54 protein-coding genes and 1 pseudogene (1 of these 55 cut by a window edge) are annotated in these 55,927 nt (G+C 72.3%); 30 read left to right on the forward strand and 25 right to left on the reverse strand.

What is annotated here, in order from left to right; all coding sequences use genetic code 11:
• Positions 1–53 precede the first annotated feature (53 nt).
• Positions 54–1,370: a caspase family protein gene (locus tag ACFPGP_RS12485; protein WP_378590572.1), complete on the reverse strand. Its 1,317-nt coding sequence runs from the start codon at positions 1,368–1,370 to the stop codon at positions 54–56.
• Between the two features lie 246 nt (positions 1,371–1,616).
• Between ACFPGP_RS12485 and ACFPGP_RS12490 the strand changes: the two genes are divergently transcribed.
• The gene (locus ACFPGP_RS12490; RefSeq protein WP_378590574.1) at positions 1,617–1,976 is read left to right on the forward strand and encodes an effector-associated constant component EACC1; all 360 of its coding nucleotides are present in this window, start codon (positions 1,617–1,619) and stop codon (positions 1,974–1,976) included.
• Between the two features lie 263 nt (positions 1,977–2,239).
• Here the strand turns inward: ACFPGP_RS12490 and ACFPGP_RS12495 are convergent, their stop codons facing one another.
• The 3 genes from ACFPGP_RS12495 to ACFPGP_RS12505 form a co-directional block, all read right to left on the reverse strand.
• On the reverse strand, positions 2,240–3,037 hold the full coding sequence (locus ACFPGP_RS12495) for a hypothetical protein (RefSeq protein ID WP_378590575.1): 798 nt from the start codon (positions 3,035–3,037) through the stop codon (positions 2,240–2,242).
• 122 nt (positions 3,038–3,159) lie between these two features.
• On the reverse strand, positions 3,160–3,960 hold the full coding sequence (locus tag ACFPGP_RS12500) for an RES domain-containing protein (protein WP_378590577.1): 801 nt from the start codon (positions 3,958–3,960) through the stop codon (positions 3,160–3,162).
• 48 nt (positions 3,961–4,008) lie between these two features.
• The gene (locus ACFPGP_RS12505; RefSeq protein ID WP_378590579.1) at positions 4,009–4,389 is read right to left on the reverse strand and encodes a hypothetical protein; all 381 of its coding nucleotides are present in this window, start codon (positions 4,387–4,389) and stop codon (positions 4,009–4,011) included.
• A 1,179-nt stretch (positions 4,390–5,568) separates the two neighbouring features.
• Between ACFPGP_RS12505 and ACFPGP_RS12510 the strand changes: the two genes are divergently transcribed.
• Positions 5,569–6,345: a hypothetical protein gene (locus tag ACFPGP_RS12510; protein ID WP_378590580.1), complete on the forward strand. Its 777-nt coding sequence runs from the start codon at positions 5,569–5,571 to the stop codon at positions 6,343–6,345.
• A 549-nt stretch (positions 6,346–6,894) separates the two neighbouring features.
• Here ACFPGP_RS12510 and ACFPGP_RS12515 read toward each other — a convergent pair.
• The 3 genes from ACFPGP_RS12515 to ACFPGP_RS12525 all read right to left on the reverse strand — a co-directional run bounded on the left by ACFPGP_RS12515 (position 6,895) and on the right by ACFPGP_RS12525 (position 11,229).
• Complete coding sequence (locus ACFPGP_RS12515) at positions 6,895–7,857, reverse strand: endonuclease/exonuclease/phosphatase family protein (RefSeq protein ID WP_378590582.1); 963 nt, start codon at positions 7,855–7,857, stop codon at positions 6,895–6,897.
• 351 nt (positions 7,858–8,208) lie between these two features.
• Positions 8,209–9,747, reverse strand: a complete 1,539-nt coding sequence (locus ACFPGP_RS12520; protein ID WP_378590583.1) for a Calx-beta domain-containing protein — start codon at positions 9,745–9,747, stop codon at positions 8,209–8,211.
• A gap of 465 nt (positions 9,748–10,212) precedes the next feature.
• Positions 10,213–11,229, reverse strand: coding sequence for a hypothetical protein (locus ACFPGP_RS12525; protein ID WP_378590585.1), 1,017 nt, complete (start codon positions 11,227–11,229; stop codon positions 10,213–10,215).
• Positions 11,230–11,440: 211 nt separating this feature from the next.
• On the opposite strand from ACFPGP_RS12525, the gene ACFPGP_RS12530 reads away from it, so the two are divergent.
• A complete protein-coding gene (locus ACFPGP_RS12530) occupies positions 11,441–11,929 on the forward strand; it encodes a GNAT family N-acetyltransferase (protein ID WP_378590587.1) in 489 nt (162 codons plus the stop codon).
• 35 nt (positions 11,930–11,964) lie between these two features.
• Here ACFPGP_RS12530 and ACFPGP_RS12535 read toward each other — a convergent pair whose 3' ends face one another.
• Both ACFPGP_RS12535 and ACFPGP_RS12540 read right to left on the reverse strand, forming a co-directional pair.
• A complete protein-coding gene (locus ACFPGP_RS12535) occupies positions 11,965–12,849 on the reverse strand; it encodes a homocysteine S-methyltransferase family protein (protein ID WP_378590589.1) in 885 nt (294 codons plus the stop codon).
• The gene (locus ACFPGP_RS12540) at positions 12,846–13,139 is read right to left on the reverse strand and encodes a virulence factor (RefSeq protein WP_378590591.1); all 294 of its coding nucleotides are present in this window, start codon (positions 13,137–13,139) and stop codon (positions 12,846–12,848) included. The genes ACFPGP_RS12535 and ACFPGP_RS12540 overlap by 4 nt, the downstream gene beginning before the upstream one ends.
• 315 nt (positions 13,140–13,454) lie before the next feature.
• Between ACFPGP_RS12540 and ACFPGP_RS12545 the strand changes: the two genes are divergently transcribed.
• Positions 13,455–14,969, forward strand: coding sequence for a WS/DGAT domain-containing protein (locus tag ACFPGP_RS12545; RefSeq protein WP_378590593.1), 1,515 nt, complete (start codon positions 13,455–13,457; stop codon positions 14,967–14,969).
• 345 nt (positions 14,970–15,314) lie between these two features.
• Complete coding sequence (locus ACFPGP_RS12550; protein ID WP_378590595.1) at positions 15,315–17,177, forward strand: CehA/McbA family metallohydrolase domain-containing protein; 1,863 nt, start codon at positions 15,315–15,317, stop codon at positions 17,175–17,177.
• Between the two features lie 25 nt (positions 17,178–17,202).
• Here ACFPGP_RS12550 and ACFPGP_RS12555 read toward each other — a convergent pair whose 3' ends face one another.
• Positions 17,203–19,146, reverse strand: coding sequence for an endonuclease/exonuclease/phosphatase family protein (locus tag ACFPGP_RS12555; protein ID WP_378590597.1), 1,944 nt, complete (start codon positions 19,144–19,146; stop codon positions 17,203–17,205).
• Between the two features lie 190 nt (positions 19,147–19,336).
• Positions 19,337–20,113, reverse strand: coding sequence for a CPBP family intramembrane glutamic endopeptidase (locus tag ACFPGP_RS12560; RefSeq protein ID WP_378590599.1), 777 nt, complete (start codon positions 20,111–20,113; stop codon positions 19,337–19,339).
• 219 nt (positions 20,114–20,332) lie between these two features.
• Between ACFPGP_RS12560 and ACFPGP_RS12565 the strand changes: the two genes are divergently transcribed.
• The 5 genes from ACFPGP_RS12565 to ACFPGP_RS12585 all read left to right on the forward strand — a co-directional run bounded on the left by ACFPGP_RS12565 (position 20,333) and on the right by ACFPGP_RS12585 (position 24,763).
• Positions 20,333–20,929, forward strand: a complete 597-nt coding sequence (locus tag ACFPGP_RS12565) for a TetR/AcrR family transcriptional regulator (protein WP_378590600.1) — start codon at positions 20,333–20,335, stop codon at positions 20,927–20,929.
• Entirely contained in the window at positions 20,926–22,365 is a 1,440-nt protein-coding gene (locus ACFPGP_RS12570; RefSeq protein WP_378590602.1) for a DUF2252 domain-containing protein, read from the forward strand. Before ACFPGP_RS12565 ends, ACFPGP_RS12570 begins: the two co-directional genes overlap by 4 nt.
• 123 nt (positions 22,366–22,488) lie before the next feature.
• Positions 22,489–23,493: a beta-ketoacyl-ACP synthase III gene (locus ACFPGP_RS12575; protein WP_378590604.1), complete on the forward strand. Its 1,005-nt coding sequence runs from the start codon at positions 22,489–22,491 to the stop codon at positions 23,491–23,493.
• Positions 23,494–23,585: 92 nt separating this feature from the next.
• A complete protein-coding gene (locus tag ACFPGP_RS12580; RefSeq protein WP_378590605.1) occupies positions 23,586–24,326 on the forward strand; it encodes a CDP-alcohol phosphatidyltransferase family protein in 741 nt (246 codons plus the stop codon).
• A gap of 29 nt (positions 24,327–24,355) precedes the next feature.
• The gene (locus ACFPGP_RS12585; RefSeq protein WP_378590607.1) at positions 24,356–24,763 is read left to right on the forward strand and encodes a hypothetical protein; all 408 of its coding nucleotides are present in this window, start codon (positions 24,356–24,358) and stop codon (positions 24,761–24,763) included.
• Here ACFPGP_RS12585 and ACFPGP_RS12590 read toward each other — a convergent pair.
• Genes ACFPGP_RS12590 through ACFPGP_RS12600 form a run of 3 tightly spaced genes read right to left on the reverse strand, consistent with a single transcriptional unit; the run spans position 24,710 to position 27,647 of the window.
• Positions 24,710–25,411, reverse strand: coding sequence for an anti-sigma factor family protein (locus ACFPGP_RS12590; RefSeq protein ID WP_378590609.1), 702 nt, complete (start codon positions 25,409–25,411; stop codon positions 24,710–24,712). The genes ACFPGP_RS12585 and ACFPGP_RS12590 overlap by 54 nt on opposite strands.
• The gene (locus ACFPGP_RS12595; RefSeq protein ID WP_378590610.1) at positions 25,408–25,920 is read right to left on the reverse strand and encodes a sigma-70 family RNA polymerase sigma factor; all 513 of its coding nucleotides are present in this window, start codon (positions 25,918–25,920) and stop codon (positions 25,408–25,410) included. Before ACFPGP_RS12595 ends, ACFPGP_RS12590 begins: the two co-directional genes overlap by 4 nt.
• Before the next feature lie 44 nt (positions 25,921–25,964).
• Complete coding sequence (locus ACFPGP_RS12600) at positions 25,965–27,647, reverse strand: sulfatase-like hydrolase/transferase (RefSeq protein ID WP_378590612.1); 1,683 nt, start codon at positions 27,645–27,647, stop codon at positions 25,965–25,967.
• Positions 27,648–27,740: 93 nt separating this feature from the next.
• Between ACFPGP_RS12600 and ACFPGP_RS12605 the strand changes: the two genes are divergently transcribed.
• The 9 genes and pseudogenes from ACFPGP_RS12605 to ACFPGP_RS12645 all read left to right on the forward strand — a co-directional run bounded on the left by ACFPGP_RS12605 (position 27,741) and on the right by ACFPGP_RS12645 (position 34,239).
• Positions 27,741–28,736: a zinc-dependent alcohol dehydrogenase gene (locus ACFPGP_RS12605; protein ID WP_378590613.1), complete on the forward strand. Its 996-nt coding sequence runs from the start codon at positions 27,741–27,743 to the stop codon at positions 28,734–28,736.
• Complete coding sequence (locus ACFPGP_RS12610) at positions 28,733–29,125, forward strand: 6-pyruvoyl trahydropterin synthase family protein (RefSeq protein WP_378590615.1); 393 nt, start codon at positions 28,733–28,735, stop codon at positions 29,123–29,125. Before ACFPGP_RS12605 ends, ACFPGP_RS12610 begins: the two co-directional genes overlap by 4 nt.
• Positions 29,122–30,183 carry a glycosyltransferase family 4 protein gene (locus ACFPGP_RS12615; protein WP_378590616.1) on the forward strand — a complete coding sequence of 354 codons (1,062 nt, stop codon included), beginning with the start codon at positions 29,122–29,124 and terminating at the stop codon, positions 30,181–30,183. The genes ACFPGP_RS12610 and ACFPGP_RS12615 overlap by 4 nt, the downstream gene beginning before the upstream one ends.
• On the forward strand, positions 30,180–31,106 hold the full coding sequence (locus ACFPGP_RS12620; RefSeq protein ID WP_378590618.1) for a lysylphosphatidylglycerol synthase domain-containing protein: 927 nt from the start codon (positions 30,180–30,182) through the stop codon (positions 31,104–31,106). The genes ACFPGP_RS12615 and ACFPGP_RS12620 overlap by 4 nt, the downstream gene beginning before the upstream one ends.
• Complete coding sequence (locus ACFPGP_RS12625; protein WP_378590620.1) at positions 31,099–31,794, forward strand: RibD family protein; 696 nt, start codon at positions 31,099–31,101, stop codon at positions 31,792–31,794. Before ACFPGP_RS12620 ends, ACFPGP_RS12625 begins: the two co-directional genes overlap by 8 nt.
• Positions 31,795–31,804: 10 nt before the next feature.
• Entirely contained in the window at positions 31,805–32,452 is a 648-nt protein-coding gene (locus ACFPGP_RS12630; RefSeq protein ID WP_465263262.1) for a GTP cyclohydrolase II, read from the forward strand.
• Positions 32,453–32,565: 113 nt separating this feature from the next.
• Complete coding sequence (locus tag ACFPGP_RS12635) at positions 32,566–33,267, forward strand: DedA family protein (RefSeq protein WP_378590761.1); 702 nt, start codon at positions 32,566–32,568, stop codon at positions 33,265–33,267.
• Positions 33,228–33,809, forward strand: a pseudogene (locus tag ACFPGP_RS12640) (acetamidase/formamidase family protein); the annotation flags it as partial. The gene ACFPGP_RS12635 and the pseudogene ACFPGP_RS12640, both read left to right, overlap by 40 nt.
• Positions 33,810–33,870: 61 nt before the next feature.
• Entirely contained in the window at positions 33,871–34,239 is a 369-nt protein-coding gene (locus tag ACFPGP_RS12645) for a hypothetical protein (protein WP_378590764.1), read from the forward strand.
• A 6-nt stretch (positions 34,240–34,245) separates the two neighbouring features.
• Here ACFPGP_RS12645 and ACFPGP_RS12650 read toward each other — a convergent pair whose 3' ends face one another.
• Complete coding sequence (locus ACFPGP_RS12650; protein WP_378590622.1) at positions 34,246–34,836, reverse strand: YceI family protein; 591 nt, start codon at positions 34,834–34,836, stop codon at positions 34,246–34,248.
• Positions 34,837–34,928: 92 nt separating this feature from the next.
• Positions 34,929–35,369, reverse strand: coding sequence for a MarR family winged helix-turn-helix transcriptional regulator (locus ACFPGP_RS12655; RefSeq protein WP_378590625.1), 441 nt, complete (start codon positions 35,367–35,369; stop codon positions 34,929–34,931).
• A 102-nt stretch (positions 35,370–35,471) separates the two neighbouring features.
• Between ACFPGP_RS12655 and ACFPGP_RS12660 the strand changes: the two genes are divergently transcribed.
• The gene (locus tag ACFPGP_RS12660) at positions 35,472–36,071 is read left to right on the forward strand and encodes a cysteine hydrolase family protein (RefSeq protein ID WP_378590627.1); all 600 of its coding nucleotides are present in this window, start codon (positions 35,472–35,474) and stop codon (positions 36,069–36,071) included.
• Here ACFPGP_RS12660 and ACFPGP_RS12665 read toward each other — a convergent pair.
• From ACFPGP_RS12665 to ACFPGP_RS12675, 3 genes are all read right to left on the reverse strand, one after another.
• A complete protein-coding gene (locus tag ACFPGP_RS12665) occupies positions 36,040–39,327 on the reverse strand; it encodes a heavy metal translocating P-type ATPase (RefSeq protein WP_378590629.1) in 3,288 nt (1,095 codons plus the stop codon). The two genes, ACFPGP_RS12660 and ACFPGP_RS12665, sit on opposite strands and share 32 nt — an antisense overlap.
• 35 nt (positions 39,328–39,362) lie before the next feature.
• A complete protein-coding gene (locus tag ACFPGP_RS12670; protein ID WP_378590631.1) occupies positions 39,363–39,578 on the reverse strand; it encodes a heavy-metal-associated domain-containing protein in 216 nt (71 codons plus the stop codon).
• An 84-nt stretch (positions 39,579–39,662) separates the two neighbouring features.
• Positions 39,663–41,114 (reverse strand): MFS transporter, encoded by a 1,452-nt coding sequence (locus ACFPGP_RS12675; protein WP_378590633.1) that lies wholly within the window; start codon positions 41,112–41,114, stop codon positions 39,663–39,665.
• 216 nt (positions 41,115–41,330) lie between these two features.
• Here ACFPGP_RS12675 and ACFPGP_RS12680 point away from each other — a divergent pair, with 216 nt between their 5' ends.
• The gene (locus ACFPGP_RS12680; protein WP_378590635.1) at positions 41,331–42,446 is read left to right on the forward strand and encodes a flavin-containing monooxygenase; all 1,116 of its coding nucleotides are present in this window, start codon (positions 41,331–41,333) and stop codon (positions 42,444–42,446) included.
• Positions 42,443–42,586, forward strand: coding sequence for a hypothetical protein (locus ACFPGP_RS12685; RefSeq protein WP_378590637.1), 144 nt, complete (start codon positions 42,443–42,445; stop codon positions 42,584–42,586). Before ACFPGP_RS12680 ends, ACFPGP_RS12685 begins: the two co-directional genes overlap by 4 nt.
• A gap of 10 nt (positions 42,587–42,596) precedes the next feature.
• On the opposite strand, the gene ACFPGP_RS12690 is transcribed toward ACFPGP_RS12685, so the two are convergent.
• Together ACFPGP_RS12690 and ACFPGP_RS12695 are read right to left on the reverse strand one after the other, a co-directional pair.
• Positions 42,597–43,916: an HNH endonuclease signature motif containing protein gene (locus ACFPGP_RS12690; protein ID WP_378590639.1), complete on the reverse strand. Its 1,320-nt coding sequence runs from the start codon at positions 43,914–43,916 to the stop codon at positions 42,597–42,599.
• Positions 43,917–44,331: 415 nt separating this feature from the next.
• A complete protein-coding gene (locus tag ACFPGP_RS12695) occupies positions 44,332–44,922 on the reverse strand; it encodes a TMEM175 family protein (protein WP_378590641.1) in 591 nt (196 codons plus the stop codon).
• A gap of 88 nt (positions 44,923–45,010) precedes the next feature.
• Between ACFPGP_RS12695 and ACFPGP_RS12700 the strand changes: the two genes are divergently transcribed.
• A complete protein-coding gene (locus tag ACFPGP_RS12700) occupies positions 45,011–45,514 on the forward strand; it encodes a mycothiol transferase (protein WP_378590643.1) in 504 nt (167 codons plus the stop codon).
• 88 nt (positions 45,515–45,602) lie between these two features.
• On the forward strand, positions 45,603–46,802 hold the full coding sequence (locus tag ACFPGP_RS12705; RefSeq protein ID WP_378590645.1) for an NAD(P)/FAD-dependent oxidoreductase: 1,200 nt from the start codon (positions 45,603–45,605) through the stop codon (positions 46,800–46,802).
• A 57-nt stretch (positions 46,803–46,859) separates the two neighbouring features.
• On the opposite strand, the gene ACFPGP_RS12710 is transcribed toward ACFPGP_RS12705, so the two are convergent.
• From ACFPGP_RS12710 to ACFPGP_RS12720, 3 genes are read right to left on the reverse strand one after another with little or no spacing between them, the layout of a single operon-like run.
• Positions 46,860–47,282, reverse strand: coding sequence for a hypothetical protein (locus ACFPGP_RS12710; RefSeq protein ID WP_378590647.1), 423 nt, complete (start codon positions 47,280–47,282; stop codon positions 46,860–46,862).
• The gene (locus ACFPGP_RS12715; protein ID WP_378590649.1) at positions 47,279–48,580 is read right to left on the reverse strand and encodes a flavin monoamine oxidase family protein; all 1,302 of its coding nucleotides are present in this window, start codon (positions 48,578–48,580) and stop codon (positions 47,279–47,281) included. Before ACFPGP_RS12715 ends, ACFPGP_RS12710 begins: the two co-directional genes overlap by 4 nt.
• Positions 48,577–49,452 carry a DICT sensory domain-containing protein gene (locus tag ACFPGP_RS12720; RefSeq protein WP_378590651.1) on the reverse strand — a complete coding sequence of 292 codons (876 nt, stop codon included), beginning with the start codon at positions 49,450–49,452 and terminating at the stop codon, positions 48,577–48,579. The genes ACFPGP_RS12715 and ACFPGP_RS12720 overlap by 4 nt, the downstream gene beginning before the upstream one ends.
• Before the next feature lie 111 nt (positions 49,453–49,563).
• Here ACFPGP_RS12720 and ACFPGP_RS12725 point away from each other — a divergent pair, with 111 nt between their 5' ends.
• From ACFPGP_RS12725 to ACFPGP_RS12735, 3 genes are read left to right on the forward strand one after another with little or no spacing between them, the layout of a single operon-like run.
• Positions 49,564–50,664 carry a YihY/virulence factor BrkB family protein gene (locus ACFPGP_RS12725; RefSeq protein ID WP_378590653.1) on the forward strand — a complete coding sequence of 367 codons (1,101 nt, stop codon included), beginning with the start codon at positions 49,564–49,566 and terminating at the stop codon, positions 50,662–50,664.
• Positions 50,665–50,701: 37 nt separating this feature from the next.
• A complete protein-coding gene (locus ACFPGP_RS12730; RefSeq protein WP_378590655.1) occupies positions 50,702–51,151 on the forward strand; it encodes a PGPGW domain-containing protein in 450 nt (149 codons plus the stop codon).
• Between the two features lie 16 nt (positions 51,152–51,167).
• Positions 51,168–51,896 carry an ANTAR domain-containing protein gene (locus ACFPGP_RS12735; protein WP_378590658.1) on the forward strand — a complete coding sequence of 243 codons (729 nt, stop codon included), beginning with the start codon at positions 51,168–51,170 and terminating at the stop codon, positions 51,894–51,896.
• A gap of 42 nt (positions 51,897–51,938) precedes the next feature.
• On the opposite strand, the gene ACFPGP_RS12740 is transcribed toward ACFPGP_RS12735, so the two are convergent.
• Positions 51,939–53,177, reverse strand: coding sequence for a glucose-1-phosphate adenylyltransferase family protein (locus ACFPGP_RS12740; RefSeq protein ID WP_378590660.1), 1,239 nt, complete (start codon positions 53,175–53,177; stop codon positions 51,939–51,941).
• Between the two features lie 136 nt (positions 53,178–53,313).
• Here ACFPGP_RS12740 and ACFPGP_RS12745 point away from each other — a divergent pair, with 136 nt between their 5' ends.
• From ACFPGP_RS12745 to recC, 3 genes are all read left to right on the forward strand, one after another.
• The gene (locus ACFPGP_RS12745; RefSeq protein WP_378590662.1) at positions 53,314–53,487 is read left to right on the forward strand and encodes a CsbD family protein; all 174 of its coding nucleotides are present in this window, start codon (positions 53,314–53,316) and stop codon (positions 53,485–53,487) included.
• 53 nt (positions 53,488–53,540) lie between these two features.
• Positions 53,541–53,687, forward strand: a complete 147-nt coding sequence (locus ACFPGP_RS12750) for a GPGG-motif small membrane protein (RefSeq protein ID WP_378590664.1) — start codon at positions 53,541–53,543, stop codon at positions 53,685–53,687.
• Positions 53,688–53,901: 214 nt separating this feature from the next.
• Positions 53,902–55,927: the 5' portion of an exodeoxyribonuclease V subunit gamma gene (gene recC, locus ACFPGP_RS12755; RefSeq protein ID WP_378590666.1), read on the forward strand. Its footprint extends 1,304 nt past the window's final position; only the first 2,026 of its 3,330 coding nucleotides appear in the window; it begins with the start codon at positions 53,902–53,904; the stop codon falls past the right edge of the window.

Consider the following 55,927-nt stretch of genomic DNA (forward strand, 5'->3'; position numbering starts at 1 on the left):
TCAATCTCGGCGGCAACCGGCCGCTGCTGCCCGGCCGATGACCCACGGATCAGTCAGATGAGCCGGAAATCTTCACCTCGAGCGGCTCTCGTCTCCCTGGCGAGCGACTGAACGGTAGGCTCTCTGCTTAGGGTGTCGGGGCTAAGGTCATCCTCGGTGATCAGCGGCGCGATTCCGATTCTTAAGCACGTTCCTCCCAGCACTTGAGTCGCATCCTCGAGTCTTCTCAAGTTCTCCGCCAACACCGATTCCAGGCTAGCTAGGTTCTGCGCTCCGGGGGAGATGTGGAGCCGGATCGAACTTCGCGAGGGCCCCGGCCTGAACGAGGGGTCGGCGATCTGGTTGGGAAGTTGCTCGGCGGTGCTCAGGAGTCTGAAGGAATTGGAATCAACGGCGGCAATGATCACGTCTATCCCAGGAACCGTCTCCGTGCCCGCGAACTGCGTCTCCCGAAGCATCCGCGCGAATACATCAAGGCATCGGCGGTACTTCTCGCGGAAGGCTCTCCGATCGTCGCTCGTGAAGGCCGAGTGAAGCTCTATTGGGCCCGAATGATCAGGCAGCGACCGTGCGGCATCCTCTGCGGATTGTGAGGTCTGGACTGACGCGCCGTGTGCGCGATTCTTAAACAGCGGAAGCAGTCTTGCACGATCACGGTTCAGTATCTGCGGCCTAGGCATCCCCGCGCGCTGCAGGCTCGCCTGGGTTCTGTCGAAGAGCGCATCGAGGCTAAGCCAGCGGTTCTCGACCTCGGGAATTCCCGTCTGAATGTGGCGAAGCAATGCGCCGGTGAACTCCGTGTACGTCTCTCCTGGCGTGGCTCGGGCGGGCGAGTTATTGGGGGCCGACGAGATCGTGACCGCACCAGCGACGTCTACAGCAGCTGTAACCGCCGACTCGAAGCCGCTCATCGTCTGGTTCATTGCCCGCCCGGAGAAGCAGCAGTCGAGGATCAAGACCTTGGTGGATGCATAGCAGTGGTCCCGCATCAACTCGTGCACCTTGGACATCTCCACGGCAGTCCACCCCAAGAGCGCCGGGTCGTGGGAGGTGGCACCAACAGCCAAGTGAAGCTCACCGTCCAGTTGATCAACGAGGCCGTGGCCGGCGTAGTAGAACAACGCGACATCAGATGCGTCTCGTGCCAAGTCGGCCAAGGCGTGCAGAACCTCACGTGGCTCGGTCGGGTCGTGGAGAACCGAAACGTTCGCGGCTGGAAGTCCACCCAGATCTGGATCCGTCAGGGCAGCCCCAAGAGCGTGGGCGTTGTTGGCAGCGCCGTCTAGGTCCGACAAGCTGACATCATCGTAATGAGCAGCCCCAACCAAGAGCGCCTTCCAGCTCTCACGCGAGCCTGTGACATCGGTCAAGCCGGGCCTCCGTGAATTTGCCTACCACTCCCTGATGTCAGGATGCCAGACGTTCCGATGTGAGCTGCCAGCCGATGAATGTTGCGACGTCTATGGCCAGCGGCACCCGCGGCCGCCTTCGCCACCCCATGCGTCTATGCAGCCGCGGGTTTCGATCTTCGCCTGAAGGTGGAACGCTGGTGTTTGGCACCGGCGAGGAGGTCTTCGTGAGCCAAGACAGCATCGAACTGCGACTGACGCCGACGGATGGCGAGGTTGGCGGCATCAACGCGTGAAACTCGCCAACTGTTGGACTGGATGAGGCAGGAACGGATCGCCGGCACCCGTTTCGATGCGAAACCTCCAGAAGTCACAGACGGTGACATGGGCGCCGTGTCCGACGTGATCCAGATGTTCCTGCCAGGCGGGGTTATGGCGGGGACAGCAGGTGCGGTAGCCGGCGCGCTCTGGAACTTCATCCAGGCACGGCGAGCCAAGGTCCAGGTCACGATCAAGCAAGGCAACACCGAGACCGTCGTCAAGTCGACGATGTCGCAGGCGAAGGTCCAAGACCTTGTCGAGCAGATTCTCGCCAGAGAGGCCGGAAGCACCGAGCCGCCAGCCTGACCGTTCGACCCGCCTCAATCGGCCCCGCGCCCGAAGGTGGTGTGTTCAAGGTGGCAATCGCCCACCACCGCGCCAGCACGACGGCGGGGCCACATGGATCCGAGGATGTCTGCTGATCGACCTGCTTGCATCAGGCCTGCCGGACACTGTGCGGCACCGTAGGGCGAGCCTAGCCGCCCGCAAGCGGCGGTATGACGCTGGCCGAAGTCCGGCGGAAGACGCGGGCGGCATAGTTGGGAGCGCGGGCCGCCGCGCGGCTTGGTCTATCGAGTGTGTCCGTCCCCGTTGCGAGCGGCTTGTGCTTGTTTCGCTGAAATTCGTCGGTCGTCCAGGCCGCGAAGGATGCCGGCCGCGGCGGCCTGGTCGACGGGCTGACCATCGAGTCGAGCTAGCCAGGCGACCAATCGCCTGCCGGCGACGAACTCGACGCCGTCGATCATTGCTCCGTCGGGCACGGTGTGTTGGTCAGCGCCCCACACCACGACGACGGCGGTGACGCTGAGTGGATTCACCTTCGCACGTCGAGCTCCGCGGGTGTCGCCCTTGAGTAGGTCCCGTGTCAGGCCCTCGGCCCGCAACCGGGCCTTCTGGGCGGAGCGCGCCATTTCGGCCGTGTCGTTGATCTTGTTTCGCCACTTGGAGTCGATCGCCACCAGTCCACCAAGCCGCGTGACAACGAGATGGTCGATGTCGCCGTATAGCAGGTCGAGACTGTCGACCCATCCCCAGACGAGCCGCTTTCGCTTGGCCCGCTGCAGCTCGCTTCGAGTGTTGTCCTCGCCCCAGGCGCCCCGGACGTGTCGGATCGCGTCAGTGTCGTGCGCCAGGAAGCCGAGATGGAGCACGTGTGCATACGCTGCAACCATCCCCACTTGAAGCCCCCCAAGCAGCCACCACGTGAAGGGGGACGCGGGAGCGGTCGCCAACACCAGAGTGGTGATGATGGCAAGCAAGGCGACCAGCCCGATGCTGAGCAGCGCGATGAGATGGAGATTCGTGCGGAGCCAGCCACGCATCCGACGCCGAAACTCGCGGCGCGAGTAGGGGTGGTTCGTGGGCATGAGACCTCCAGACGCGTGGACGTCCCGATTCAAGCCCAAGAAGTGGTTGCCGTGGCCGTTCTTGCCGAGTTGGTGTCGGACGTTGAGCGGGGCCGTCTATGCCCCACTGGCCTGCAAGCGCATCAGTGGCAGGTCATCTTGAAATTCTGCGTGACTTGGCGAAGGGGACTGTTCCGCGCAGGGGGTCCAATTTCCTTGCCATCATCGGCCGAGGTTGGCTCCGTGGACACCTCCGCGCCGTCTGCCAATCGACGAAGGTAGATGGCAAAGCAGAAGTAGTTGGCGCCATGCTTCGAAGGGAACCTCACACCGTGAGGCCTCGAGCCGTCGTCTAGAGTCAGACGCCAGAACCACTCGGAAAACATCGTCGTTGAGTCCCGGTCATCGCCGAGCAAGTGCGCCTGGGTAAGTCGCGCTATCCCCTTGCCCTCCAAGACATCCCTGAACTGCGCATCGAGTTGCGCGATCGTGTCGGCGTGACAGACGTCGACGAACCAGCCCGATGCAGGCAGTCGTAGGGCGTAGATCAGGCGCTCGTTCCGCCACCCCGCGGGTACCCCATTGGGCGGCATGTGGTTCTTTGCGGCCCATTCCTGCGAGACGACGTCCGCGAGAGGCCGATCTGCTGCTGCACCCTCCAGGTCGTCGAACATGTCACCGAGCTTCGTGGTTGCGATGTCCTCGGCAACCCTGAAGTAGGCAAGCGCCTCCGCGTAGCAGGCGGCCATCGGGGTTGCGCCGTAGATGACGGGCCGCCCAGGGACGTCGAACCGTCCCCAAGCGGCCCGGTTGGTTCCTTCGACCCGCTCAGGCGGATTCATGGCACCGTACGACTCCTTCGCCAGGCGATGAATCACCTCTCCCCGCGACGGAACTAGTCGCAAACCCGTCGATGAACAGGTATGTGCCCGAGCGTCAGCCACAGTTCCTCCCCCCTTTTGCTGTGGGGCAGAAACTACTTCACTCGTCCGTCAATCGTCAGTACCTTCAACGAAGGCCTTGGCCGCTGCGAGCGCTGACCTCTCATCGCCTTCTCGCAGTGCCATGATTGGCGAGATCTCGCCTAGGCGCGGGTTGGCTCCGATGAACCAAGCGCGCGCTACGGTGTCGCTGTCAGCATTGCTGATGTCTGACCAAATCCGATGTGCAGCGAGCAGTCGCCGCATCGATTCCGGACGTGGCACATTTCCATCCGCTTTCGCCCACTTGTGTGGGAGTTTCGAATCTCGCACGTTCGCGAGGGTCGCGACCAGGGTTGGGCCCAGGTGGCTGTTCAGTTGACGGACGACCTCGTGGATGTCGAGCCGGATGGTCTCAGCGTGCGTGTCATTACGGATCCCCGTTGTGGCCATGATTGGACTCTCGCTCTTTGAAGGCTTTGGTGGGCGGGCAAAGGTGCCCGCTCGCTCGAACACAGAGGCTGGACCCCTACGTTGGAGATCGACAGCTCGGCTAGGGCTGGATCTTGGCGAACCTACGACAGTGCCGCACGTAGCGGCTTCAGACAGCGTCAGGATGCTCTGGTCGAAGGCGCTCACGGGTTCTGAGCGCGCCAGTAGCGCGGAGCGCGGCGTCGGTTGTCATAGGCAGACCATACCCAAAAGCGGTGTTCGTACCAACCCGTTTGCGGGTTATTTTCCACCTTTTTGCGAGTCCTTCGCCCACGAGGGTACAGCTCGGCTCGGCACGGCTCAACCCGACCGAGTCGGATTCGCGCCTGCGTCATGGGGCCCCGGGGGCCGCTGCAAGGCACTCGCCCAGGGGTCCATAGGCCGAAGGACGTCGCGGCCGCGCTCGGCCTCTAAGCGGAACCATCGTCGCTGCAAGCGACGTCATCGCGGCGTGGAGCAGGCCCAGGTCGACCGAGTGCCCCCACGATGAATGGTTCGCGGCCGTCATTGAAGGAAGCGGGCGAGAGGCACGAGGTCGCGACATCACAACGCACCTCTCGACACCCGGGGTGCGTCAAAGTGGGCGAAGTGGGGCGCACAAACTTTGCGTTACTACTACCAACACCGCTGGCGAGGCGGGCGCAGCCGAGGACCCCACGGTCGAGGTGAGCTTGCGGGTGCGACCATCGCCGTACTGCAACCGCTGCTGCAACGCGACCGCACTGGTCGGCACCCCCAAGATTGCCGAACAGTGACATCCGAGTCGTGATCGTCCGAGTCTGCACGGCGCTGCACGGGTGTGCTGGGACTACGGATCAGAAGGTTTGGGGTTCGAATCCCTACGGGCGCGCAGACCAGAACGGCCCTGACCTGCGGATACGCTGGCCAGGGCCCGTTTGCCCACCGGGCGCACGGCCCAGCCCCTGCTCTCAGTCTGGTGACGCCGGATGCGGCGTGAGCATGCTCAGGGTGCCCCGTCTCCGGTCACGGCAGCCCGAAAGGCATCCTTCGCGGGTGACCCGGGTGACCCATTCCGCCCAACCCTGGGGCTCGACGGGACACGTGCTTGACTCCACAACCCGGGCGAGCTCGCAGAGCCCGAGGGAGCCGCTCGTGGACCACCCCGCATACTGAACGGACATGACCGAGCACACCGGCCAGAAGCTCGGGATCGACTGGCTCAAGACGTTGGCGGGCGCCCTCGCGGCGGTTTCCGCTGCGCTGCTCCTCTCGACTCTCGGTGCGGCCGGCACGATCATCGGTGCAGCGGTAGGCAGTGTCGTCGCGACGGTCGGTGGTGCGCTCTACAGCCAAGGCCTCGCACTCACCCACAATCGTCTGTCCCTGGCTTCGCGCGCGGCGCGCCGCAAGGTCGGGGCCGCCCAGGCCGAAGTGCGGAGCGCCAACCGCCAGCCGGGGGCCGACCAGAGGGTCGACGCTGACCTCTCGCGGGTCGAGGAGCGCCTGGGCGAAGCGAAGGAGGAGCTCGACGCAGCAGAGCACGAGCCGGACGTGATCCGCTGGCGCGAGCGCCTCGAGACGCTGCCGTGGAAGCGCATCTTGCTGGCCGCCGCCGGACTGTTCGCGGCCACCCTTGTCGCCATCACCGTGTTCGAGCTCGTCGCGGGCCGGACCATCTCGTCGATCACCGGAGGGTCCGACGGAGGCGGGGGTACCTCGATCACCCGCATCGGTGGTGGCGGCGGGCCTTCAAGCCGGCCGTCACCGACCCAGCCCACGTCGCAGACGTCGCCGACCGGCGAGGGGACCGTCGGCCCTCTACAGCAGCCGTCCGGTTCGACCACGGCAGTCCCCTCGCCGACGACGCCCGCTCCGACCACGTCATCAACGTCACCGGCGACCACGGCGAGCTCGACCCCGCCCTCGCCGACAGCGACCGCGACGACGACCCCGTAGGCAGGACCAGCTCTCGAGGCTGCGTGGCGCCCGATCCCGGCTTCTGCCCAGCTCCGCCCTGGCTGGCTCTCCGACGGGCGTGACTGGGGTCGCCGTACCGCAACCTCTGCTGCAACCGGACCGCACGGGTCGGCACCTGAAGATTGCCGAACAGCGCCACGCGAGTCGTGATCGTCCGGGTCCGCACAGCCCTGCACGGGTGCGCTGGGACCACGGATCGGACGGTGTTGGTTCGAATCCCCACGGTCGCGCGCACCACAGAACCGCAGGCAGCCACCCGGCTGACCTGCGGTTCTGCTTTCCGGGGGTCGCCGAGCGACGTAGATGCCTGAGCCCAAGGCGCCGGCTGCAACCGGGGGCTGCAACCGGGTCACCCCGGGTCCTTCTCGGACAGGTCTCCCAGCGGTCGAGAGGAGCTCACGCTTCTCGTCCAGGGTGACGTGGCCGTAGACGTTCATCGTCATCTCGATCGTCGAATTCCCGACACACCCGTGGTCGGCCGACGTCGGCTCTGCCGGCGCCCTCGGCGGGTGCGCTGGTCGGGACTGACTAACCGGTGAGCTGGAACTCAGCCCAGAGGGGGTAGTGGTCGCTGATGCGCCATGAGACGGCGGCCTTGGAGAGGCCGGTGAAGGTGTGGGGCAGGAAGTCGATGTTGCCGGCCCTGCCGCTGTAGTCCAAGCCGTGCAGCAGGTTGTGGACGTGCCCCGTGTCGTCGACGTCGGAGAACCACGCGATCTGGTCGTAGTAGTGCCGGTGGGTGGGGCTGTCGAAGATCGTCCGTGGCAGTTGGCTGAGCTCCCCGGGAGGGAACAGTCCGGTGGAGACGAAGGCTTGGTACAGCGGGGTCCCAGGTCCTTCGAGGTTGAAGTCGCCGAGCGCGAACAGGTTGGTGTTCCAGTCGTTGCCGCGAACGGCCCACTCGTGCATCCAGGTGGCAAACGAAGTGATCTCCGGGATCCGGGTGGTGGGACTGTCCCAGACGACGTGGACAGTGGTGAGGACGAACTCGACGTGGTTGCGGGCGAAGCTGACCGCGTAAGGGGTGCGTGCGAACTGGGTGGCGGCCTGATCGGCACCCTGCGCGGCTGGGGGGAGGACGATCTCGCCGACCAGGCCGGAGGTTTCGACGCGCGTGGTGTTGTAGAGGAACGTGAGGCGCTCTCCGTTGCCGGCGTCTCCCTCGGTGACGTCGCTGCACACGAACCGCCAATCAGCGCCCAGCGCGTCGAGCAGTGCATGGAGGGCGGTGGTGTCTCGGCGGACCTCTTGGACCGCCACGACGTCGAAGGCCGAGATGACAGCGGCGATCAGAGCGATGGCACGCCAGTCGCGCTTGGGGGTGGCGTCCTCGGGTGGGTTCCAATCGGGGGTGAGGCCGGAGAATCCACGCAGATTCCAGGAAGCCACGAGCACGTTGGTGTCGGTCGGAGCAGGCACCACCTGATGGACCGCCGCCGTGAGCGACGCGACCTCGGTCTGGATCGCCGCAGGCATCGGTGTGCTGGGCATGACCCCAGCAGAGCAGTCCGCCGGGGGTAGGGCTAGAGGCGTCCGACCTGGGGCTGCGCGGTGTCTCGAGGCCCGCCCCGGGCCGAGTAGCCGGTGACCCGAGGCCGGCGGTCCTTTCGCACCGTGCGTCCGGCATGCGGCGGAAGGACGCGCCGATTGAGCAACAGGCCTGCCTAGCTGGTCGGTCGTGCGCGGCCCCGCTGAGGCTTCTGGCCGAGGCTTCTGAGTACGTCCGGGCCACTGTCGAGATCCGGCAACCCTGTGGTTCCCCGCTCATGCCTGAGCCCGCATCGGGCTGCCCGTGGGCAGTGGACGCGTTCGCGGGCGGGTCAGCCCGGTGCGACTCGCGACTCAGTCGTCGTTGATGATGCCTCCTGTGCCGCTCGGGTCGGCGAGGGTCGCGTTGGTGGGCCGAGTGAGGAGCAGGAAGAGGGTCTCGTTGGGCTCGCGTCGCCAGTCGCCGCGCACCGCGACGTACACGGTCTTGGTGATCTGGCCCGGCTGGAAGGTCAGCTTGACGGACTTGGCGTAGTAGTCGCTGGGCGCTTGGGCCGAGCCGTCGGCGGTCACCGCACGCACCGTCACGGTGCGTCCACTCGCGCCGCTGAGGTTCACCTTGAACCTCAGGTTCCGGGTCCCGCTGTCGGGCTCGACGACCGTGGCGTCGCTGACGGAGATCTGCACGGGTGGGTCGTCGTCGACGATCGTGCCGAGACCGCTCCCGTCGGCGATGGCGCCGCCAACCGGACGAGTCAGGTTGAGGGTGTAGGTCTCGAGGTTCTCGTCCACGGCGTCCTGGACGATCGCGACGTCGACCGTCCGGGAGGTCTCCCCGGGAGCGAAGTCGACGGTCGTGGTCGCGAAGCTGAAGTCGTCGGGCGTCGAGGCGGTACCCGCGACGGCTTCCACGTCGACGGACGCGGCCTCGGTCCCGCCCTCTCGGCTCACGGTGAAGGTTGCCGTGCCCGCCGACTCGTTGACCGAGACGTCGTTGATGGAGAACGGCCCGCTGGCGACCACCGTGCGGGTGGCGGCGCAGGTGCCCCCGTCATTGTCGGTGACGGTCAGCGACGCGGTGTAGGACCCAGCCGCGTAGTCGTGGCTCGTCGTTGCTCCGGTGGCGGTGGCGCCGTCGCCGAAGTCCCAGGCATACGACGCCACCGACCCGTCGTCGCGCGAGGCGGTCCCGTCGAAGTCGACGTGGAGCGGTGAGGCACCTGCGGTGGGCGTCGCGGTGAAGTCGGCGATCGGACGCCCGCCACCGGTAGTGACACGCAGCTGGGTGCCCAGGGTGGGCAGGGTGCCCACACCGTTGTAGTACGCCATCTGACCCGCGGTGCCGGTGTTGTTCTCGGCGCCGACGGTCAGGAAGCCGCCGTCGCCGTTGCCCTCGATCGTGCCGTAGGCATAGGTCACGTCCTCGCCGGGGTTCGCGTCCCCCTCGATGCCGATCCAGACCTCGAAACTGTTGAGCCTGGGCGCGGAGAACTCACGCACCGCCTCCCAGTCGACCACGATCCAGGTGTCGACCCCATCAGTCAGCGTGCCCACCCGCAGCGCTCCACCAATGCCGGGGTTGAGGTCGGTCCAGAAGGGCGCCAGCAGCCCGTCCAGGTCGTCGGGGGAGGGGAAGGCCGTGTTGATGAACGTGGTCGTCGTGCCACCCCCGACCTGGAGGTAGCCGTTCGAGGAGACGCCGAGCCGGGTGTAGCTGATGCCGTTGTAGGAGAAGGCGGGGACGTTGAAGTTGGTGATCGAGTCGTCACCCACCCCTGAGATGGGAGCGATCCCGAACAAGCTGAGGGGCAGGTAGCCGCCTCCCGGGCTGTCCCCCGGTGCGATCGAGACGTTGACGCACGACGCCGGCGAGGGCGCAGCGTCCTGGGCCACGGCGGCCAGACTCGCCCGGGGGGCACGCTCACCGGCACGGGTCTTGTTCGTGGCCACAGTGCCGAGGCGCTGCGGCTGGGACCCTGCTCCTGCACTGTGCAGCCCCGCTCGGCCCCCACCGGCGGGGTGACCGTCGCTGGCAGCGTTTGCAGGGCTCGTGGCCGCCGACGCGACGGCCAGGGCGAGCGCTGCCGCGGCAGCCAGGAGAGACCCCCATCCGGGCCTCGACGAGCCTCGGCGCTGATGACGTTGCGTCCCGGCCATGTTCTACCCCTCGGTGGACGGCCCCGAGACCCGATCTCGGCACGGTATACCCGGCCGCGCGGTCCGGACAGAGCCCCGGCTGCGCCGCTAGACCGGGACTAGGACAACCCGTCACGGCGCCCGACGCATCCTCAACCGACACGTTTCGAGCGCTCCAGGCGGCGGTATGGCGCGGGGTCGGCAAAGCCAGCTAGGTGGGGATCATGGCCCCGGGGTGGATTGCAGGCTGATCCAGGTGGCGTCGATGCTGACGTAGGGGTTGGGTCGGGTTCGTCCGGTGGGCCCCCAGTCGGCGAAGGTGCCGTCGCTGGCGACTACGTCGACTGTGCGGGCGGTGCGGATCTCGGCGGGATAGCCGCCGCCGGGGAGCTGCTTGCTTTCCAGCAGGGCCAGCGCGTCGGAGCAGCGGGGGTCTCTGATGCGCCCGGTCTCGGCCATCACGGTGAGGGCGGAGAGGACGTCGTAGAACCGGATCGGCCACTGGATGCGCAGCGGGTCGCGTCCCCAGGCGGGCCGGATGGGCGCGCCGTCGTGGCGCCGCCACAGAAGGCGGCGCTCGAGCAGGACCTCGGCGGCCCGGTCCACCGCGTGCTCCAGTTGCACTGAACCTCGAGCTGCTGCGGAGCGGTGGTGGCGGACCAGGCCGCGTAGCGGGAGCAGGGTCTCTTGGACCGAGGAGGTGCGGGCGGTTGGGTTCTTGTCGCAGTTCCAGCCGCCGTCGGGCCACTGCCAAGCGGCCAGCCGTGCGGCGAGGGTCTCGGTGCGCTGGTCGGCCAGTCCGAGCTCGTGCAGGTACCACAGCGCCAGGCCCTCCTGGGAGGCGCAGCGCCTTACCCGGCTGGCTTGGCCGGGCAGCACGGTGGTGGAAGGCGGGCGCAGGTGGCGGGGGGCGAGCAGCCACTCGAAGACCTGGTCGACCAGCGGGCTGAGCGTGGTGTCGCCGGGTGGGTAGCCGAGCTCGGCCAGCCCGGCCAGCGTCCAGTGCGGGCCTTGCCACTTGCGGTAGGCGCCGGTCTCGTTGCCCTGCCGGATGGTGCCGTCGCGGCGGCGGTGGGCCAGCATCCGCCTCACGTTGTCGCCCCCGGCCACCAGCCGGCGGCGCTGCAGCTGGGCGGGGTCGTCGTCGGGGAGCCCGGCCAGCAGCCGGTGCGCTCGCCACGCCACCGACGGGTCTCGGGAGAACAGCAGCGCCCGGGTCCACGGATCGATCCTGTCCACCACACACCACCACCATCACCGGCCTGTCCTGCTCCGCACCCAGCCTTCGACTACCCGACTCTCCAGAACAGGGGCGAACGGCCCGACACGTGCGGCGGCGTGGGTCATGCCTTCACCCCGACTTCTCAACCCTCGGGCGGGCGGCACTCCGCTGGGTGCGTGCTGCAGATCGGGCCAGCCGGGTCCCAAGACCGGGCGTAGCGTGTCTGGCGTGACGATCAGCCTTCAAGAGATCACCGAGGACAACATCGATTCGGTCCAATCGCTCCGCACGACGCCGGATCAGCAGCGATACGTCTCGACAGTGGTCGACTCGCTCGCCGAGGCCGCCGAGGTCCCCCAGGCGAACCCATGGTTTCGCGCCGTCTACGCCGATGAGCGGCCCGTCGGGTTCGTGATGCTGGCTTGGAACGTCGACCCCCAGCCTCCGGGAATCATCGGCCCGTGGTTCCTGTGGAAGCTGCTCATCGACCATCGTCACCAGCGCCTCGGCTACGGCCATGAAGTCGTGCGCCAGATCGTGGAGCTGATCCGAGGTCAAGGTGCCACAGAGCTGCTGACCAGCTATGCGCCTGGCGATGGCGGTCCAGAAGGCTTCTACGCAGTACTCGGCTTCGTCCCCACGGGAACCGTCGCCGACGACGGCGAGGTCCTCGCGAGCCTGTCCCTGGGCGGGCCATCGCCCGCGGAGGTCCCCTGAGAGCTCGCCCTCGGCCGTCTCGAGAGGCCGGCGGTTCAGGTCGGGTTGAGGATGGCGTCCATGGCAGCGATGTGTTCGGGGGTCGAGCCACAACAGCCGCCGATCAGGTCGATGCCGAGCTCCGCCAGCCGGCTGGCGTGAGCAGCCATCTCGTCGGCGGTGGCGTCGTACTCGAAGTGGTCTCCCACCACCTGGGGTAGCCCGGCGTTCGACTGGGCGATCAGGAGCAGGTCACCGGTGCGCACACGCGCCATCTCCGCTGCGATGAGCTCCATGTCCGCAGGTCCCCGGCCGCAGTTGGCGCCCACGGCGTCGGCGCCCGCCTCTGCCAGGTGCGCCACTGCGTCGGCCGGGCGGACGCCCATCATCGTGCGCCGGTTGGTGTCGAAGCTCATCGTCACTGCGACCGGAAGGCCGGGTGCGATCTTGTGTGCCGCCGCCAGGGCCGCCTCGGCCTCGCCGAGGTCGCTCAGCGTCTCGACCAGCACCAAGTCGATGCCGCCCTCGACCAGTCCGGTCAGCTGTTCGGCGAACAGCTCCTGCGCCTCCTCGCGCGTCATTGCCCCCAGGGGCGCCAGCAGCTCGCCAGTCGGGCCGAGGTCACCCGCGACGAGCAGACCGCGCTCGTCCGCCACTGACCGCGCGATCTGCGCCGCCGTCCGGTTCACCTCGCCGACGCGGTCGCCGAGCCCGTGCATCTCCAGCCGCGGTCGCGTCCCGCCGAACGTGTTGGTGGTGAGAAGCCGCGCCCCCGCCTCGGCGTACGCCGCGTGCGCTGTGCGGACCGCGTCGCGGTTCTCGAGGTTCCAGAGCTCGCCGGGCGCACCGTCCTCCAGACCCGCGTCTTGCAGCAACGTGCCCATGCCGCCGTCGAGCAAGACAGGCCGGTGCGCACCCAGCCGCGCCGCCAGCCGGTTCACCGGCCCAGCCTGCCGAGGTACTCCGCGATCCTGTCGGCCGGCCACTCCGCTTCGAGCTCGGAAGTGACTCGCTCAAGCACCTCGACCGGCGTACCGTCTGCCGTGGTCCAGGGCGTCCGCTCCCAGCCCGCGAGGTAGTCGTCGGCGCCGGTGTCACCGAGCCGCATCGCAGCCTCATCGATCGCCTCCTGCAACCGCGATGCGAGCTCAGACTTCACGAGCCCGTCCTCCGCCCTGGCCGCGACCATCGCCGGAAGCTCGCGCCACCGGGTCACCTGGTACTCCGTCATGCGTCAGAGCCTAGTTGCGAGGCCAGGTCTCAACGGATGGTCCGGCGAGTGAACGCCACCCGAACTCAGCGGTCGGGGAACGCGCCCGGGCGGCGGAATGTCGCGCCATGCGGTGAGCTGTACCCAGGAATGAGAGTCGATACTGGACCGCCTTGTGTCAGGCACGTCTCCGGGGCCATGGTTGCCGTCTGGCGGGTGATCCCGGGAACGGGCCCATGTCCGGGCCGGCTCCCAGCGCCAGCAACCCGTGACGTATGCCCCTGTCGAGGCAGCTCGCGGTGAACCACACTGGATGCGGGGAGTCAGGAGCACGTCATGACCCAAGGACAGCCGCTGGGCGTGCAGGACGCCCTGTGGCTGGAGATGGACAAGCCGGGCAACCTGATGGTGGTCGACAGCCTCTTCTGGACCGCCGAGCCGATCGATTGGGACAGGTACCGCGAGGCCACGAAGGAACGGCTGTGGGACCGCTTCCCCGTGTTCCGAAGCGTGGCGGTCCGCAGGGAGGACGGCGGTTGGTGGTGGGAGGAGCAACCCGACGCAGACTTCGAGGACCGCTATGAGCGGGTGGTCCTCGCGGCGCCCGGCGGTGACGCTGAGCTGCAGGAGCTGATCGCCTCGCAGCGCACCGTGCCGCTCGACCGGAGCGAGCCGCTGTGGCAGGCAGTCCTTGTCGACGGGTTCCACGGCGGTAGCGCCGTGCTGTTCCGGGCACACCATGCCATCGCCGACGGCATCCGCATGGTCCAGCTGACCCTGAGCGTCTTCGACACGAGTCCGGACGGGGCAGCCTCCCGTCGCCCTACGCCTCGCCGGCCCGAACGGGTCGTGCCCACGTCACCGGCCGGGTCTCCGCCAGCACGGAGCCGTGCCTCGCTGACCAGCCAGGCACTCTCGCAGGCCACGAACGTCGCGGGTGTCTCGCTGCAGCTCGCCCGCAGCACGGTGACCAACCCTGTGGGTGCTGCGCACAGCGCCCTGGCCATGTCGGAGTCGCTCGTGGGTTCGGTGGAGTCCAGAGCTCGGGCGGCGCTGGGCACACGCGGCCGGCCCGGGCTGCCGTCCTTCCTCGCGGGCGTGCCGGGAGACGTGGACACCGTCCGGAAGCTCGTGCTGGGAACGAGGAACGACAACACCCGCTGGACCGGCAAGGTCGGCGAGCACAAGGCCATCGCCTGGTCACCGTCGATCCCCCTCGACGAGGTGAAGGCCACCGCGCACGCCAACGACGCCACGGTGAACGACGTACTGGTCGCGTGCGTGGCCGAGTCGTTGCGGGCCTATCTGGAGGAACACCGGTCCGTCTGCCACAGCGTGACCTGGGACGTGCCGGTCAACCTGAAGCCGTTCGACCCCACCCTGCCCCTCGTGCTGGGCAACAGCTTCGCCCTGGTGCAGCTCGAGCTCCCGACGAACATCGACGACCCGGTGCGCACGCTCGAGGTCGTACGACGTCGCATGGACCGGATCAAGAGGGGTCACGAGGCCGTCGTCGACTTCGGGGTCCAGGCCGTCATCTCCAGGATGAGCAAGCGGCTGTACCGGGCCTCGATCGACCTGCTCGCCAACCGGGCCATCGGGGTCCTGACCAACGTTCCCGGCCCCCAGGTGCCGCTCTACGTCGCCGGGCAGAAGGTCGAGGGGATGATGGGCTGGGCGCCGCTCACTGCCGACCAGGTCATGAGCTTCACGATCTACAGCTATGACGGCAAGGTGTTCGTCGGCATCGCTGCCGACGCTGGACTCGTCCCCGACCACGAGCAGATCGTCGACGGCTTCGCCGACGCATTCCGCCGTCTCAAGCTCCTCACCGCCGCCCGCGCCGGCTGAATTCGTCGGGATCTCTCCGGTGAGGACAGCCCCTCGCTCCTCCGCAGCCTGAGCTGGCGACGGCGACAGGGAGATGTGACTGCTCGCCGCACTGCAACGCCGGCTGCAACACGTCCGCGCTCGGGGGGCACTCCACGGTCCCTCCCCCACCTGAGGCAAATCGTCGCCGGCCGTTGACCTGAGCACTGGCCAGGGGTTGTGTGGGGGGGAAGGCCAACCTTTGACCTGGCGCACCACCAGCCAGCGACGCTGAGGCACGTGGCGCGCCCGGACGGCTCGGGGCGACGCTTGCGAGCGGAGCGGGCACGTGCGACTGCCTGGCTCGCTCACCAACGGGGAGAGCTCATGTGCGGTGACTCGGACGACGTCGATTCGGTCGAGGACGACCCGCACGGCGAGGACGTCCTGACCCCTGCTGACCACCCGTTGACGCGGCGCCGCTTCGTCGGAGGGCTCGGTGCCGTGGCCGGGGGCGTCCTGCTCGCCCCCTGGGCGGGCCAGGTCGCCGCCTCGGCCGCGTCGTTCACCGGGACGCGCCCGTTCCTGGCAGCGATGCACGTGCACGGGAGCTGGAGCGAGCAGGGCGCGAGCTGGGAGTCCTACGGACCCCGCGGACGAGGCCTGGTCGACGTGATCTTCATGACCGACCACGACTACCGCGCGCTGGCCGACAGGTACTGGACGTCCTTGCGGGACGCGCCCTTCCGCAGCACCTCCACCGGGTCGTTCAAGCAGAAGGCGGCGACCAAGGTCGGCCGGACGCTCAGCCTCCTGGCCGAGAGCGCCACGACCTCGACCGCCACCGTCACCATGGCCGTCGACGACGTGTCGTCGAAGGCCATCTGGGACAAGCTCCGCACCTCCATCGAGGGGCAGTCCCTGCGGCACACCTTCGGGAGCTCGCGACTGACCAACGGCGCGACGTACGAGGTGCGCGTCCGGCTGTCGAACCACCCGGTGACCGCGTCCCGTCCCGCCGGCACGTTCCAGCTGTGGTTCCGCTTCGGCTCCGGGCTCGCCGCCGGCCGTCGTCTGGAGGGCGGCGGGCTGGTGGGGGTGGTCACGCAGGCGCTGCCGGCTGCCGGGACGACGGTGACCCTGGACCTGCAGTCGAGCGTCCAGCAGCTGTGGCCCGACATGCTGGCCGCGGACAACGGCTTCTACGGGCTGTCGTTCGTGGTCACCAGCCCGAGGACCGGAGCGGTGGCGGACGTCCAGGTCTCGGACGTGTCGTTCGTCCGCACCAGGCACGACGCTGCGTCGATCGCGGCGACGCAGCGACTGCTGGCCGACACCTACGGCCCGCGCTACGGGATGAAGATCCACCCCGCCATCGAGGTCGGCCGTGGAGTGCGGCACATGAACGCCTTCGCCGACCCGCAGTACATCCCCGACCAGGGGCTCAACCACCCGGCGACCCTCGACGCCTTCTACACCCAGGCGGTGACCGGCACGCACGCCCGTGGGGGACTGGTGTCGTGGAACCACCCGTTCGGCGCCAACGTCGGCCCCCTGCTGAGCGCCGCCGACCAGGCGAACGAGAGGCACCAGGTCTTCGCGGACCTGCTCGCCCACGACCTGTACGGCTCCGACATCCTCGAGGTCGGGTACCCGGTCCGGGGCCAGGTCGACATCAACACCCACCTGGCGTTGTGGGACACGTTCTCCCGCCGGGCCCGGTTCCTGACCGGGAACGGCGTCAACGACGACCACTCGGCCAAGGACTGGCGCGCGCTGAACAACGGGTTCGCGACGGGGGTCTGGGCGCGGTCCGTCGCGCACGCGGACCTGATGGCCGCTCTCGCGGCCGGTCGCGCCTACACCTCGCACGCAGGCAAGTGGGCCGGGGGACAGCTCGACATGCTGGTGGACGACTCGGTCGCCATGGGCCAGGCGTCCGTCAGCAGCCGGACCAGCCGCAGCCTCGCGGTCTTCGCGGCCAACCTGCCCGCCGGCAGCTCTGTCGAGCTGGTGCGGGGGCCGGTCGACTACGCCGGCCAGGACCCGGGCACCGCGGTGATCGCGACCATCGCCGCGTCCACCTTCGGCAGCGACGGGACGGCGAGCCGCTCGATCAGCACCTCCACCTCCTGCTTCGTGCGCGCCCAGGTCCGCAACGCCGCCGGTGCCATCATCGGCGTCGGCAACCCGGTCTGGCTCCTGCGCGAGCCACCGCCCGGCGGCATCCCGACCCGCCGCGCGGCCTGACCGGGAGCTCACGGGAAGCCGGACGTCAGGGGACGAGCGTCGTGAGCACCGGCAGGTGGTCCGAAGCCTGCTCGTCGTAGAGGACGTCGGCATCCTGGAACCGGACTCCCCGCCCGAAGACCCAGTCGATGCGCCGGTGGGGGGCATCGCTCGGTTGGGTCAGCGCACCCGGGTCCCCGGCGTCGTCGATGGCGCTGACGAAACCAGCCCGGGTGATGGTGGCGATCTCCTCGTCGCTCGGCGCTGCGTTGAGGTCACCGGCAAACACCAACGGGGCCGCATCCATCGCGTCGAATTCGGGGAGCAGGACGGCGAGCTGCTGCAGCCGGACCGCCGCACGGCCGGCCCCGTCCTCGAGGTGGACCGCCACCACCGTCAGGTCGCCCAGCTGGCTCGTGACGGTCGCGGCCACCATCGACCGCGCCTGGGTGCCGGTGCCCTGGGGGAGCTCGACCCGCCGTACGTCGGCGAGGGGCCATCGAGACAGGATCAGGCTGCCGAACTGCCGGTCAGCCGACGGGGCGAAGGTCCAGTGCCCACCCAGCCGTTGCGCCAGCCAGGCGGCGTCGTCAGCGCCTCCACCGATGAGCCAGCCACGAGAGACCTCGTTGAGCACCAGGACATCCGGGTCGTGCCGCTCGACGGCCCCTGCCACTGCCTCCAGGTCCGCGATGCCGGAACCGCCCACGGCGTAGTGCACGTTCCAGGACATGATCCGCACGGAGGCCGTGTCGGCCGGCCGGGATGGGTCGAGAAGCCGGTCCGGGGTGGTCCAGGGCCTGCCCGCCACGACGGCCAGCGCGGCGACGGTGGCCGAGAGGCCGACGACCAGCAGCCGCTGCGTCCGCCGACTGCTCGATCGGCCGAGGGCGGGATGGCCGCGGACCCCCGCAGCGCCGAGCAGCAGCGCGGCCGCCGTCAGGCTCAGGTAGTTCGGGAACCCGAGCGGCGCCCGGTACTCGATCTGGTAGAGCATCATCGGCACGATCGCGCTCAGCCCTGCGACGGTGGCGGCCACGACCGTGCGCCCACCGATCACGGGCTCCGACACGACAGCGTCCTCGTCCTGGCGGGGCTGCAGAGCGCCCCTCATCGACAGGGCGCACGTCACCTGGACCATCACGACTCCCGCGAGCACGAGCCCGGCGGGAGCTCCCCCCGCCCTGGGCACCTGGAGCAACCCGGTGACAACCACGACCAGGACCGCGGCGGTCACGACGGTAAGCGGGAGAGCAGGACGATCGGCCGCGCGTGCACCAACGGCTGCGGCGAGGAGGAGTCCCAGGGCCGCCACACCGCCCGCCACGAACAACGTGACGTCAGCCTGTGAGGCGACGAACGCGGGGTTCGCGGTGATGAGTGTTGCCAGCGCCAGGAACGGCCCCAGCGCCCAGACACGTCGCGGGTGGAGTGCAGCGACATCACGCTCCCGGCGTGCTGCGGCGACGGCCGTGCCGATGACCGCGAGGCTCATCAGCCCCGACACCGTCCAGCCCGGGAAGGAGCTCCTCCAGAACGCGTCCCAGGTGCCGAGCAGTACCTGCGTGAGGACGGAGAACGCCAAGCCGCTGCTCAGGGCGGCCGCGGCATCCCGCTGGCCCCCGGCGCAGGAGGCAAGGGCGGCGACGGCGAGAACGAGAGCTGCGAGCGAGACGGCGATCGCCGCCATCGCGATGCCCACCTTGGCTCCGGGCGGAGCCGCCTGGGCGGCCAGCCGCAGCGCGACCAGCAGCGCGGCCGGTGCGACGAGGACGACCGTGCCGTCGTGCTGCGGCAGGACCCGGTGGGCGAGCGCGATCCCGGCGACGACGACTCCGGGACCGGCATAGGTGGCCACCGCTACCAGGATCGCGGGCTCCATGCCGGACGAGGAGTAGACGCTGTCCATCAAGGGGCCGGTGCTGCGGACGAGCTCGAGTGTCATCGCGGTGACGGCGGCCACGAACCAGCAGAGCCGTCGGGCTTCCACCGACCTCACCTCGGATCCGAGCGCGGCACCGGAGGCAGTCCCTCACCCCCCGTTCAGGACTCCCGCCGACGAGGTACATCTCCAGCGAACGCCCGTCGACCGGGCGCCGGTAGAGGAGGAAGTCCGCAGCGCCCGCCACGAGGCGACTCCGGTGCGTGCCCCACCCCGACCAGCTGCGCCTGGCTGCAGCTCACACCGCGGGGAGCGCGTCGGCGGCGTCCTCGTGCTGACCGCTGCGCCGCAGGAGCACGACCACGCCGGCGATGGCCAGGGCGAAGGCCAGCCACTGCACCAGGCTGAGGGTGACGAACGGCGACTCGGCGTCCGTCGCGGCGTCGGAGAACGCGAACGTGGTGAAGTCGATCCAGGCGTGCAGCAACATGCAGATCACGAGGGTGCCGGCCACCCGTCGGGTGACGTAGAGGACCGAGCCCGCCACGAACGCGATACCGATCTGCTGCACCGTGGAGCCGAGGGACTGCCCGAAGAACAGGTTCAGGGCGTGGACCAGGCCGAAGAGCAGACAGCTGAAGAACCACGCCATCGGCTCCCCGAAGCCGCCGCGCAGGCCCACCAGTCCGGTGCCGCGGGTCAGCATCTCCTCGCCGAAGCCGACGAGCAGCGTGCCCACCCCCAGCCAGAAGAGGTAGGCGGCGGTCCGGTCGGCGGGCCCGAAACCACCCAGCAGCGCGCCGAGTCCGGGCAGGAACATCAGCACCGGCACGGCCCACAGCCAGCGGGGGGCGCGCAGGTCCTCCCTGATGGCCGGGCCCCACCAGCCCAGGTAGCTGGTCGCCACCGCCAGGAACACGCTCGCGAGAGCGACCGGGAGGACGATCCCCTTGACGATGTTGGAGGTCGTGTCACCGACGGTGTCGTAGTCGAGACCGACGACCACCCAGGTGATCGCCACGATCGTCATGTAGCCGATCGCCAGGCCGACGGTGATGAGAGGGCGTGGCTGCACGCGCATGAGCACCTTCGCAGTGGTTGCCGACCTCGAACGAGGTCGTGGTTGGTCAGGACTCGAAGTCGCCCAGCCCACCGACACAGCGGTGGCCCAGCCGTGCGCAGATTGCCCGGGCCGAGTGGTTCGGTAACCAGCCGGTCAGGCAATGGTCCAGACCGCGCGACAGGTGGAGAGGGACTGCTGATAGTTCGGCATCTCGCCCCTACAGTTGCGCGGGTGAGCGGAGACGACGACCGGGTGGACGGCCGGTCGCTGCGCTTCCAGCACCGCCGTCCGGAGCTCCTGGCGGCTGCCGTCGAGTACGTGCTCGACCGCGGCATCGCCGATCTCTCGTTGCGGCCCATGGCCAGGGAGCTCGGGGTCACCCACGGCACCGTCCTGCGCCACTTCGGCACCAAGGAGGCCCTCGTCACCGAGGTCGTCAACACGATCCGGGAAGACCTCCTCGACGACCTCGTCCGTTCCGCCGGCACCCGGGCCCCGGGTTCGCCGCGGGACGCCATGTGGTCAGCCTGGCGCCGGCTCAGCCAGCCCTCCGAGCGCCGCCAGTTCGTCCTGCTCTTCGAGCTCGTGGCCATCCACGCGCGCGACCCTGACAGGTTCGGCTCGCTGGCGCCGATGCTCGTCACGGACTTCCTCGGGCCGATCGAGGCGAGCCTGCGGGGCTACGGCCTGCCCACGCGTGAGGCGCGCAAGGTCGCCACCGGTTTCCTGGGCCAGGTGCGCGGTCTGCAGCTCGACCTCGTCGTCACGGGTGACCAGCGCCGCGTTGACGCCGCCATGAAGAACTACATCGAGAGCGTGACGTCGTGACAGCTCCTGGCCCCGTCGTCCGCAGGGCGCTCCCGGACGCCGAGTACCTCCCGCGGGTGACGGTCCCCGAGCGCACGGCCCGCGGCACGGCTCTCCGTGACCAGCACCCACCGGAGCGGGTCGCGAGGTGGCGGGAGACCGAGGGGCGGACCGACCCGGTCGCCATCCTGGAGCGTCAGGCGAGCAGCCGGATCCCGGAGCTCGTGCCCCTCCGGTACAGCCGGATGCTGGAGTCACCCTTCGCCTTCTTCCGCGGCGCGGCCGCGATCATGGCGGCGGACGTCTCCGCGGCCGAGTCGCCGGGCCTCCGCGCGCAGCTCTGCGGCGACGCGCACCTGATGAACTTCGGCCTGTTCGCGACCCCCGAGCGGACTCTTGTGTTCGGCATCAACGACTTCGACGAGACGCTGCCCGGTCCCCTCGAGTGGGACGTCAAGCGCCTCGCTGCCAGCGTCGAGGTCGCGGGCCGCGACCTGGGCTTCAGCGCCAACCGCCGGCGCGCGGCGACGGTGGCCACGATCGCGGCGTACCGCAGGGCGATGCTCGAGTTCGCCGAGATGCGCAACATCGACGTCTGGTACGCGCGACTGCCCGGTGACGCGCTCGCCGAGCGCCTCGAGCAGCTGTCGGACAAGGTGTCGACCAAGGAGGTCCGCAAGCGCGTCCGGCGAGCGTTGGAACGTGACCACCTCAAGGCGTTCAACCGGCTCATCGAGGACCACGACGGGGTCCCCCGCTTCATCGCCGACCCGCCGGTGCTGGTGCCCGCAGGCGACCTGCTCGAGGGGGAGCAGCGCGACAGGTACGTCGAGGTGGTCCAGGACTTCCTGACCCAGTACCGCACCGGCCTCTCGCCGGACCGCCGCAGGTTGCTCGAGTCCTACCAGTTCGTCGACATGGCCCGGAAGGTGGTCGGGGTCGGCAGTGTCGGGACGCGCGCGTGGGTGGTGCTCTTCATGGGGCGCGACGCCGGTGACCCGTTGCTGCTGCAGCTCAAGGAGGCCCAGCCCTCGGTGCTCGCCCCCTACGCGGGGGCCAGCGTGCACGACTCCGAGGGCCGGCGGGTCGTCGAGGGCCAGCGGCTCACCCAGGCCGCCGGCGACCACATGCTCGGGCACTACCGGCTCCGGGCCTGGGACGGACTGGTGCACGACTTCTACGTCCGCCAGCTCTGGGACGGCAAGGCGTCGATCGACCTGACCCGGCTGACGGCCAAGGGCCTGACGGCGTACGGCGACAGCTGCGGGTGGACCCTGGCACGGGCGCACGCGCGGTCGGGCGACCGCATCGCGATCGCCGCCTGGCTCGGGGAGGACGACGCCTTCGAGCAGGCCATGGCGGACTTCGCCGTGGAGTACGCCGACACCAACGAGGCAGACCACGCACGCCTGCAGGCGGCCGCGGACGAGGGGCGCATCCAGGTCGCTGCCGACTGACCGGCCCGCGGCCGACGACCACCCCTGGCCGGTGGCGCTGGTGCGGACCGGGCGGGCCGGCCGGCGACGGACGTCGCATACGCTCAGCCCTCGTCGGGGGTGGCCCGGGGAGTGGGAGAGACGATGACGACGATCAGGCAGCCGTCGGGGGCGCGCGCCACGGCGCTGCTGGGGCTGGGGACCTACCGGCCGGAGCGGGTCGTGACCAACGAGGAGATCTGCGAGGTGCTCGACTCGAGCGACGAGTGGATCCAGTCGCGCTCGGGCATCCGGAGTCGGCGGTACGCCGGCGAGGACGAGACCCTGGTCGACATGGCGACCGCGGCGGCCCGTCGCGCGCTCGAGGCCGCGGGTGTGACCGCGGACCAGCTCGGCACGGTCATCGTCGCGACCTCCTCGCACGCACAGCACACGCCGGCCGCGGCGCCGCTGGTCGCCGACCGGCTGGGCTCGCGCGCGGCGGCGTTCGACATGGGCGCCGGCTGCGCCGGCTGGTGCCACGCCGTCTCGGTGGCCTCGGACCTGGTGCGCGGCGGCAACGCGTCGTACGCCCTGGTGATCGGCGTCGAGAAGCTCAGCCTCTTCCTCGACCCGACCGACCGCTCGACGGCGTTCATCTTCGCCGACGGGGCCGGCGCGGTGGTCGTGGGACCGGCCGACGAGCCCGGCATCGGCCCGGTGGCGTGGGGCTCCGACGGCTCGCAGTCGCACGTGATCACGCAGGAGCCCGGCTGCCAGCACGTCACGCCCGACCACCCGATGGTCGTGCGGATGGAGGGCACGGCGGTCTTCCGCTGGGCGCCGTTCGCGATGGCGGACGTCGCCCGGTCGGCGGTCGAGGGAGCCGGGCTGGCCCTGACCGACCTCGATGCCTTCATCCCGCACCAGGCCAACATGCGGATCACCGAGACCCTGGCCCGCAACCTCAAGCTCCCCGAGGGCATCGCGATCGCGCGTGACGTCCAGGAGTCGGGCAACACCTCCGCGGCGTCGGTGCCGCTCGCCATCGAGACCATGGTCCGCAATGGCGAGGCGCAGCCCGGCGACACGGCGCTGCTGATCGCGTTCGGCGCCGGGCTGAGCTACGCCTCGCAGGTCGTGCGGCTGCCACCCGTCGCCACCGCCTGACCGAGCACCACCCCGGCTGCCACGGCCGGCGGTGAACCGGACACGGCCACCCGACGTACTCCCTCTCGAGCACCCACACCCAGGGAGGTCCGGTGGTCGAGGTCCGCAACGGCGTCGGGGCGTGCGTTGCTGCCCTCGTCATCCTGCTCGGGCTGCTCGACGCGCGGCTGGGGCTCGGGCCGGCCGCGTGGGCGACGGGGCTCGGGTGCGGGGCTGTGCTGGCCACGGGCGTGGTCCGCAGCGCCACGGCTCGCCGGGTGGACCTCCTCGGGCCCGCTGACGTCGTCACGCTGGTCCGCGGGACGCTCGCCTGCGCGGTGGCCGCGCTCGTCGCGGCGTCGTACGGCGACTCCAGCGCGACCGGGGCCCTCGTCGCCCTGGCCGCGGTCGCGCTCGCCCTCGACGCGGTCGACGGCCGCGTCGCACGGCGCACCGGGACGGTGTCGGCCTTCGGGGCACGGCTCGACGGCGAGGCCGACGCCTTCCTGATGCTCGTGCTGAGCATCGACGTGGCCCGGTGGGCCGGGCCGTGGGTGCTGGTGATCGGCGGGGTCAGGTACGCGTTCCTCGTCGCCGGCCACGTGTGGCCCTGGCTGCGCGGGTCGGTCCCACCGCGCTACTGGCGCAAGGTCGTCGCCGCCTGCTCCGGCGTCGCGCTGCTCGTCGCCGCGGCGCAGCTGCTCCCGCCCGCGCTGTCGTGCGCCGGGCTGGCGGTCGCGGTCGTGCTGCTCGCCGAGTCGTTCGGCAGCGAAGCCTGGTGGCTGTGGCGCCACCGGGCGCCGGCTGCGCAGCCGGGTGAACGCCAGGAGGGTTGGGCCCGTTCTCCCGGGTGAAACCATCCCACCTGCCCGAGGAGCGTGCCATGACCATGCGCCTGCTCGCCGCCGTCGCCGTCCTGGTGTCGGCGGCGGTCCACTTCTACCTCTGGTTCGACGTGTTCAGCTCCGAGGACGTCGTCGGGCCCGCCTTCCTGCTCAACGCCTTCGGCGGCGCCGCGATCGCGGTGCTGCTCGTCGTGTGGCGGCACTGGCTGCCGCCCCTGCTGGCGATCGGCTTCGGCGTCTCGACGCTGACGGCGTTCGTGATCGCCACGACCGTGGGCCTCTTCGGCGTCCACGAGCACTGGACCGGCTGGGCGGTGTGGACGGCAGCCGCGGCCGAGGTCGTGGCCGTGCTCGCCGGGGCTGCGGCGCTGCTGGCTTCGCGGCCCGCTGCCTCAGGTGTCGAGGCGCAGAACCACGAGCCCGTCCGGGGTGCGCACCTCCACTGACGCGATGTCCTCGCGGTCGGCGGACGTGGCGGCCGCGAGGTGCATCGTCGTCCCGTCGACGGAGCGCCAGCTGCCCACCTGCTCGGTGCCCCCGTCGCGTCGGCGCACGTAGAGCGTGTAGTCGACGGCGCTCGGCAGCTGGTACTCCACCGACTCCGATTCGTAGGAGCAGGTGAGCTCCAGCCGGGTCCCCCACGCGACCTGCTCGAGCCCGAGCGTCGCGGTCACCGGCACCTCGCCCACCGGGGTCATCGGGTGCACCTCGACGGCGCCCGGCGCCGAGCTGGACGCCGACGGCGGCGGGCCGCCGTGGTCGCCGACCTGGCTCAGCCCGACCGGGACGCCGACGGCCACCACGGCCACGGCGGCCGCGGCCACGCCCGCCCACACCGCCGTACGCCGGCGCCGGCGCTGAACCTCGCGCACGAGCGCGGGCAGCAGGGTGGCCGGCACCGGCGGCTCCTCCGCCGGGTCGGCGAGCACCGACTCGTCGACGCGCCCGAGCAGGCCGGGCAGGCCGGCCAGCTCGGCGACCGCGCGCGAGCACTCCTCGCAGCCCGGCAGGTGGCGCTCGAACTCCAGGCGCTCCGCGGGCGCGAGGGCACCGATCAGGTACGCCGCGTCGTCGTGCGCGAACGGGCAGGTCATGCGGTCACCCCCAGCTCCTCGAGCGCCAGCTTGAGCGCGCGCAGCGCGTAGTGCGTGCGCGACTTCACCGTGCCCTCGGGCACCCCGAGCCGCCGGGCGGCCTCGGCCACCGGGCGGCCGCGGTAGTAGCACTCCAGCAGCACCGCCCGGTGCTCGGCGGACAGGTGGGTCAGCGCCTCGGCCACCACCCACGACAGCAGCAGCTGGTCGCTCCCGTCGTCGATGGCCACGGGTTCGGGCACGTCGGCCACCGTCGTCTCGAGCTGCGAGCGGCGGCTGCGCCACTCGTCGATCACGATGTTGCGGGCGACGGTGAACAGCCATGACCGCACCCCGGCCGGCGGGCTCTCGAGCACGGTGCGGTGCCGCCACGCGCGGAGCAAGGTCTCCTGGGTCACGTCCTCGGCCCGGGCGCGGTCGCCGCCGACCAGGCGCAGGCAGAAGCGCCAGAGCACCTCGGCGTGCTCCTCGTGCAGCTGCTGCATCAACGCGACCTCGTCCTCGGCCAAGGGGTCCTCCTCACCCGGGAGGACGAGCGAGGGGTGCTGCCGGTTCAGTCCGACCCTCCGGGGGAGGTTCCAGTGTCGCCGCCCGGGCCGTACGCCGCCACGAACCGGTCGCGGAAGGCGTCCATCCGCCACACCGGCGCGTCGTGCGCGGGCCGCAGTCCGTCGGTCCAGTCCCACCCCGAGATCCGGGCCGTCACCGCGGGGTCGCGGGCGATCACGGACACGGGGACGTCGTGGCCGGCGTCCGTCCCGGACACGATGGTCGCCGGCTGGTGGTCGCCCAGCACCACGACGACCGTGTCCTTGTCGGCGTAGCTGGTCAGGAAGGCCGTCAGCGCGCGGAGCGAGTACTCGATCGAGTCCCCGTACGCCGCGCGCACGCGGTCGGTATCCGGCCAGATGTCGGTCTCCGACGGCAGCGTCTCGGGCATGCCGTCGTACGCCGAGCCGTCGCCGACGCTCGCCTGCGGGATCATCCGCGGCGTCCGCGACCACGGCGCGTGGCTGGAGACCAGGTCGATCTCGGCCATCACCGGTCGGCGGTCGTGGGCGGCGAGCTCGAGGCGGTGGAAGGCGTCGAGGGTGTACTGGTCGGGCATGGTCGGGTAGCCGAACCGGGGCCCCCGGTAGCCCACGTTGCGCGAGTCGTAGACGTGGTCGTAGCCGTAGAACTCGCCCTGCGGCCAGTCGCGGGTGTTGGCCGGCACGTCCGCGACCGTGCGCCAGCCGGCACGCGCGAAGAGCCGGCTGAGCGTGAGGCGCGGGCTGGTCACCAGGTGGTCGTAGCGCTGCTCGCTGTCGACCCAGAGCCCCGACTGCAGCGTCGAGTGCGCCAGCCAGCTGAGCGCGCCGAAGGTCGGCGAGGTGAGCCACGCGCTGCGGGCGTGCAGGCCGTCGCGGGTCAGCCGCTGCGTGCTGTGGGCGAGGACGGCGTCGACGCCGGGCGCCACGCTCGAGTCCTCGACGGCGACGCGCCCGTAGCTCTCGACGAAGACGACCAGCACGTCCTTGCCCCGCAGGGCGGTGAAGAGGTCGGAGCCGGGGGTGTCGGCGAGCGGGTCGGTCTCCGCCGCGCGCGCGAACTCGCGCTGGTCGCGCAGCTCCGACGGGATCCGCGCGACCTGACCGTAGAGGTACGTCGCGATCTGCCCGCTCGACACGGCGCCGGCGCTGGTGCGCACCTGCAGCAGGCCGAGGGCGAGCCACAGCGACGCGAGCACCGCCACCAGCCGCACCGCCTGCGTGCGGTGCTCGCCGGCCACCCGGGTGATCCGCACGACCGCGAGCGGCACCAGCACCAGCAGGGCCAGCACCAGCAGGCCGGCCGCCACGAGGAGCAGCACGCCCGTCGCGCCCTCGGCCGAGCCCCGCACGGTCTCGACCAGCGAGCCGGCGTACTGCCAGTCGATCAGCGGGTCGAACGGGCGGTTCAGCGCCTCCAGGAAGCCCAGGTCCAGGACCCGGAAGACCGCGGCGACCGCGAGCAGCAGCCCGGCCGTGACGGCGAGGGCGGTGCGCACGCGGCCCCACCGCGGCGGGATCGCGAGGACGAGGGCGAGGAAGACGATCACCTCCACCGGCAGTCGCACGAACGCCGACAGGTGCATCTCCTCGAGCCGGTCGGGCGCGGTGAGGACGAGCAGCACCAGCGCCCCGGCCAGCACGGTGATGACGACCGCGCCGACCCGGCGCCGGGACGACGTGGGTGGCAGTTGAACGGCAGGCACGGTCTCTCCGTTCACCTAGGACGTAGCAGCAGGGACCTACACGTCGACGTACGACGCAGCGGGTCCTCCGGTTCAGTGGGACGAGGTGGTCAGGTGCGCGAGGCACAGGCGTTCTGGGTGCGCGAGCCGGGCGTGGGCGAGATCCGGGCCGCCGAGGTCGGCGACGTCGGCCCCGGTGACGTGGCCGTGCGCGCGCTCCGGTCGGGCGTCAGCCGCGGCACCGAGTCGCTCGTGTTCGGCGGACGTGTGCCGCCCAGCCAGTACGACGTCATGCGCGCGCCCTTCCAGGTCGGCGACTTCCCGGGGCCGGTCAAGTACGGCTACCTGAGCGTCGGGGTCGTCGAGGACGGCGCCCCGGACCTCCTCGGCCGCACCGTCTTCTGCCTGCACCCGCACCAGACGGCGTACGTCGTGCCGGCGTCGGCGGTCACCCCCGTGCCCGCCGGGGTGCCGGTCCGGCGCGCGGTGCTCGCCGGCCTCGTCGAGACCGCGGTCAACGCGCTCTGGGACGCGCCGCCGCTGCTCGGGGACCGCGTCGCGGTGGTGGGCGCCGGGGCCGTCGGCTGCTGCGTCGCGCGGCTGCTCGCGCGGGTGCCGGGCGTGGAGGTGACCCTCGTCGACGTCGACCCCGCGCGGGCCGGGGTGGCGCGCCGGCTCGAGGTGGACTTCGCGCGACCCGACGAGGTGGACGCCGGGCGCGACCTGGTCTTCCACACCAGTGCCACCGCGGCCGGGCTGCAGCGCTCGCTGGAGCTGCTGGCGCCGGAGGGCTCCGTGGTCGAGCTCAGCTGGTACGGCGACGACACGACCACGGTGTCGCTCGGCGGGAGCTTCCACTCGGGCCGGCTGGCGATCCGGGCCAGCCAGGTCGGCAGCGTCGCCCCCGCGCGGCGCACCCGGCGCACGCACGCCGACCGCCTCGCCCTCGCCCTCGACCTGCTGCGCGACCCGGCCTTCGACGCCCTGCTCACCGGTGAGTCGTCGTTCGCGACGCTGCCGGAGGTGATGCCGCGGCTGGCCTCGCGGGAGCTGCCCGCGCTGTGCCACACCGTCAGCTACGACGCCCGGGAGGTGCCGTGTTCGGCGTGACCGTCCGCGACCACATGATGGTCGCCCACAGCTTCCGCGGCGAGGTCTTCGGCCCGGCCCAGCGCCTGCACGGCGCGACGATGGTGGTCGACGCGACCTTCCGCGGCCCCGCGCTCGACGACGACGGGGTGCTGGTCGACATCGCCCGCGCGGCCGAGGAGCTCCGCGAGGTGGTGGCCGCGCTGAGCTACCGGAACCTCGACGACGAGCCGGCGTTCGCCGGCACCAACACCACCACGGAGGTGCTCGCGCGCCACGTGGCCGACCGGCTGGCCGAGCGGGTCGCCGCGGGGGCGCTCGGCCCGGCGTCGCAGGTGACGGGGCTGGTGGTGACCCTCAGCGAGTCCCACGTCGCGTCGGCGTCGTACGAGCGGGCGGTCGGACCGTGACCCGCCAGGTGCACCTGGTGGTGCCGGAGGGCGTCGCCGACCCGCGCCGGCCGAGCGGTGGCAACCACTACGACCGCCGGCTCTGCCACGAGCTGGGCGCGGCGGGCTGGTCGGTGCGTACGGTCGAGGTGCCCGGCGCCTGGCCCCGGGCCGGACGGGCCGGCGCCGACGCCCTGGCGGCCGCACTCGGTGGCCTGCCCGAGGGCGCGCTGGTGGTCGTCGACGGGCTGGTGGCCTCGTCGGTGCCGGAGGTCGTGGTGCCGGCGGCGACCAGGTTGCGGCTGGTGGTGCTGGTGCACCTGCCGCTCGGTGTCGGGACCGGCGACCCCTGGATCCTCGGCGCGGAGCGCGCCGTGCTCGGGGCCGCCTCCTCCGTCGTGGCCACCAGTCGCTGGTGCAGGCGGTGGCTGCTGGAGCACCACGGGCTCGACCCGTCCCGGGTCCACGTCGCCCACCCGGGTGTCGACGCGGCCTCCCCGGCGGCCGGCACCACCTCCGGCGGCGCCCTGGTGGCGGTCGGGGCCGTGACGCCGGGCAAGGGGCACGACCTGCTCGTCGCCGCCCTCGCGGGCATCGCCCACCTGTCCTGGCGGTGCGTGTGCGTCGGCGCCCTGACGGTGGCTCCCGACTTCGTGGCGCGGCTGCGCACCGACGTCCGGGCCGCCGGGCTCGAGGAGCGGTTCGAGCTCGCGGGACCCCGCACGGGGCCGGCGCTCGACGCGTCGTATGACGAGGCGGACCTGCTTGTGCTCGCCTCCCGGGGCGAGACCTACGGCATGGTCGTCACCGAGGCGCTCGCGCACGGGCTCCCGGTCCTCGCGGCGGACGTCGGTGGCGTCCCGGAGGCCCTCGGCGCCGCACCGGACGGGACGGTGCCGGGCCTGCTGGCTCCGCCCGACGACGTGTCGGCGCTCCAGGACCTGCTGGGCGCCTGGCTCGTCGACGCCGACCTGCGCGCGCGCCTCCGTGCGGCGGCCCGGCAGCGGCGCGACGGGCTGGCCCGCTGGGCCGAGACCGCCGACCGCGTCGCGGCCGTGCTCCGGGCGGTGGCCGCGTGAGCGCCCGGCAGGCCCGGTGGTGGGCGGGGTCGTGGCGGTGGGCGCTGGGAGCGGCGGTGCTGGTCGTGGTGGTGTGGCGCACCGGGACCGGGCCGTTCGTGGACGGCGTCTCGTCGCTGGACGGCGCGGCGGTCGCCCTCGGCGTCACGCTGGCCCTGGTGAGCACCCTCGCCTCGGCCTGGCGCTGGCACCTCGTCGCCGACGGTCTGGGGGTCGGCGTCCCGGTGCCGACCGCGGTCGCCTCCTGCTACCGCGCGCAGTTCCTCAACACGGTGCTGCCCGGGGGTGTCGTCGGCGACGTCCACCGCGGCGTCGTCCACGGGCGCGACGCGGGCGACACCGGCCGCGGGCTGCGGGCCGTGGCGTGGGAGCGGAGCGCCGGCCAGGTCGTGCTGGTGGCGGTGACGGCGGTCGTGCTGGTGGTGCTGCCGTCACCGGTCGGTCGGGGAGTGCCCGCGGTGGCCGGCCTGGCGACCGCGCTCCTGGTGGCGGGCCTGCTGCTGGCCCGCCGTCGACCGGCGGAGGGCACCACGGGGGTCCTCCGCCTGGTGCGGGTGGCGCACGACGACGTCCGGTCGGGACCCCTCGGCCGGAGGTCGTGGCCCGGCGTCGCGCTGGCGTCGGTCGTGGCCGTCGCCTGCTACGTCGCGACGTACGTCGTCGCCGCCCGCACCGTGGGCGTGGACACCGGCCTGTCCACGCTGCTCCCGCTGGCCCTGCTGGTGCTGGTGGCCGCCGGGCTCCCGCTGAGCGTCGCCGGCTGGGGACCCCGCGAGGGCGCCGCGGCCTGGGTGTTCGCCGCGGCAGGCCTCGGCGCGGACCAGGGGGTCGCGGCGGCCGTGGCGTACGGCGCCATCGTGCTGGTCGCGAACCTGCCCGGCGCGGTCGTGCTGCTCGCGACGGGAGGTGGGTCCGGTGGCTGACCGCCCCTACACGATCCTCAGCTGCGGCATCTCGCTCGACGGCTACCTCGACGGCGCGACGCAGCAGCGCCTCGTGCTCTCCAACGAGGCCGACCTCGACCGGGTCGACGAGGTGCGCGCCGAGTGCGACGCGATCCTCATCGGCGCCGCGACCGTGCGCAACGACAACCCGCGGCTGCTGGTGCGCAACCCCGAGCGGCGCCTGCGGCGCCGCAGCCGCGGCCTCGCGGAGTCGCCGATCAAGGTGACGGTGACCGGCCGGGCCCGCCTCGACGCGTGCAGCAACTTCTTCACCACCGGCGACAGCGAGAAGCTCGTCTACTGCGCCAGCCCCGCCCTCCCCGCGGCGCGGCGCCGGTTGTCGTCGGTGGCGACGGTGATCGACGGCGGCGAGCCGGTCGAGGTCCCACGGGTGACCGAGGACCTCTTCGACCGCGGGGTCCGGCGGCTCATGGTCGAGGGCGGGGGCCGGGTGCACACCCAGTTCCTCACCGCCGACCTGGCCGACGAGCTCCACCTCGTCGTCGCCCCCTTCTTCGTCGGCACCTCGCGCGCTCGCCGGTTCGTCGGCGACGGCGCCTACCCCTGGCACGCCGGGCACCGCGCGCACCTGGCGGAGACCCGGCAGATCGGCGACGTCGTGCTGCTGCGCTACGCGCTGTCGTCCCGCTTCGAGCAGACGTCCTGAGGAGGACCCCGTGCTGCAACGCGTCCCCACCGCCACCGTCCGCCGCGACGTGGGCCTGCCGGTCCGGCTGCCGGACGGCTCGTCCGTCCCGGCCCGCCTCGCGTCCTTCGACGGGCTGCTCGACGGTCGCGAGCACGTCGCGCTCGCGCTCGGCGACCGCGCGGTCCGGGCGGCGCGGCGGTGGGTCGACGTACCGCTGGTGAGGCTGCACAGCGAGTGCCTGACCGGCGACGTGCTCGGCAGCGAGCGGTGCGACTGCGGGCCGCAGCTGCAGGAGGCCGTCGACCGGATCTCGGCCGAGGGCGGCTACCTGCTCTACCTGCGGCAGGAGGGCCGCGGCATCGGCCTCTACAACAAGATCGACGCCTACGCCCTGCAGGAGGACGGGCTCGACACCTTCGAGGCCAACCTCGCGCTCGGCTTCGACGAGGACGAGCGCGACTACGCCGTCGCCGCGCAGATGCTGCTCGCGCTCGGGGTGGAGCGGGTGCGCCTGCTGTCCAACAACCCCGACAAGGCCGTCCAGCTCGAGGCGGCCGGCATCCGGGTCGTCGGGACGGTGCCCACGGCGCGCCACGGGTCGGAGGTCAACGGGCGCTACCTCGACGCCAAGGCCCGTCGCGGCCAACTGTCGCTGGAGCCGGCGAGCAACGAGTGAGGGCCGCGTCGGCTCACCTTGTCGCGCTTCATCTCGCCTTCATGCGGGCGACGTAGCGTCCACAGCATGGATGGCGCCCGTCGCCACCGCGGCCACCCCGGGAGGGCATCGTGATGCACACGGTCCTCGGCCTGCTGTCGAGCCTCCCGCCCCCGGTCGTGTACGTCGCGGTCGGCGCCCTGGTGCTCGCCGAGGCCGCGCTCTTCGTCGGCTTCGTCGTCCCCGGCGAGACGGCGGTGCTCGTCGGCGGCCTCCTGGCCGCCACCACGGGCCGGATCTCGCTGCCGCTGCTCGCGGCCGTCGTCGTGCTGGCCGCGGTCGTCGGCGACAGCATCGGCTACGAGGTGGGCCGGCGGGCCGGCCCGCGGCTGCTGGAGACGCGGCTGCTGCGCCGCCGCCGCACCGGGCTCGAGGCGGTGAGCGAGCGCCTGCGCACCAAGGGCGGCGTGACCGTGGTCGCCGGCCGGTTCACCGCCCTGATGCGGGCGGCGACGCCGGCGCTGTGCGGGATGAGCCGGATGCCCTACCGGCGCTTCCTCGCCTGGAACGCTGCCGGCGCCCTGGTGTGGGGCGTCGGCATGACCGCCCTCGGGTACGTCGCCGGCCGGTCGCTGCCCACGGTGGAGCACGCCCTCGGCGGTGCCAGCGTGGTGGTCCTGGCCGTCTTCGCCGTGGTCGCGGTGGTGGCCCACCGCCGCCTCCGGCGCCGCGACGCCGCCCAGACCGTCGCCGCCGGGCCCTTGACGCCGGCGGCCCCGCGTCCGCAGGGTGCGCCATGGAGATCCTCCGCTACCGGCCACGTCCCGACGAGCTGAGCTGGACCTTCGGCGGCGTCCCGCCGGTGCGGCGGGTGCGGCCGGGGGACGTGCTGGAGGTGTGGACCGAGGACGCCTTCGCGGGGAAGATCCGCACCGAGGACGACGTGGTGTCGACCGCTGTCGACCTGCCGTTCGTGAACCCGCTGACCGGGCCGTTCCACGTCGAGGGCGCGGAGCCCGGCGACACGCTCGCCGTGCACTTCGTCTCGATCGAGCCCGCGCGTGACTGGGCGGCCTCGACCACGGTCCCGCTGTTCGGGGCGCTCACCACCACCACGCACACGCCGGGGCTGCAGGGGCCGCTGCCCGAGGTCACCTGGATCTACGACGTCGACCGGGTGGCGCGCACCGTGGACTTCCGGGCGCGCTTCAGCGACCACCAGGTCGCCCTGCCGCTCGACCCCATGCACGGCACGGTCGGCGTCGCCCCGGCGGCGTACGAGGTGCGGTCGTCGCTGGTGCCCGACGCCCACGGCGGCAACATGGACACCCCCGAGATGCGGGCGGGGGTCACCTGCTTCCTCGGCGTGAACGTCGAGGGAGCCCAGCTCGCGCTGGGTGACGGGCACTGCCGCCAGGGCGAGGGCGAGACCTGCGGGGGTGGCCGTCGAGGCCGCGATGGACACCGTCGTGATCGTCGACCTGGTGAAGGGCGCCGCGACCCCGTGGCCGCGGCTGGAGTCCGACGACCACCTGATGAGCACCGGCTCGGCGCGTCCCCTGGAGGACGCCTTCCGCATCGCCCAGCACGACCTGGTGACCTGGGTGTCCGAGGAGTGTGGGCTGGCGCCGCTCGACGCCTACCAGCTCGTCACCCAGATCGCCGAGTCTCCGGTGGCCAACGTCTGCGACCCCAACTACACGGTGGTGGCCAAGGTGCGGAAGTCGCTGCTGCCGCCGCACGACCCCTACGCCGGCATCCACGACCGGCTGCGCGCCGCGGGCGCGGCGTACCTCGCCCAGCGCTGAGACCGGTCAGCCGGCGTCGAGGACCGTCTCGAGGTCGATCTCGATCCGGATCTCCTTGGAGACCAGGAGGCCACCGGCCTCGAGGGCGACGTTCCAGGTGATGCCGAAGTCCTCGCGGTCGACCGTCGTGCGCGCGGAGAAGATCGCGCGGTCACCGCCCCACGGGTCGCGGGCGTGGCCCTCGAAGGAGACCTCGAGGGGCACCTCGCGGGTGACGCCGTGGATGGTCAGGTCGCCGTGGACGGTGCCGCGCGTGCCCGACCACTCGACCCGCGTGCTGCGGAAGGTCGCCCGGGGGTAGGCCGCGACGTCGAAGAGCTCCGCGGAGCGCAGGTGATCGTCGCGCGTCGGGTTGCCGGACTCCACGGTCGCCATGTCGATCGTGACCTCGACGCTGGAGTCCTCGAGGTCGTCGGCGATGACGACCGCCCCGGTGACGCCGGTGAACCGGCCCCGGACCTTGGTGACCATGAAGTGCCGGCCCCAGAAGGACAGGTCGGTGTGGCCGGGGTCGAGGCGCCAGGTGCCGGGCGCGGGCAGGAGGTCACCGCCGACGGTGCGGGTGGCGGTGGGGGTGCTGTGGGTGGTGGCGCTCATGGTGGTTCCTCTCGTAGACAAGTGCGTGCGCACGCACACAATATGCCGGAAGGGAGGCCCGGTCAAGTGTGTGCGTGCGCACACGTCGGGACTCAGCCCTCCTCGGCCGCCAGCACCTTGGGCAGCGCGCGGGCCAGTACCTGGATCTCCTCGTCGTCGAGGTGACCGAGGAAGTGCTCCTCGACGGCCGCGAGGTAGACGGGGGCCGCCGTGCGGAGCCGGGCCCGCCCGGCCGGCGTGATCGCGGCGTACGACGAGCGCCGGTCGTCGGGGTTCGCCTGCCGCTCGAGCAGCCCCGCGGCCTCGAGCTCGGTGACCACCCGGCTGACCCGCTCGCGGCTGACCACGGCCTGCTGGCCGAGCTCGGTCATCCGCAGACGCCGCTCGGGAGCCGCGTTGGTGACGAGCAGGACGTCGTACCAGGTGAGCGGGAGGCCCGTGGCCTGCAGCGCACGCTCGAGCCGGGGGACGACGGCGGCGTGGGTCCGCAGCAGGGCGGCCCAGGCCGCGATCCGCTCGGTCTCGTCGGGCACCGGCCCACCGTACCGGTGTGCGTGCGTCCGCACGTAGGTCGACGGACGTGCGGCGGAGCGGGCACACTGGCGCGCGCACCGCTGACCTCCGGGAGGACGACCGTGGACGACGTGACGACGCTGGGCCCCGACACCGCGCTCGTGGTGGTCGACGTGCAGGTCGGGTTCGACGAGCCCGCGTGGGGGCGGCGCAACAACGACGCCTGCGACGACAACGTGGCGGCGCTGGTCGCGGCCTTCGAGGAGAGCGGGAGGCCGGTGGTCCTCGTGCGGCACGACTCCGACGAGCCGGACAGCCCGCTGCGCCCCGGAGCGCCGGGCAACGCGCTCAAGCCCTTCCTCGCCGACCGCGCGCCCGACCTGCTGGTGACCAAGCAGGTCAACTCCAGCTTCCACGGCGAGCCCGACCTCGACGCCTGGCTGCGCGGCCACGGCGTTCGCTCGCTGGTGGTCTGCGGCATCACCACCAACCACTGCTGCGAGACCACGGCGCGCGTCGGCGGCAACCTCGGGTACGACGTGTGGTTCGCCATCGACGCGACCCACACCTTCGACCGCACCGGCCCCGACGGCAGCACGATGACCGCCGACGAGCTGGCCAGGGCGACGGCGACGAACCTCCACGGGGAGTTCGCCACCGTCGCCCCGACGGCCGAGCTGCTCGAGCGGCTCAGTGGGCGTGCACCACGAACGGAGCCGTGACCACGGTCCCGTCGGCCAGCCGGAACTGCGCCCAGAGGCGGTAGGCCCCGGGGACCTGGAACGTGACGTGCAGGTCGAGCTCCGGCCCGAACGTCGTGCCGGGCAGGGCGAACACCGGACGGCCCTCGGAGTCGAAGGTCTCGGCGTGCCGGTGACCGAACATCGAGCCGTCGCTGCGCATCACGACCACGTGGCCGGCCGCGCCCAGGTAGGGCTGCAGGTCGGTGACCGCCGCGCCCGTCGTCGCGTCGGCGAAGCGCAGCGTGAAGTCGCTGCTCTCACCGACGTGCGCGTCGCCCTCGAGGTCGATCCGCACGCCGTCGACGACCTGGCTGCGCACGTCGTCGGCGGGCACGGCGACCGGCCGCGGCGGGATGCCGGCGACGTACACCTCGGTCTCGTCGAGCACGTCGGCCATCTGGCCCTGGCGCCGGAACTCGGTGTGCAGCGCGTAGGCGCCGGCGGTCGGGAAGGTGACGTCGACCGTGAGCTCGCCGTCGTTGCCGGTCGGCTCGGGGTGCAGGTGCGCGAAGGTGCCGAGGTCGTCGCGGGTCACGATCAGGTGCATGGGCACCTGGTGGGTACGGACCAGGTCGTCGACCGGGTCACCGGTCGCGGCGTCGCGGACCGTCACGGTCACCGGGGTCGGCACCCCGGGCTCGATCACGGCCGGCACGTCGTAGTCGACCTCGAGGCCGGCGGCGTGGGTGTCGACCGGCGCCACCTCGGTCTCCTCCATCGTGCTCATCAGTGGGCGCATCGGCATGCCCATGCCCTCCGACCAGGTGAGCACGCCGTTCATGCCGCGCTCGGCCTGGTCGGTGCGGCTGGCCCAGGTGAACGCGGTGCCGATCGCGAGCGCGACCACCCCGACGCCGACCAGGTAGGCCCACTGGCCGACCCGCGCGCGCAGCGGCTGGTGCAGCACGTCGTGGGCGGTGGCCGGCGGCTCGAAGCGGCGCAGGCGCAGGGCGTTGGTGACCACGCTGACCGAGCTCATGGCCATCGCGGCGCTCGCCAGCACGGGGTCGAGCAGCAGGCCGTCCCACCAGTAGAGCGCGCCGGCGGCGACCGGGATCAGCAGCACGTTGTAGCCGAACGCCCACGCCAGTCCCTGCTTGATCGTGGTGACGGTCCGCCGCGAGAGCGAGATCGCCGAGACGACGCCGTGCAGGTCACCGCCGACGAGGGTGATGTCGGACGCCGCGATCGCGACGTCGGTGCCCGCGCCCATGGCGACGCCCAGGTCGGCCTGCGCCAGGGCGGGCGCGTCGTTGATGCCGTCGCCGACCATGGCCACGACATGGCCGGCGGCCTGCAGCTGCGCGACGCGCTCGGCCTTGTCGGCGGGCAGCACCTCGGCCATCACGTTGCGGATGCCGACCTGCTCGGCGACGGCGCGGGCGGTGCCGGCGTTGTCGCCGGTCACCATCCAGACCTCCAGTCCGAGCGCCTCGAGCTGGGCGACGGTGTCGGCGGCGCCGGGCTTCACGGTGTCGGCCACCTCGAGCAGGCCGGCGAGCCGCCCGTCGACGGCGACGAACATCGGGGTAGCGCCGGCGTCGGCCGCGTGCTCGGCGGCATCGGCGAGGCCGGCGACGTCGATGCCGGCGGCGGCGAGGTGCGCGCGGTTGCCCGCGAGCAGGTGGCGCCCGGCGACCAGGGCGGTGATGCCGTGCCCGGGGACCGCCTCGAACTCCGCGGTCGGGCGCAGCGCCAGGCCGCGGGCGCGGGCCCCGGCGACGATCGCCTCGGCCACGGGGTGCTCGCTGCCGACCTCGGCCGACGACACGAGCGAGAGGAGCTCGTCGCCGTCCCACCCGTCGTACGGCGTGACGGCGGTGAGCTCGGGGCGGCCGCGGGTCACGGTGCCGGTCTTGTCGAGCACCACCGCGGTGACGCGGCGGGCGGTCTCGAGGGCCGTGCCGTCGCCGACCAGGATGCCGAGCTCGGCGGCCTTGCCGGTGCCGACCATGACGGCGGTGGGCGTGGCCAGGCCGAGGGCGCAGGGGCAGGCGATGATCAGCACGGCGACCGTGGTGCCGATGGCCAGCACCAGCCGGTCGGCCTCGGGGCCGAAGGTCAGCCAGGCGAGGAACGTGACCAGGGCGGCCAGCAGCACGGCCGGCACGAACCACGCCGAGACCCGGTCGGCCAGCCGCTGCATCGGGGCGGCCGAGCCCTGGGCGTCCTCGACGAGGCGCACGATCTGGGCGAGCGTGCCGTCGGCGCCGACCGCGGTCGCGCGGACGACGAGGGTGCCGGTGCGGTTGAGCGTCGCGCCGATGGCGGTGTCGCCGACGGCCTTCTCGACCGGGACGCTCTCGCCGGTCAGCATCGACTCGTCGACGGTGGAGGCGCCCTCGTGGACGATGCCGTCCACCGGGAGTGTCTCGCCGGGACGCACCCGCACGAGGTCGCCGACGACGACCTCCTCGACCGGCACGTCGTGCTCCTCGCCGCCGCGCAGCACGCGCGCGGTCTGCGGGGCCAGCGCGACCAGCGCCCGGATCGAGGCGGCGGTGCGCTTCTTGGCCTTGAGCTCGAGCCAGCGGCCCATCAGCACCAGCGCGACCACGATCAGTGCGGTCTCGAAGTAGAGGTGCAGCGGCAGCCCCCACGACTGGGCCTGCCCGGGCCACAGGGTGACGAACGCGCTGTAGCCGTACGCCACGCCCGTGCCGAGCGCGACGAGCGTGTCCATGCTCGTGGCACGGTGCTTCGCGGCAGCCCAGGCGGCGCGGTAGATGTCGTTCCCGGCCCAGAGCTGGACGACGGTCGCGACGACCAGGATCAGCGGCATCAGCCAGTCCATGGTGTCGAGGTGCAGGGGCAGGTACATCACGCCCATCAGCGCGAGGCCCGTGGTCAGCGCGACCTGCCAGCGGCGCTTGAGGCGGGCGAGCACCCGGTCGCGCTCCGCGTCCTTGTCGTCGTCCTCAGCGACCGAGCCCTCGCCGGCCCGGTCTCCGGTCGGCTCGGGGTGGCGCGGGGTGGCGGCGTACCCGGCCTTCGCCACCGCGGCCGTCAGCTGCTCGGTGGTGCTGGTCGCCGGGTCGTGGACGACGAGGGCGGTCTCGGTGGCGAGGTTCACCGACACCTCGAGCACCCCCTCCACCCGGGACAGGGCCTTGTGGACCCGGCCGACGCACGACGCGCAGGTCATGCCGCCGATGTCGAAGCCGGACTCGGCGGTCGGGCCGGCGGTCGGGCCGGTCGAACCGGTGGTCGCGGGGGAGGGGGTGGTCGTGGTCATGGCGGTTGCTCCTCGGTGGGTGGGTGGGTGCCGGCTCAGCCGGCGAGCTGGTAGCCGGCCTCGTCGACGGCGCCGGCCACCTCGTCGCGGGCGAGCGGGCGGTCGCTGGTCACGGTCACGTCGCCGGTCGCGACCTCGACGTGGACGGCGGTCACGCCGGGGAGGGCCCCGACCTCCTGGCGCACGGCGCGGGCGCAGTGGTCGCAGGTCATGCCGGTCACGGCGTAGGTGTGGACGGTGTTCTCGGTCATCTGCTCTCTCCTTGATTGGTACCCCTAGGGGGTATGTGTGACGGGGAACGTAGCATACCCCCTCTGGGTATGCAACGGTAATGCTTAGTGGTGGCCGTGGCCGTGGCTGTGGGCGCCGGCGGCGGTGCGGCGGGGGACCAGCGCGGTCGGCACCAGCAGGGCCAGCAGCAGGACGGCGACGGCGACGAAGGCGTCGGCGTACCCGGAGACCAGGCCCGCGCGGGTGGTGAGGTCGCCGGCGACGACGGTGACCAGCGCGACGCCCATCGCGGCGCCGACCTCGTGGCCGGTCATCATCACGCCGCTGGCGAGGCCGGAGTCCTCGGCGGGCACGTCGCCCATCGCGCCGACCGAGATCGCCACGAACATCGGGCCCACGCCGGCGCCCAGCACCAGGAAGCCGGGCAGCACGTCGGCGGCGTACGTCGCGTCGGCGCCGGTCGTCGACAGCAGCAGGGCGCCGGCGGCCGAGACCACGAGGCCGGCCGCGATCAGGGCGCGCGGGCCGGCGTGCGGGAGCAGGTGCGAGGCGACCGCGGCGCTCACGGTGATCGCGGCGGCGAGGGGCAGGAACTGCAGGCCGGTCACGACCGCGGACGACCCGAGCACCTGCTGGAGGTAGAGCGAGCTGAGGAAGATCGCCCCGACCACGGCACCGGTGACGCCGGCCATCACGGTGGATGCCGAGACCAGCGAGCGGACCCGCCAGGTGCGCGGCGGCACGAGCGGGGCTGTGACGCGGCGCTCGACGACGGCGAAGGCCGTCAGCAGTACCACCGCGACCGCGGCGCACACCAGCGTGCGGGGGGAGTCCCAGCCGTGGCTGCCCACCGACTCGACGGCCTCGACGAGGGCGACCAGGCCGCCGACGAGGGTGACGGCGCCGGGCAGGTCGAGGTCACGGACCCCGGCCCTCGCGCCGCCCCCGGCAGGGACGCTGCGCAGGGTGCCGAGGAGCACGACGACGCCGATCGGGACGTTGACGAAGAAGACCGCGCGCCAGTCGAGGGCGCTGGTGAGCAGGCCGCCGAAGAGCACGCCGGCGGCGATGCCCATGCTGGCGACCGTGCCCCACACGGCGAGCGCCGCAGCGCGCTGGCGCCCGGCGTACGTGGTCATCACGACCGACAGGGCGGCCGGGGTGAGCAGGGCGGCGCCGGCGCCCTGGGCGGCACGCGAGGCGATCAGCGCGGTGGCGGAGTCGGCGAGGCCGCTGGCGAGCGAGGCGCCGGTGAAGACGACGAGGCCGGTCAGGAAGACGCGGCGGCGGGCGAACAGGTCGGCCATGCGCCCGCCGAGCAGCAGCAGGCCGCCGCTGAGGAGGACGTAGGCGCTGACCACCCACTGGTAGGACGAGCTGCTGAGGTGGAGGTCGTCGCCGATGCTCGGCAGCGCGACGTTCACGACGCTGACGTCGAGCACGACCATGAACTGCGCGGCCAGCATCAGGCCGAGCACGGTCCACGGGCGTCGTACCTCCACGGGGACGGGGTGGGCGCCGTGCGGCGGGTGGGTGCCTGCCTCGGTGGTGGACATCGGAGCTCCTGGGGATCGGGGCGGCTCGGGTGCCGCCGGTCCCAGAAGCGTCGGTCCGGGACCACCGGGGTCGCGCCGGGGAAATCGCCGGGTTCTCGGCCGGGTCCCGGCGCCGGTCCGCCGGGTGCGGATCCCGGTGATTTCACCGGCGCGACCCGGTGCCCCGGATTCCTAGCGTGGGGACACCCGATCAGCCACCACCCCGGAGGACCCGCCATGAACCAGCACGACGCGCTCGACGTCCCCGATGACCTGGACGCCATCGTGATCGGCGCCGGCCAGGCCGGCCTCGCCACGGCCTACCACCTGCGCCGCCGCGGGCTGCGCTTCGTCGTCCTCGACGCCGGCCACGAGGTCGGCGGCAGCTGGCGCGAGCGCTGGGACTCCCTGCGGCTCTTCACCCCGGCCGAGCACGACGGCCTGCCCGGGTGGGCGTTCCCGGCGCCGGCCGGCAGCCACCCGACGAAGGACGAGGTCGCCGACTACCTTGCGTCCTACGCCGCGCGCTTCGCCCTGCCCGTGCTGCTCGAGCACCCGGTCGAGCGCCTCGAGCGCGTCGACGGCACCTACGTCGTGCACACGCCCCACGGCAGGCTGCGCGCGCCGCAGGTCGTCGTCGCGACCGGTCCCTTCCAGGTGCCGGTGGTCCCGGCGATCGCGTCCCGTCTCGGCCCCGACGTCGTCTCGATGCACAGCTCGGCGTACCGCAACCCGGCGTCCGTGCCCGACGGCCCGGTCGTCGTGGTCGGGGACGGCAACTCCGGTCGGCAGATCGCCCTCGAGCTGTCCGCCACCCGCGACGTCACGCTCTCCGCCGGCAGTCCGCCGCTCGAGCTCCCCCAGCGGCTGCTGGGCCGCGACCTGTTCTGGTGGCTGACCCGGCTCGGCGTCGTCACCCGGACCGCGGACTCCCCGCTCGCCCGCCGCATGCGCGAGCGCGGCGACCTGGTGATCGGCACCCCGCTGCGACGCCTGCGCCGCGCCGGTGTCGACGTCCGCCCCCGTGTGGTGGCCGCGACGCCCGACGCCGTCCGCTTCGCCACCGGGGGCGTGGCCCGACCGGCCGCGGTGGTCTGGGCGACCGGCTTCCGCACCGACCACGCCTGGATCGACGTCCCCGGTGTCGTCGAGTCCGGCCGCGTCGTCCACGAGCGCGGCCGCACCCCGGCCCCGGGCCTCTGGTTCGTCGGCCTGCCGTGGCAGCACACCCGCGGCTCCTCGCTCCTCGGCTTCGTGCAGCACGACGCCGCCTGGGTCGCCTCGCACCTGACCGCCCGCTCCACCTCCACCATCACCACGAGCACCACAACACGAGAGGAAGTCCCGGCATGAACCTCCACCACGACCTCGCCAGGGCGGAGATCGCCAGCCGTCTCCAGCACGCCCGTCACGCCGAGCAGCTGCGCCTGGCGCGCGAGTCGCGCGCCCGCCGGCCCCGTCGCCGGTTCGCCCGGCGCCGTCCGTCACGCTGAGCCGTGACCCTCACGTCCTCCGGTGGAAGGTGACCTTGCCGTCGGGTCGGGGGGTGTGGGTGAAGCGGGGGTCGTGGATCCAGGTGTGGTGGCGTCGGCACAGCAGGCGCCCCTTCTCCACGCTGGTGCCTCCACCCCGGGACCAGGCGGTGTCGTGGTGGGCCTGGCAGGCGGCCGGTGGCCGGTCGCAGCCCACGGCGGTGCAGCCACCGTCGCGCAGGGCCAGCGCGATGCGTTGCGGTTCGGTGTGGAAGCGGCGCTTCCGGCCGAGGTCGAGGACCTGCGACCTCCCACCCAGCACGGCGGGGATGATCCCCGCCTGACACGCCAGACGACGCGCCTGGGCCGCGGAGATCACCCCACCGGTCGACAGGCCCGCGGCCTCGAGCCCACCCAGGAGCGACTCGACGGTCATGGTCACCACCACCGTGGCCGCCACCCCACCGCCGGTGGCCGGCAACCGGTCCACGGGGTAGCGCTCCACCCACGCCGCGAACGCCAGCCCGCGCCGGTGCGGCAGCGGCTGGGCCTTCGTGTCGGTGTCACCGGTGTCTCCGGTGTCACCGGTGTCTCCGGTGTGCTGGGCGTGGACCAGGGCGTCGAGCTGGGTGCGCAGCATCGCCCCCTGCAGGGCGGGCAGGGTGAACCGGCCGTGCACCCGGCCGTGGCCGTCCTCGGACATCGTGAACCGCGCCGACGCGTTCGCCTGGGCTTCCTCGGCCTCCAGCAGCCGCGCCTCGTGGGCCTCGGCCACCTCCGGGGCGACGACCTCCAGGATCCGGCGCCCCAGGACCTTCAACGCCTGCGCGTCATGCTCCCCCGCCGCGGCGATCAGGTGAAGGCGTGCCTCCTGCCGGACCTCGGGGTCCACCAGCACCGGGGACAGCGCGTCCACCGCGTCGACGATCACCCGCGCCTGCTCCGGCAGCACCCGCCCCTGCGCCAGGGCGTCCAAGACCGGCTCGTGCTCCCCGTCCAGCGCCACCGCCAGCTTCACCCTGCGATGCGCCACCGCACGCGTCTGCCGGGTCGCTACCGCCCACCAGGCACCGGTCGTGGTCGCACCCACCGCCTCGCCGGCACCGACCCGGTCGGCGTGGGCGACCAGTCGCAGCTCCAGCTCGGCCACCCGCGCCGCCAACCGGGTCACCTCCGCGAGCGTGTCGCGGACCTGCCCGCCGTCCAGGCTCCACACCGGCGTCTCGGCCAACGCGTCCAGCTCGGCATGCAACCGCGCCACCGCCGCCGCCACCGGATGCCCCGGACGCACCGGGGGCTCCGGGGCCGTGCGCCCCGGCAGCGCCCAGTCGGTCTCGACGGTGGTGGTCATGTGGTCCAGACAACCAGCGACCACCGACACTTCCGACCCCGGAACGTCAAGATTCGAGCACAAGTTCGATCAAGATTTGCGTCAGACTTTCGCGCATCCTGGGCTGGTGTGGTCGGGAGGAACGGTTGGCATGCCGTTCTTGCCGAGCTGCGGTACCGCAACGCGCGCATGACGGCGGGCGACGCTGGCCGAGAACCGTTCGGCCCGCTCGGGCATGGGATCAGCGCTTGTCGACGACGAGCTGGGCAAGACGCAGTCGCCTCGCCGGGGTCAGGGTCGCCTCAGCGTGGGGTACGCAGACTGTCGTGGTGAAGGTGGGTGCCAGGTAGCTCCACGCCTCACCCGGAGGTCCTCTTCATGGGTAGCCGACCCGCACTACCTACGTTCCGAGGTCAGAACGGCGAGGGTGGGCGCCTCACTCCGCCTGGCGCGCGAGGTAGCGCTCGACCCGGCGGTCGGGGACGACCCACATCAGCGCCACGAGGACGTACGGCACCAGCCCCACCCACGGCTCGGTGAACAGCGCCAGCAGGATGCCGAGGGTGTAGAGGAGCAGCGAGAGCTGCTCCTTGGTCGTGCGGCCGAAGGCCTCACGCAGCTTGTCCCGCTGGCCCGGCAGGCGGGCCATCATGTGTTCGAGCACGTAGAACGACGCACCCGCGGCGAGCAGGTTGATGCCGTAGGCCACGACCGGCACCTGCGCGAGCTCCGACTCGTCCATCCACGCCGTCGTGAACGGGTAGAGCGACAGCGAGAACAGCAGCAGCAGGTTGGCCCACAGCACGCCGCCGTCCACCTCGTCGCAGATCTGGAAGAGGTGGTGGTGGTTGTTCCAGTAGATGCCGATGTAGACGAACGACAGCAGGTAGGTCAGCAGCCCGAGCCCGGTCGCGTCCCAGAGGTCCGACCACTCGTGGCCCTCGGGCACCTCGAGCTCGAGGACCATGATCGTGATGATGATCGCGAGGACGCCGTCGCTGAACGCCTCGAGGCGGTTCGAGCCCATGGCGGCACTGTAGGGGCCGCCGGCTCTGCAGCGCGCCGACGTGGTCTCGACAGGCTCGACCGACGTCGACCGGCGTACGTTCGGGGGCATGACTCCTGCCGACCTCCTCGTGGACGCCCTCGGCCGCACGGCCGGGAACATCGGGTCCCTGCTCGCCGACGTCACCGACGACGAGCTCCTCGCGCGGCCGAAGCCCGACGCCAACTCGATCGCCTGGCTGGTGTGGCACCTGACCCGGGTGCAGGACGACCACGTCGCCGACGTGGCCGGCGCCGAGCAGGTGTGGACCGGCCAGGGGTACGCCGACCGGTTCGGGCTGCCGCTCGACGTCGCCGACCACGGCTACGGGCACACCAGCGAGCAGGTCGCGCTGGTCCGGGCGCCGGCGGACCTGCTCGAGCAGTACCACCACGCGACCTTCGAGGCGACCGTGGCCTTCGTGCAGACCCTCTCCGCGCACGACCTCGACCGCGTCGTCGACGAGCGGTGGGACCCGCCCGTCACCCTCGGTGTGCGGCTGGTCAGCGTCGCCGACGACTGCGCGCAGCACGCCGGCCAGGCGGCGTACCTGAAGGGCCTGCTGCGCGACTGACGTCCCTCCACGAGACGGGACCTTCGCCTCTGCCGTGATACCCCTGGGGGTATTAGCGTCCTCCGTACAAGGCCATCAAGGAGGAGTCATGCGCAAGCGGGTCCTGGTCCTCGGAGGGAACTTCGGAGGACTGACGGCGGCCCTCGCCGTCAAGCACGAGCTCGAGGGAGACGTCGACGTCACGGTGGTGTCGAAGGACGACCACTTCCTGTTCAACCCCAGCCTGATCTGGCTGCCGTTCGGCAAGCGCGACCGCGGGGACGTCACGTTCCCGATCGGCCCGACGCTCGACAACCACGACATCGACTTCGAGCACCACGCCGCCACGGGCGTGGACGCCGAGGCCAAGCAGGTCCAGCTCGACGACGGGCGGTCGCTCGGCTACGACTACCTCGTCATCGCCACCGGCTACCGCAACAAGACCGACGTGGTACCCGGCTTCCGCGAGAACGCCGTCACCATCACCACGCTGCCCGAGGCCGAGCGTGCGGGCGAGCAGTGGAAGAAGTTCCTCGACGACCCCGGCGACGTCGTCGTCGCCGCGACCCAGGGCGCCGGCTGCTTCGGCGCGGCGTACGAGTTCCTCTTCAACACCTCCTACCAGCTGAAGAAGGCCGGGCTGCGCGACCGGGTGAAGCTCACCTACGTCACCTCCGAGCCGTTCCTCGGCCACTTCGGCATCGGCGGGCTGCCGCACGGCGAGCAGATGCTCGGCATGTTCCTCGGCAAGGAGAACATCCAGTCGCGGATCAACGTCGGCATCGAGCACGTCGACGAGGGAGCCCTCGCGCTCGGCAGCGGCGAGACGCTGCCCTTCAAGTACGCGATGGTCGTGCCGCCGTTCCTCGGTCAGGACTTCCTGCTCGACAGCGGGCTGGCCGACGAGAAGGGCTACGTCAAGGTGCGCGACACCTACCAGACCGAGAAGTACGACGACGTCTACGCCGTCGGCATCGCGGCCGCCGTCGACGTCCCGTGGACCACGCCCACCCCCGTCGGCCTGCCGAAGACCGGCTTCCCGACCGAGGCCATGGCCCACGTCGCGGCGAAGAACATCGCCTCGCAGGTCAAGGGCGAGGTGCCCTCGGCGGAGAAGGCGTTCGGCGACATCAAGGCCGTCTGCGTCATGGACGCCGGCAACAACGGCGTGATCATCCTCGCCGACAAGATGCTGCCGCCGCGCAAGCACGGGGTGCTGATCCCCGGCCCGCAGGCGCACCTGATGAAGCTCGGCTTCGAGAAGTACTTCCTGTGGAAGATGCGCCACGGCTACGTGACCCTTCCCTGACCGGAAGTACCCCCGGACGGTCGCGGCGGCCAGGTGGCCGGCCGCCGCGACCCTTGCTCACCAGCGGGCCACGGCCGCCAGCGACGCGGCCAGCGCGGCCACCACGGCGGCGCCGAGGCGCACCCGGTCGGCGGCCAGCAGGCGTACGACGAGCCGCTGGTCACGCTGCCCCAGCCGCCCGTGCAGCGGCGCGGCCAGCCCGGCCGTGGTCAGCACGGCCACGGCGGCGGCGACGACCGCGGCGAGGCTCGCGGGCGTGACGTCGGTCGCGAGCACGGCGACGGCGCCGACGACCAGCGCGCCGTACACCACCGCCACGAGGGGTGCGATCGCCCGGCTGTGCCGGTCGTGCGCGACCACCCACCCGTCGTCGGGCACCCGCGCCAGCGCGGGGTAGACGACCAGCGTCACCGTGGCCTGGAAGCCGAGGTGCAGCCAGGTGGCCGCGACCAGGACGGCGACGGCGAGGTCGGCCGTCACCGCACCGCCACGGCCGGCGCGCCGCTGCGCAGCACGGCCCGGGCGGCGCGTTCGCCGCTCACCAGCGCTCCCTGGATCGACCCGGTGTCGCGGTGGTCGCCAGCGACGAGCACCCGGTCGGCCACGCGCTGCGGCCGTCGGGTCACGAGGGGTGCCGGCTGGGCCGGGAGCGCGTGCGGCACCTCGTGGCGGCCGACGGTCTCCCAGCTGGAGGTCACGCACCCGAGCAGGTCGCCGGCGTGGTGGCGCAGCTCGGCGCTGCCGGGCGCCGGTCGGCCGGGCCCCATCAGCGCGGACGCCGCGACGAGGTGCCGCCCGGTCGGGGCGTACGACGGCGCCGACGCCGAGACGACGGCGACGTTGACGAGCGGACCGGCGGCGACCGGGCGCGCGTCGACGTGCAGGTAGCGACCCAGGCGCCCGGGTGGTTGCCGCGTGGCGAACCACTCGGTCACCACGCCCTTCATCGCCGGCGCGGGGCAGCCGGTGAGCCGCTCGGCCTCGGGCGCGGCGGTCGCGACGACGACGTGTACCGCGCGCACGGTGCCGGCCGGTCCGGCGACCAAGACCCCGCTGCCGCCGGTCGTCAGGGACTCCGCCGGGCTGCCGAGCCGCACGCGCGCGCCCAGCGAGTCCGCGAGCTGGCGGGGCAGCGCCTGCATGCCGTCGGTCGGCAGACCGGGCACCCCGGCCAGGAAGGTGCGCACCAGCAGCTGGACGTAGCCGTCGGCGGTGCTGCCGTCGTCCTCCAGCAGCGTGCCGGTCAGGAAGCGCTCGGCCACCCGCCGCAGCACGCCGTCGGCCCCGGCCGTGTCGAGCGCGGTGCGCCAGGGCGGGTCGGTGTCGCGCTCGAGGTGCGCCGCGAGCCCGCGGCCGGACGGCGCCCGCAGCAGCGGCGCCAGCCAGCGGGCGAGGGCTGCTGCCTCGCGGGGGCGCGGCGCGACCTGGCGCAGCGTGCCGGGCAGCCGGCGCGGGTCGCGCAGCGGGTGGCCCAGGACGGCGAGGTCGTCACCACCGTCGCCGGTGCGCGCCACGACACCGGCGCCGAAGGGCTGCATGCCGAGGGCGTCGACGTCGACCCAGCGGCGTACGGCGGGGTAGGCGGGGTTGAGCAGCTGGAAGCCGCGGTCGAGGAGGAACCCGTCGACGCGGTCGGTGCGGATCCGTCCGCCCACCTCGTCGGCGGCCTCCCAGACCTCGACCTCGCGACCGGCGTCGACCAGGGCGCGGGCGCACCGCAGCCCGGCCAGGCCGGCGCCGACGACGAGGACGTCGAGCTCGCGGTCCGCGGTCGTCACCGGCCGCCGCCGTAACGGTCGACGTAGGCCACGATCCGGTTGAACAGGCCCGTGGTCACGGCCGGGTCGACGAGCGCCGGGCGCACGTCCCCGGCCAGGGACAGCAGCGCTGCGTCGGCACCGGGGGCGCCGGCGGCGGCCGCCTCGCCCAGCAGCACCCGCGACGCCTGGCGCACGACGGTCGCGTCGACGGTCCAGATCGACTCGAAGACCCGGTCGGCGTCGCGCACCGCGGTCTGGCCGGGCAGCTCGAACGCGGTCAGGGCCACGGGCAGCTCGGCGGAGTCGCACACCACCGTCCACTCCCGCAGGAGCGGCGAGCTCGCGTCGAGCGCCACCTCGGCCGGGGTCGCGCCGAGGTCGGCCTCGGGGAAGTCGGCGAAGACGTACGCCGCGCGCGCCAGCCGGGCCAGCGCCTCCCAGCGCGGCCGCGCCGAGCGGTAGAACTCCTCGGCCTGGAAGGTGCCGAGCAGCACCGGGCGGTCGGCCCGTGCGCAGAACTCGTCCTCGATCGCCCACGACAGCGCCAGCAGGGTCTGCTTGCGCAGGCGGTGGGTGACCAGCCCGGGGTGGCTGCGGCGGATGCGCGCGTAGACCGAGGAGGGCGCCGGCGGTGCGACGGGCCCCTGCCGCGCCTGCTCGATGGCCGAGCCGAGCCGGAGCCCGGAGTCGCGCAGGCGCACCGCCTCGCGCACGGCCGCGACCACGCTCTCGTCGTAGCGCCGGTGACCGCTGTCGAGGCGCGACGGCACCGGCCAGCCGTGCCGCTGCTCCCACATCCGCAGCGTGGCCGGGGCGACGCCCGAGCGCTCGCTGAGCTCACCGATGGTGAGGGTCCCCGTCGCGGGGCCGGTCTTCAACGCTGTGTTCACATTTGGGATGCTATATCTCCACAGGTCGTATGGGAAGTCGCGGGCAGCGGCGGGACGCGGGTCGCGCCTGTCGGGACCCCGTCGCGACCCGGCGTCCGCCAGACTGGCCCCATGGACGACGCGGGCCCCCAGCCGGGCGACGGGCCCGCCGACGGGCCGGTCGCCGAGCGCGACCACCAGCAGGGCGACAAGAACGACGGTCCGCGCATCGGCCCCGTGGACGACTTCCAGCGCCGGCACAGCGCGCTGGGCCTGCCGATCGCGGTGCTCTACAAGTACTTCGACGACCAGGCCACCTACCTCGCGGTGATCGCGACCTACTACGCGCTGTTCGCGATCTTCCCGCTGCTCCTCCTCGCCACGTCGCTGCTCGGCTTCGTGCTCGAGGGCAACACCGACCTGCAGCAGCAGGTGCTCGAGTCGACGCTGAGCCAGTTCCCCATCATCGGTGACCAGTTCCGCCAGCCCGAGGGCCTGACCGGGTCGACCCCGGCGGTCGTGCTGGGGGCGCTGGTGGCGCTCTACGGCGCGATCGGGCTCGGCACCGCCGTGCAGAACGCGCTCAACGTCGCCTGGTCGGTGCCGCGCAACAGCCGCCCCAACCCGTTCCTGCTGCGGATCAAGAGCCTGGTCATCGTGTCGCTGAGCGGTCTGGCCATCCTCGGCCTCACCACGCTGTCGATCCTCGCCAGCAACACGCAGGTGATGGGCGTGATGGACGACTGGCCGGCGCGGTGGCCCGTGCGGCTGCTCAGCATCCTCGCGGTCGCCCTGGTGCTGACGTTGCTGCTCCGCCTGGGCTCCGCGCGCAGCGACCGCACCCGCACCACGCTGCCGGGGGCGTTCCTGATCGCGATCCTGTGGCACGGCCTGCAGACGCTGGGCGCGGCGTACGTGACCAACGTGCTGGCCAACGCCTCCTCCCTCAACCAGACCTTCGGCCTGGTGCTCGGCCTGATGGCGCTGCTCTTCCTGGCCTCGGTGATGGGGATGCTCGGCGTCGAGCTCAACATCGTCATCGAGCGCCACCTCTGGCCGCGGGCGCTGCTGACGCCGTTCACCGACGCCGTGGTGCTCACCGACGCCGACCGCCGGGCGTACGCCGGCTATGCGCGGGCGCAGCGGCACAAGGGCTTCCAGCACGTGCTGGTCGACTTCGGTGACGGCCAGCCGTTCCGGCCGAGCGACCGCGACGAACGGCGCTCTGGGTGAGGTCGGGCACACTGTCCGCTGTGAGCTGGGGTGGGAGATGGCAGTGAAGTCGGCGGCCCGACGGGTGGCGCTCGAGACGCTCGGCTGGATCATGGTGATCGGGGGCATCGCGGCGATCCCGCTGCCGGGCCCCGGTCTGCTGATCCTGTTCGGTGGTCTCGCGCTGCTCTCGCAGCAGTACGAGTGGGCCGAGAAGCGGGTCGACCCGGTCAAGAACAAGGCGCTCAACGCGGCCGCCACCGGCGTCGAGACCAACACGCGGATCGTCATGTCGCTGCTCGGCATCGCGGCGATCGCCGCCTGCGGCGTGGTCTGGATCCTGCAGCCCGCCGCCCCGTCGTGGTGGCCGGTGGACGAGTACTGGTGGCTCTGGGGCGGCTGGGGGACCGGCTCCACGCAGATCGCCTCGGCGGTGGTCGGCCTCGGCCTGCTGGTCTACTCCATCCGGCGGTTCCGGATCCGCGGCGAGGAGCCCCCCGGGGACTAGCCGGTACTTTCGCGGGATGCGTGTCAGTCCGCTGACGGGTCGTCAGCACGACCCGGTCTTCCAGAGCCTCCCCGCCGCCACGGTCCTGATCGACACCGACCTGGTGATCCGTGCCGCCACGCCGACCTACCTCGGGGTCACCGGGCGTCGCGCCGAGGAGGTCGTCGACGTCGGCCTCTTCGCGGCCTTCCCGGAGGACCCCGAGTCCGAGGAGCCCGGCGCCGCTGCCTTCCTCGCCGAGCAGCTCGAGGAGGCGATGCGGCGGCGCAGCGGCCAGCGGGTGATCCCGCTGCGCTACGACATCCCCGACTCCCGGCGTCCGGGGCGCTACCTCGAGCGCAGCTGGCTGCTCACGCCGTCACCGGTCCACGACGACGGCACGACGTACGGCGTCTCGATGCGCGTGCAGGACGTCTCACCGGACGGCACCCGGCTGGCGGCGGCGCTCGACTCCTACGCCGACCTGCTGGCCGAGGTGGGGCGGAGCGCCGACGTCGCCGAGGCGCTGCGCGCCCTGGTGGGGATGGTCGAGGACCACGAGTCGCTCAACCGCGAGGTGGGGAACCTGCGGCGGGCGATGAGCTCGCGGCCGGTGATCGAGCAGGCCAAGGGCATGCTGATGGCCGAGAACCGCTGCGACGCCGACGCGGCGTTCGCCCTGCTCGCGAAGCTCTCGCAGGACCACCACGTGCCGGTCGCGGACGTCGCCGCGGCGATCGTCTACCAGGCCAGCCACCGCGCCTGAGGCCCTGCGCAGCCGCTCGGCACCGGGACGCGAGCGGCGCTCTCAGGCGGTGCTGCCGGGCTCCAGCCGCGCACCGGCCGGGACCCGGGCGCCGGCGGTGACCCGCGACCCCCGGCCGGCCAGCACCAGTCCGTCGTCGTCGCTGACGTCGTCCGCGGCCGCGCCCACGACGGCCCCGGCCTCGACCGAGCAGCCCTCGTCGAGCACCGCCCAGTCGACCGCGGCGCCGGCGTGCACCGTCGTCTCGGCGAAGACCACGCTGTCGCGCACCACCGCGCCGGCCTCCACCACGACGCCCGGCCCCAGCACGCTGCGCTCGACCCGTCCGGCGACGGTGCACCCGGCGCTGACCAGGCTGTCGACGAGGGCGGAGCCGTCGAGGAGCCGGGCCGGGGTCCGCTGCGGCTGGCGGGTGAGGATCGGCCAGCCCGGCTGCCCGAGCACGCCCACGTCGTCGAGCAGGACGTCGCGGTGCGCCGCGACGTACTTCATCGGCTCGCCGAGGTCACGCCAGTAGCCCGGCAGCGCGTGGGCCACGACGTGGCCGCGCTCGACCAGCCGGGGGAGCAGGTGGTCGCCGAAGTCGCCGAGGCCGGAGTCGCCGGGCTCGTCGGGGGTCTCGGGGTCGGCGGCGAGCTCGCGGTGCAATTCCTCCAGCGTCTCGACGAGCACGGCGGGGTCGTAGACGAAGATCTCGGTGGCGACCGTGGGGCCGGGCGGGTCCTGGGGCTTGTACCAGAAGTCGGTCACCCGCCCGTCGTCCGCGACCTCGACGACGGCGTGGTCGCCGGCGTCCTCGATCGGCACCTGGGTGGTGACCACGGTGCAGTCGGCGCCGCGCGCGCGGTGGGTGTCGAGGGCCTCGGTGAAGTCGAAGCGGTAGACGTGGTCGGCGCTCAGCACCACCACCAGCTCGGGGTCGGCGGCCCGCAGCTGGTCGCGCAGCCGGTAGAGCTCGTCGGCGTTGCCCTTGGCGAAGCCCTCCTCGTCGGTGGACCCGCTGCCCTCCTGCGGCATCAGCAGGCGCAGGCCGCCCGAGGTGCGGTCGAGGTCCCACGGACGCCCGTTGGAGACCTGCTGCTCCAGCGACGAGCCGAGGTAGCTGACCGAGAGCCAGACGTCGTCGATGCCGCTGTGCGTGAGGTTCGACAGCGGGAGGTCGACGAGCTGGAAGACGCCCGCGAACGGGAGCGCGGGCTTCGCGGTCTCGCGGGTGAGGACGTCCATCCGGCCGCCGGCTCCGCCGGCCTGGACGATGGCGAGGACCCGGGATCTGCTCATGCCGCGCATCGTGGCACGTCGCCGGTGGCGACCGGCACCGCGGGCGGCGGGCCGGGTGGGAGGGGCATGCGGACGCACCGTCCGGGGTACCTGACGGTGCCGCCGCAGACGCGTCGGCTCGATGAGGGGAGCCAGCATGGGTCTCAAGGACAAGGCCGAGAACACCGCCGAGGGCGTCAAGGGTCAGGCCAAGGAGCACGCCGGCCGCGCCGGTGACGACCGTGAGCTCGAGGCGGAGGGCAAGACCGACCAGACCAAGGCCGACCTCAAGCAGGCGGGGGAGAAGGTCAAGGACGCGTTCCGGAAGTAGTCCGGACCCGCGTTCACCAACCGTGGCCCTCGAGGCCCGGAGAGGGAGCAAAGATGGAGTTCATCCTCTGGATCATCGCGGTGATCCTCGTCGTGTCCGGGATCGTCACGATCCTGCGAGGCTCGATCCTCTGGGGGATCGTGCTGATCGTCGTGGGGCTGCTCGTCGGCCCCGGTGGCGTCAGCTTGTTCACGAAGTAGCACGACCCGCACCACCCGCAGCAGGCCGGCGCGAGCCGGCGACCAGTGACCACCGGGCCGCCACCCGGACCCGGTCCCTGACCCGTACGGGGCGCCTCACGCAGTGCGCAAGGCGGGGCCAGGGACCGGCCGCCGGGGGCGGCCCGGTTCGCTGTGTCGGGCCACGTCCGAGGACCTGCCGGGACCTGTCGGACCTGCGTGCGATGCTGCCCCGGTGACCCTCCGGCTCCACCGTGCACCGCGGACCGACCAGCTCGCCGACGCCCTCGGCGAGCTGCTCGCGGAGCCCCTCGACGACCCCTTCGCCGAGGAGGTCGTGGTGGTGCCGGCCAAGGGCGTCGAGCGCTGGCTCACCCAGCGGCTCTCCCACCGACTCGGCACCGGCCCGGCCGGCGGCGACGGCGTGTGCGCGGGGGTGCGGTTCCTCAGTCCGCGCTCGCTGGTCTCGCTCCTGCTCGGCCGCGAGCGCGACGACGCGTGGGACCCCGACCGCCTCGTCTGGGCGCTCCTCGAGGTTGTCGACGCCTCGCTCGACGAGCCCTGGTGCGCCGCCCTCGCCCGCCACCTCGGGCACGGGCTCGAGGGCGAGGAGGCCCTGCTGCGCCAGAGCCGCCGCTGGTCGGTCGCGCGGAGGCTGGCCGGCCTCTACGCGTCGTACGCCGTGCAGCGGCCGGGGCTCGTCACCGACTGGCGCGAGCGACGCGACGGCGACGGAGCCGGCGGCGAGCTCGACGACGACCTGCGCTGGCAGGCCGAGCTCTGGCGTCGCCTCCTCGACCGCGTCGGCGAACCGCCGCCCGACGTGCGGCACGCCGAGACCGTGGCCCGGCTCCGCGCCGGCGGCGAGGGGCTCGAGCTGCCGGCCCGGCTGTCGCTCTTCGGGCACACCCGGCTGCCCGCGACCGAGGTCGAGCTGCTCCGGGCGCTGGGCGGGGGCCGCGACGTGCACGTCTGGCTGCCGCAGCCCTCGCCCGCCCTCTGGGACGCGCTGGCCGACCTCGAGGGCCCGGTGCCCCGCGACACCGACCCCTCCGCCCAGCGGGTCGGGCACCCCCTGCTCGCCTCGCTCGGCCGCGACGCCCGCGAGCTCGCCCGGTCGCTGCACGGCGTCCCCGGAGACCTGGTCACGACGGGCGGCGAGCCGCGGGCGACCCTCCTGGGCTGGCTCCAGGCCGACCTGCGCGCCAACGCCGCACCCGACGCGGCGACCCGTGCGGGCCGGCAGGTGGCGCCCGGCGACCGGTCGCTCCAGGTGCACGCCTGCCACGGCCCGGCCCGGCAGGTCGACGTGCTGCGCGAGGTGCTGGTCGGCCTGCTCGACGACGACCCCACGCTCGAGCCGCGCGACATCCTCGTCATGTGCCCCGACATCGAGACCTACGCACCGCTGGTCTCGGCCGGGTTCGGCCTCGCCGACGTGGTCGAGGGCGTGGCCGGCGGCGGCCACCCGGCACACCGGCTGCGGGTCCGGCTGGCCGACCGGGCCCTCACCAGCACCAACCCGCTGCTCGCCGTCGCCTCCTCGCTGGTCACGCTGGCGGGCGGCCGGGGGACGGCGAGCGAGGTGCTCGACCTGGCGGCCGCGGAGCCGGTGCGGGCGCGCTTCCACCTCAGCGACGACGACCTCGCCCGGGCCACGGCCTGGGTCGGCGAGGCCGGCATCCGCTGGGGCGTCACCGAGGGTCAGCGCGCGGCGTTCGAGATGGGGGGCTTCCCCCACAACACCTGGCGCACCGGACTCGACCGGGTGCTGCTCGGCGTCGCGATGAGCGGCGACGACCACCACCACCTCGGCCGCGGGCTGCCGCTCGACGACGTCGCCAGCGGCGACATCGAGCTCGCCGGCCGACTCGCCGAGCTGCTCCACCGCCTCGAGACCACCCTCACCGCGCTGGCCGGCGCCGCGACCGTCGGCGACTGGATGACGGCGCTCCGCGAGGGCGTGCACGGCCTCACCGAGGTGCCGCCCGACGACGCCTGGCAGCTGCCGCAGCTCGAGCGCGAGCTCGCGCGGGCGGTCGATTCCGCGGGCGGCGACGGAACCGTCGCGCTCCGGCTGCCCGACGTACGGGCGCTGCTCGACTCGCGCCTCGCGGGCCGCCCGACCCGCGCCAACTTCCGCACCGGCACGCTCACGGTCTGCACGATGGTGCCGATGCGCTCGGTGCCCCACCGGGTCGTGTGCCTGGTCGGCCTCGACGACGGGCTCTTCCCGCGCGCCGCCGGCACCGACGGCGACG

It is taken from the genome of Nocardioides taihuensis (genome assembly GCF_042657275.1).
Classification (GTDB): Bacteria; Actinomycetota; Actinomycetes; order Propionibacteriales; family Nocardioidaceae; genus Nocardioides; species Nocardioides taihuensis.

What these genes read in the sequence shown, in the direction of transcription:
- ACFPGP_RS12490 (WP_378590574.1), top strand. Translation starts at nt 1,617, where the DNA reads ATGGCGAGGTTGGCGGCATCAACGCGTGAAACTCGCCAACTGTTGGAC.
- ACFPGP_RS12495 (WP_378590575.1), bottom strand. Translation starts at nt 3,037, where the DNA reads ATGCCCACGAACCACCCCTACTCGCGCCGCGAGTTTCGGCGTCGGATG.
- ACFPGP_RS12505 (WP_378590579.1), bottom strand. Translation starts at nt 4,389, where the DNA reads ATGGCCACAACGGGGATCCGTAATGACACGCACGCTGAGACCATCCGG.
- ACFPGP_RS12510 (WP_378590580.1), top strand. Translation starts at nt 5,569, where the DNA reads ATGACCGAGCACACCGGCCAGAAGCTCGGGATCGACTGGCTCAAGACG.
- ACFPGP_RS12515 (WP_378590582.1), bottom strand. Translation starts at nt 7,857, where the DNA reads ATGCCCAGCACACCGATGCCTGCGGCGATCCAGACCGAGGTCGCGTCG.
- ACFPGP_RS12540 (WP_378590591.1), bottom strand. Translation starts at nt 13,139, where the DNA reads ATGACGGAGTACCAGGTGACCCGGTGGCGCGAGCTTCCGGCGATGGTC.
- ACFPGP_RS12545 (WP_378590593.1), top strand. Translation starts at nt 13,455, where the DNA reads ATGACCCAAGGACAGCCGCTGGGCGTGCAGGACGCCCTGTGGCTGGAG.
- ACFPGP_RS12550 (WP_378590595.1), top strand. Translation starts at nt 15,315, where the DNA reads ATGTGCGGTGACTCGGACGACGTCGATTCGGTCGAGGACGACCCGCAC.
- ACFPGP_RS12575 (WP_378590604.1), top strand. Translation starts at nt 22,489, where the DNA reads ATGACGACGATCAGGCAGCCGTCGGGGGCGCGCGCCACGGCGCTGCTG.
- ACFPGP_RS12585 (WP_378590607.1), top strand. Translation starts at nt 24,356, where the DNA reads ATGACCATGCGCCTGCTCGCCGCCGTCGCCGTCCTGGTGTCGGCGGCG.
- ACFPGP_RS12590 (WP_378590609.1), bottom strand. Translation starts at nt 25,411, where the DNA reads ATGACCTGCCCGTTCGCGCACGACGACGCGGCGTACCTGATCGGTGCC.
- ACFPGP_RS12635 (WP_378590761.1), top strand. Translation starts at nt 32,566, where the DNA reads ATGCACACGGTCCTCGGCCTGCTGTCGAGCCTCCCGCCCCCGGTCGTG.
- ACFPGP_RS12650 (WP_378590622.1), bottom strand. Translation starts at nt 34,836, where the DNA reads ATGAGCGCCACCACCCACAGCACCCCCACCGCCACCCGCACCGTCGGC.
- ACFPGP_RS12665 (WP_378590629.1), bottom strand. Translation starts at nt 39,327, where the DNA reads ATGACCACGACCACCCCCTCCCCCGCGACCACCGGTTCGACCGGCCCG.
- ACFPGP_RS12670 (WP_378590631.1), bottom strand. Translation starts at nt 39,578, where the DNA reads ATGACCGAGAACACCGTCCACACCTACGCCGTGACCGGCATGACCTGC.
- ACFPGP_RS12675 (WP_378590633.1), bottom strand. Translation starts at nt 41,114, where the DNA reads ATGTCCACCACCGAGGCAGGCACCCACCCGCCGCACGGCGCCCACCCC.
- ACFPGP_RS12680 (WP_378590635.1), top strand. Translation starts at nt 41,331, where the DNA reads ATGAACCAGCACGACGCGCTCGACGTCCCCGATGACCTGGACGCCATC.
- ACFPGP_RS12685 (WP_378590637.1), top strand. Translation starts at nt 42,443, where the DNA reads ATGAACCTCCACCACGACCTCGCCAGGGCGGAGATCGCCAGCCGTCTC.
- ACFPGP_RS12690 (WP_378590639.1), bottom strand. Translation starts at nt 43,916, where the DNA reads ATGACCACCACCGTCGAGACCGACTGGGCGCTGCCGGGGCGCACGGCC.
- ACFPGP_RS12695 (WP_378590641.1), bottom strand. Translation starts at nt 44,922, where the DNA reads ATGGGCTCGAACCGCCTCGAGGCGTTCAGCGACGGCGTCCTCGCGATC.
- ACFPGP_RS12700 (WP_378590643.1), top strand. Translation starts at nt 45,011, where the DNA reads ATGACTCCTGCCGACCTCCTCGTGGACGCCCTCGGCCGCACGGCCGGG.
- ACFPGP_RS12705 (WP_378590645.1), top strand. Translation starts at nt 45,603, where the DNA reads ATGCGCAAGCGGGTCCTGGTCCTCGGAGGGAACTTCGGAGGACTGACG.
- ACFPGP_RS12725 (WP_378590653.1), top strand. Translation starts at nt 49,564, where the DNA reads ATGGACGACGCGGGCCCCCAGCCGGGCGACGGGCCCGCCGACGGGCCG.
- ACFPGP_RS12730 (WP_378590655.1), top strand. Translation starts at nt 50,702, where the DNA reads ATGGCAGTGAAGTCGGCGGCCCGACGGGTGGCGCTCGAGACGCTCGGC.
- ACFPGP_RS12735 (WP_378590658.1), top strand. Translation starts at nt 51,168, where the DNA reads ATGCGTGTCAGTCCGCTGACGGGTCGTCAGCACGACCCGGTCTTCCAG.
- ACFPGP_RS12740 (WP_378590660.1), bottom strand. Translation starts at nt 53,177, where the DNA reads ATGAGCAGATCCCGGGTCCTCGCCATCGTCCAGGCCGGCGGAGCCGGC.
- ACFPGP_RS12745 (WP_378590662.1), top strand. Translation starts at nt 53,314, where the DNA reads ATGGGTCTCAAGGACAAGGCCGAGAACACCGCCGAGGGCGTCAAGGGT.
- ACFPGP_RS12750 (WP_378590664.1), top strand. Translation starts at nt 53,541, where the DNA reads ATGGAGTTCATCCTCTGGATCATCGCGGTGATCCTCGTCGTGTCCGGG.